Origin of the sequence: Streptomyces sp. NPDC047049 (assembly GCF_040643995.1) — a bacterium.
In the GTDB taxonomy this organism is placed as follows: Bacteria; Actinomycetota; Actinomycetes; order Streptomycetales; family Streptomycetaceae; genus Streptomyces; species Streptomyces mooreae.
Map to the genome: position 1 here is coordinate 1 of NZ_JBEYVM010000002.1, position 56,164 is coordinate 56,164.

Below are 56,164 nucleotides of genomic sequence, written 5' to 3' on the forward strand. Positions count from 1 at the left end.
CCGCACACGCCCGGCCCGGGTCGCGTCCCGCGAAGTGGCGGCCGCCCGGTGCTCCGGGCGGCCGCCACCGGCCGTGCCGTGTTCCGCCGGTGCGGTGCCGGCTGGTGACCCTCCGTCAGTACGGGTGCTTGTCCGCCCGGTTCATCCAGGCCGCGTACGACTCGGCGCCCATCTCGGGGTAGATCTGCTCGATCTTGATCCGGCGCTCGTCGAGCGGCCTCTTGAAGTCCTCGTACTGGAACGTGTCGTCGAAGCCGATCTTCGCGGTGTCCTCGAGGTCGCAGCTGTAGTAGACGGCGTCGATACGCGACCAGTAGATGGCGCTCATGCACATGGGGCAGGGCGCGCCGCTGATGTAGATCGAGGTGCCCTGGAGCATCCGGGCCCGCTCCGGGACCGGGTCCGGTGACCCGGGCGGCCGCGGGACGTACTCCAGCGTGCTCTCGTTCTGATGCGCCACGGCGATGCTCGGAGCTTCCGGGTTGAGGATCTGTATGGCTTTCCGGATGGTTTCCATCTCGGCGTGCGCGGTGGGGTCGCCGGTCAGCAGCACACGGTTCTGCCCGCGGGCGACGATGTTCCCGTCCCGCGTGAGCACCGCGCCGAACGGGCCGCCCCAGCCGTTCTCCACGGATTCCGTGGCGAGCCGTACAGCCTCTGCGAGAAGTTCTTTGTGTTCCATTACGGAGTCTCCGATCGGCATCGATTCCTCTGCGGAACGGTTAGGCAAATGCCCCATTTGCCGGGTAAATCTCTTCTGTACTAGGCTACTCAAGGTGAGTGCCCGTGCAAGCCGTGATTCCACGGCAGACATCGCCACCGTGGTGACCTCGCAGAAGGTGCGCGAAGGCCGCACCGAGGAGTACCGGCGTTGGCAGGACAGAACGAATCAGGCCGCGCGTGAATTCGAGGGTTTCGTGGACGCCGAGGTGTATCCTCCCGGCGCCGGCGAAGAAAACGAATGGGTGGCCGTATTTCGCTTTTCCGGAATGGACTGTCTGACCGCGTGGCTGGAGTCGGGGCGGCGCCGGGAACTGCTCGACGAGGCGAGCGGACTCTTCCAAGGGCCACCGACGCAGGAGGTGCTGCGGGGCGGCAGTCCCGCACGGCCGGCTACCGACGTGGTCACGGCCGTCATCTCCCACGAGGTCAGACCGGGACAGGAGCAGCAGTTCCTGCGCTGGCAGGAGAAGACGCTCGTGGCGCAGGAGAAGGCGCCGGGCTTCATGGGATCCGAACTGTTCAAACCCGTGGAGGGCGTACAGGACCACTGGGTCGTCGTCTTCCGGTTCGACTCCCGCGCACACCTCGACGACTGGCTCCACTCCGAGGTGCGCACGAAACTCCTGGCGGAGGGGCGGAAGTACTTCACCTCGTACGACGTGCGCAAGGTCGGTTCGGCGTTCAGCGGGTGGTTCCAGTTCGACCGCAGGGACGGTGCGCCGCCCAACTGGAAACAGGCGATGTCCGTCGTCCTGGCGCTCTATCCGACGGTGATGGTGCTCAACCTGACCGTGGGAGTGGGGCTGGAGAAGCTCACCATCCGTGAGTACATCGGCCTGTTCCTGTCCAACGTCCTGAGCGTCAGCGCGCTGACCTGGCTGCTGATGCCGCTCGTCAACCGGGCGTTCGCCTTCTGGCTGGTGCCCTCCCGGGCCACCGGCCGCAAGGAACAGGTGCTGGGTGTGGGGCTGATGCTGCTCGGCTACCTGGTGTCCATCGGTGTCTTCGGACTGATCACCCACCAGATCTGGTGAGGAGGCCACGATGTGCCCACGGAAACCGGCAGCGGCGGAGGAGGATTTCCCCGGCACACCGGTGACGCGGGGCGAGGCCGGCTACGAAGCCGCCCGGTCCGCCGCCGTGTGGAACGAGCGCCGGCCCGAGCGGTTCCCCGAGGTCATCGTGCGCACCGCCACGGAAGCGGACGTGGCACACGCCGTCACCTACGCCCGCACCCGGGAACTGCGGATCTCGATGTACTCCGGCGGGCACAACTGGTCCGGCTCGCCGCTGCGCGACCGCGGACTGCTGCTCGACCTCTCCGCGCTCCGGGAGTGCCATATCGCGCCCGCGGCCGGCGACGCCCCGGCGACGGCCACGGTGGGGCCCGCCGTCACCGGCCGCGAACTCGTCGCGGCGCTCACCCCACGGGACCTGGCGTTCCCCGTCGGCCACTGCCCCACCGTGGCGGTCGGCGGGTTCCTGCTCAGCGGCGGCCTGGGCTGGAACTCCCGGGCCTGGGGCGCGTCCTGCGCCGACGTCCTGGAGATCCGGGCCGTCACCGCCGACGGCCGGACGGTCACCTGCAGCGATACCGAGAACCCCGACCTCTTCTGGGCCGCGCGGGGCGCCGGGCCGGGATTCTGTGCGGTCGTCACCCGCTTCCGCCTCGCCCTGCACCCCCACCCCGCCTCGATCATGACGACCTCCCTGACCTTCCCGCTGACCGAGGTCGCCCGGGTGGCCCGGTGGGCGGAGCGGACCGCGCGCGGGCTCCCGCCGTACGTCGAGACGGCCTTCGTCCTGATGCCCTCCGGTCCGCAGGCCGGCACGGCGCCGGCCGGGCCCCGGATCACGGTCGCCGCGACCGCCTTCGCCACGGCACGCAGCGAGGCCCTGCAGGCGCTGGAGCCGTTCACCGGCTGCCCCTTCGGCGAGCTCGCCACAGACCGGCAGCCGGCCGCGCCGACCTCCTTCGCCGCACTCCACGAGGGCGCGATGTCCGCCTGGCCGCCGGCCCACCGGTATGCGGCGGACACCCTGTGGTCACCGGAGAGCTACGCCACCCAGCTGACCCGTATCGCCGATGCGGTGGCCGACGCCCCCTCCGGGAAGTCCCTGGTGCTCTCCCCGGTGCTGCCGGTCTCCGAGCACCCCGCTCTGCTGCGGAACATGGCCTTCTCCCCGCTCGGCGAGTCCTACCTCGTCTGCTACGCGATCTGGGAGGACCCGGCCGAGGACGAGGCCCAGGTGCGCTGGCTGCGCGAGGCGATGGCCGCGGCTGACCCGCAGGGCGACGGTTTCCGCTACATCGCCGAAACGGACCTGGAAGCCGACGCCGCACGGGCCCGGCGCTCGTACACCCCCGCCGCCTGGGACCGCCTGCAGGAGATCAAGGCGCAGTGGGACCCGGACAACCTCTTCCACTCGTATCTCGCCCCCTGACGCGGGGCCGGCCCGGCCCGGGCGCGGGGCCGCGGCCGGTGCGGCGCGGCGCCCGGGGGAGCGGCCCCGGCGCCGCGGGGGCACCATGGCCCTATGCTGCTGGCCGCTCTCGCACAGGTCTCCGCCGATGTCGCGGCGACATCGGCGCGTTCGCGGAAGATCGCGCTGCTCGCCGGGCTGTTCCGGGCCGCCGCGCCGCAGGACGTCCCGGTGGTCATCCCGTATCTGGCCGGGCGGCTGCCCCAGGGGCGGATCGGGGTCGGCTGGAGCGTGCTGCGCGAGCCGGTGGCGGCCGCGGAACGCGCCACGCTGACCGTGCGCGAGGTGGATACCGCGCTGACCGGGCTGGCGCGGGTCTCGGGCGCCGGAGCGCAGGACGAGCGGCGCCGGCTGGTCCGGGAGCTGCTGGCCGCGGCGACCCGGGAGGAACAGCGCTTCCTGGTCGGCCTGCTCACCGGCGAGGTGCGGCAGGGCGCGCTGGACGCCATCGCGGTCGAAGGGCTGGCCGCCGCCACCGAGGTGCCCGCGGCCGATGTCCGCCGGGCCGTGATGCTGGCGGGCTCCCTGCAGGACGTGGCACGGGCGCTGCTGGCCGAGGGGCGGCCGGCGCTCGCGGAGTTCCGGCTCACCGTCGGGCGGCCCGTGGGGCCGATGCTGGCGCACACCGCCAAGACGGTGGCCGAGGCGGTGGACAAGCTCGGCGCCTGCGCGGTCGAGGAGAAGCTGGACGGCATCCGCGTCCAGGTGCACCGGCAGGGGCCGGACGTACGGATCCACACCCGCACCCTGGACGAGGTCACCGACCGGCTCCCCGAGGTCACCGCCCTCGCCCGGGAGCTGCCGGCCGACCGCTTCATCCTCGACGGCGAGGTGATCGCGCTGGACGGCGAGGGCCGCCCGCTGCCCTTCCAGCGGGTCGCGGGACGCTTCGGCTCGCGGGTGGACGTCACCGCGGCGCAGGCCGCGCTGCCACTGTCCCCGGTCTTCTTCGACCTCCTCTCGGTCGACGGCCGCGACCTGCTGGAACTGCCCGGCGCACAGCGGCACGCGGAACTGGCCCGGCTGGTGCCCGAGCATCTGCGGGTGCGCCGCCAGGTGGTCGCCGACCCGTCCGACGCCGCGGCCCGCGCGGCCGCCGAGGAGTTCTGGTCGCGGACCCTGCGCCGGGGCCACGAGGGCGTCGTGGTCAAGGCGTTGGACGCCCCCTACAGCGCGGGCCGCCGGGGTGCCGCCTGGCTGAAGGTGAAGCCCGTGCACACCCTGGACCTGGTGGTGCTCGCGGCGGAGTGGGGCCACGGCCGGCGTACCGGGAAGCTGTCCAACCTCCACCTCGGCGCGCGCGGGCCGGACGGCGGATTCGTGATGCTGGGCAAGACCTTCAAGGGGCTCACCGACGCCACCCTGCGCTGGCAGACCGAGCGGCTGCGGGAACTCGCCGTGGCGGACGACGGCCAGGTGGTGACGGTGCGTCCGGAACTCGTCGTCGAGATCGCCTACGACGGCCTGCAGACGTCCACGCGCTACCCGGCGGGCGTGACCCTGCGCTTCGCCCGGGTGGTGCGCTACCGGGAGGACAAGACGGCGGCCGAGGCGGACACCGTGGAGACGGTGCTCGCCGCGCACGGCGGCGGGGAGGGCTAGCCGTGCCGGGGAAGCGCAGCGCCGGGCTGCTGCTGTACCGGCGCACCGCGGACGGCGGTGTCGAGGTGCTGCTGGCGCACATGGGCGGGCCGTTGTGGGAACGGCGGGACGCCGCGGCGTGGTCGGTGCCCAAGGGCGAGTACCTGCCGCCGGAGGAGGCGCGGGACGCGGCCCGGCGGGAGTTCGAGGAGGAGCTGGGCCTGCCGCCCCCCGACGGGCCCGGTGTCCTGCTGGGCGAGGCCCGCCAGGCGAGTGGCAAGGTGGTGACGGTGTGGGCCGTCGAGAGCGATCTCGACCCGGAGCGGATCGTGCCGGGCACCTTCGCCATGGAATGGCCGCGCGGATCCGGAGTGACCGGCACCTTCCCCGAGATCGACCGGGTCGCCTGGTTCACCCCGCACGAGGCGCACGGGCGCCTGGTGGCGGGCCAGCGGGTGTTCCTGGAGCGGCTGACGGAACGGCTCGCGGGCCAGGCCTGAGCGGGCCAGGCCTGAGCGGGACGGGGCCTGAGCGGGACGGGGCCTGAACGGGGCGGGGCCTGAGCCGGGCGCGCCGCGCTCCCGGCCTCCACCACCCGCGCACCCCACGGGCCACCACCCGCCCTGGACACCGCCGTTGCCGCCGGTCAGGCTTGCGGCGGGGCCGTACCACAGGCCCCGCACGGGGGCCCTGGCCACGGGGTCATGAGCATGCCGCGGGGGCCGCATGTTGCGTCTGCACTTCGACGACCGGGACATCGCGCGGGTACAGATCGCCGCCGAACCCGATCCACTGTGGGAAACGGTGCTCGCCCTGCACCAGCTGGTGCCGCCGGGACGCGGGGTGCCGGTGTTCGGTGCCTGGCGGGCCCGTGCGCGCCGCGAGCTGGACGAGCGGGGCCTGACCCGCGCCGCGCGGCTGATCAGCATGCTGGCCCCGGCCGACGCCCGCTACTTCCCGGACTTCCTCACCCCCGACGCCGCCCGGGACGGACTGGCCGCGGGGCTTCAGGCGCTGTGCGACACCCCCCGGGTCCGGCTGACCGCGGAGTGCGCCAGGGCGGGGCTGCCGGCCCGGCTCCCGCGCTGGACCGCCGCGCTGGCCGGCGGAGACCGGCAGCCGCTCGACGAGCTGGCCGCCGCGTTCGGGCAGGTGTACCGCGCGGTGATCGCCCCCGACTGGACGGGCGCGGCCGCCACCGTCGACTGCGACCGGGGCGGCCGCACCCGCATACTCTGCCGCGACGGCGTCGACGGCATGCTGGGCACCTTCCGGCCCGCGATCCGCTGGGAGCCGCCGGTCCTGCACGTCGACTACCCCCGGGACCGCGATCTGCGCCTGGGCGGCCGCGGACTGCGGCTGATCCCCTCCCACTTCTGCTGGCACAGACCCATCGCGCTCGCCGACCCCGGCCTCCCGCCGGTCCTGGTCTATCCCGTCCAGCACGCCACGGACTGGGCGCCTGCCTCCACCCGCGACTGCCGGCCGCAGGCGCTGTCCGCCCTCCTCGGCCGGACCAGGGCCCGCGTCCTCGCCGCCCTGGACGCCCCGGCCACCACCGGTGAACTGGCCCGCCGCCTACGGGTCTCCGCCCCCTCGGCCAGCGAGCACGTCAGCGCACTGCGCGAGGCGAACCTGGCCCGCAGCCGGCGCGACGGAGGCTCGGTCATCCACGCCCTCACCCCGCTCGGCACGGCGCTCCTGCACGGTGACCTCGCCCCCGTACGCCTGCCGCATTGAGCTGGTCCCCACCCGTGCGGCGGGAGTTGTGGGTGGCGTCGCAGACGGCGGCGGGGGTGGGGACGCCCCGCTACTGGCGGGCGAGGGAGCGGGTGATGCCCGTCGCGATCGTCGTGGCCAGCGTCCAGCCGGTGACGACCAGGAGATAGGAGAGCCACTGGTACCAGCCCCGCGGCGCGAAGGCCCCCTCCTGTCCGAAGCCGATGATCGGCATCAGCAGATCGAGGGTGTAGAAGAAGGGGTTGAAGTCGGGGGCCTCGTCGCTCTTCAGCGGGTGTGGAGGGTGCAGGGCGAAGGCGAGGGCGCCGGTGAGCAACAGGGCCAGCAACCAGCCGGCGGCGCGCATCGGACGGAAGCCGTAGCCGACCGTGGCGTCCTGAAGGTGACCCCAGACCTTGGCGTACCAGGGCAGGGTGCGGCGGTGGCGGCGGAGTTTGGCCAGCTGGACGGTGCGGGCGGCGGCCTCGTCCCCGGCTGCGCGGTAGGCGCCTGCGAGCTGCTCGTACGAGTACGACACATAACCCGCGCGTTCGCGCTCCAGCACCGGCAGCCGTTCCCCGGCGGGAAGGTGCGGGAGCAGCGAGCCGTAGGTGAGCCGGTCGAGTTTGACCTCGTCCGGCCAGACCTCCGGCGGGACGTACAGTACGTCGAACTGGGCGCGGCGCAGATTGATCGTGCCCACCATGGGCTTCGCCTCGCGCAGCCACATCTCGCCCGCGACGCAGCTGCTGGCGCGTAACGCGACCCCACCCGGGTTGGCGAGGGCGGCATAGGCGAGGTTGAGCTGGCCACCGATCCGGGCGCCGCGCAGGTCGACCCGGCCATGGGCACGCAGCCGCATCGCGTGTACGTCGGTGCCGACGCCGAGGGTTTCGGCCTCCAGCGCGTGACCACCGGGGGCGTTGAGCTGTGCGTCGTCGAGCGTGATCTGTCCGCCGACGGTGGCGCCGTTCAGCCGGGTCCGGCCGTGGGTGACCAGACCGGGTGCCCAGAGATCGGTACCGATGTCGGCGTGGTTCAGCTGGAGAACGGGTTCCTCCGGCGGCTCCGTGGCGGCCGGATCGCCGAAGTGGGCCCCATTGGCGAAGACCGCACCGGATATCTGCGCCCCGGCCAGCCGCACCGGCCCCGTGATACGGCAACAGGTGAGGCGCAGCACTCCGTCGACATGGAGGTGTCCGGCGGTGAGCCCCGGCAGGACCGAGTCGTTCAGAGCCAGGATGCGCAGCCGTGCGCCGTAGAGCTCCGGGGTCTCCCCGAAGTAGCAGGACCGCAGTCGTACCGGGTGCTCAACCCTGCCGTACTTGAGGTTCAGCTGCCCGGTGATGCGGGCGCCCCAGAGCTTCAGCCCCGCTATCTCGCCGTCCCGGGACGGCCCGTTGAGCAGCAACACGCGCAGCACCGCGGCGCGCACGGTCCGCTCGGGGCCCCAGGTGGCGCCGGTGGCGGCGTCTTCGTCGGCGTTCTCCCGGAAGTCGACGCCCTCGCCGAGGGGGAACGCCTGCCAGACACGGCGCTCCGCTGGGGTCAGCTCGGTGATCTCCACCGGCCGGATGCTGTCGCGCGGGTGTGCGAACTGTCAACCAAGAGCTGTGCGGCCGGGCATGCTGCACGTTTCCGCGTCCCTCTCAGCAGGTGGCGCCCGCCCCGCCCCCGGGGCGGCCCCCGAGGACCGCCCCGGGCGCCGCTCACGGCCGTACCTGGATCTTCCTCCCCTCGCCGGCTCGGAAGCGGGCCAGCGCCTCGGCGTACCGGTCCAGCGGGAGGCGGTCGCTGATGAAGACCTCCGGGTCCAGGGCACCGGCCGCGAAGAGCTCCGCGGCGCGTTCATAGCTGTGCAGCACGGCCATCGAGCCGGTGATGGTGATCTCCTGGTTGTAGATGCGGTAGGGCTCGATGGTGGCGCGCGCCGCGTAGTCGGCGACGCCGAACTGGAGGAAGGTGCCGCCCTTGCCGACCCGTCCCAGGGCGTCCTGGATGGCGTGTGCGTTGCCGGTGGCGTCGATGACCACGTCCCAGCCGCGCGGGCGGTCCAGCTCGTCGGCGGAACCCGCCGCGTTGCTGCAGCCCAGCGTGCGGGCGGTGGCGAGGCGCGCGGGGTTGATGTCGACGACATCGACTCCGGCCGCGCCGGTGCGCTTGGCGAGCTCCAGCATCATCAGGCCCATCGTGCCCGAGCCGTAGATGAGGACGCTGGTGCCCAGTTGCGCCGAGCGCAGGATGTCGTAGCCGCGTACGGCGCAGGACAGCGGCTCGATCAGGGCCGCGTCCTCGGTACGGACGTGGTCGGGCAGCTTGACGCAGTTCGCGACCGGGGCGACGGCGAACTCGGCGGCGCCGCCCGCCGTGGTCACCCCGATGGCAGCCCATCGCTCACAGAGGTTGTTGCGGCCGATGCGGCAGTAGTGGCACTCGTGGCAGTAGAGGGAGGGGTCGACGGCCACCCGGTCGCCCTCGGCGAGTTCGGCGACCGCGCTGCCGGTCGCCACGACCGTACCCGCGAACTCGTGGCCCGGCACGACGGGCAGCGTGGGCGCGAACTCCCCCTGGAGGATGTGCAGATCGGTACCGCACAGCCCGCAGGCGGCGACGGACACCACGACCTCGCGGGGGCCGGGCGCGGGGTCCGCGACGGTGGTGACCTCGACCGTGCCGGGTGCGCTGATCACTGCGGCTTTCATTTCACGGCTCCAAGCGACAGGCCCTGGACCAGTTTGTCCTGGGCGGCGAACCCGGCGATGAGCACCGGGAGGGAGATGACGGTGGCGGCGGCGCACACCTTGGCCAGGAACAGGCCCTGGCTGGTCACGAGTCCGGTCAGGAACACCGGTGCGGTACCGGCCACGACGCCGGTCAGGACCCGGGCGAACAACAGCTCGTTCCAGCTGAAGATGAAGGAGATCAGGGCCGTTGCCGCGATCCCCGGCATCGCGACCGGTGCGACGATCCGGGTCAGGGTGGTGGTCAGCCCCGCCCCGTCGATCGAGGCGGCCTCCAGCATCTCCACCGGGACCTCGGCGAGGAACGAGCGCATCATCCACACCGCGATCGGCAGGTTCATCGAGGTGTAGAGGATGACCAGCAGCCAGATGCTGTCGAGCGTCCCGGTGTTCTGCGCGACGAGGTAGACCGGCAGCAGCCCGGCCACCAGCGGCAGCATCTTGGTGGAGAGGAAGAAGAAGAGGACATCGCTCCACTTGCGCACCGGTTTGATGGCCAGCGCGTAGGCGGCGGGCACCGCCAGCAGCAGCACCAGCAGGGTGGAGACGACGGAGGCGGTCAGCGAGTTGACCAGCGGGGGCCAGGGGCTGACGCCGCCCCCCGTCGCCCCGAAGAACTCGCGGTAGCCGTGCAGGCTGATCCCGGCGCCGACGCTCGGCGGGTTGGTCGCCGCGTCCGTCTCGCTGTGGAACGACGTCAGCACCATCCAGGCGACGGGCAGGAAGAAGGCGATACCGCACAGCCAGGCCGCCAGGCCCAGCAGGCTGCCGGTGCGCCGCCGGCGCCGCGCGGCGGGGGACCCGGCGCGGCCACGGGCCGGGGGCGGGGTGGACAGGGTGGTCATGACGTGACCTCCTCGCGCAGCAGGGACGACACGGTGCGCAGCGCGAAGGTCGCCACCAGCAGCGAACACAGCACCACCACCACGCCCTGGGCGGACGCCCGTCCGTAGTCGTGGGACTGGTAGACGGTCTGGTAGATGGTGTACGGCAGGTTGGCGGTGCCCAGGCCGCCGGACGTGATGGTGAAGACCGCGTCGAAGTTCTGCACCACGTACACCGTGCCCAGCAGCGCGGCCAGTTCGAGGTAGCGGCGCAGATGCGGCAGGGTCAGGTAGCGGAAGATGTCCCAGGCCGAGGCGCCGTCCATCCGGGCCGCCTCGACGGCGTCCGACGCCCGGCTCTGCAGCCCGGCCAGCAGGATCAGCATCATGAACGGCGTCCACTGCCAGATCAGCGACGCCTCCACCGCGGCCAGCGGCGAGTCGGTCATCCAGTCCGGCTGCGGCGGATGCTCGCTGCCGAACAGCCGCCATATCCAGGTCAGCGAGCCGTTGAGCAGCCCGTACGAGGCGTTGTACAGCGCATGCTTCCACAGCAGCGCGGAGGCGACCGGCACGACGAGGAACGGCGTGATCAGCAGGGTGCGGACGATGCCGCGCCCACGGAAACCACGGTCGAGCAGCAGCGCCAGACCGAGCCCGAGCAGCAGGCTGACCAGCACCACGGTCACGGTCAGCAGCACCGTCGTGCCCACCGAGGCCCGCATCGCCGGGTCGGTGAACACGGCGCGGTAGTTGTCGAGGGCGGCGAAGCCGCGGTTGTCGGGGGCCAGTGCGTTCCAGCGGGTGAAGGAGATCACCACCGTGGCCAGGAACGGGAGTTGGGTGACCACGACGAGGAAGACCAGCGCCGGGAGGAGGGGCGCGCGGCGGGCCCAGTTCTTCGCCCGCTCGGTGCGGCGGGCGCGGGTGTCCGTACCGCCGGCGCGGAGCGCGTCGGCCGCTTCGGCCGCGGGGGCCGGCTCAGTGGTGCGTGTAGGCATCGGACACCTCCTGCGCCAGTCGCCGGCTCTTCTTCAGGGCCTCCGGCACGCTCTGCTTGCCGGCGATGGCCGCACTGATCTCGGTCGAGACCTTGGTCCCCAGGTCGGCGAACTCGGGGATGCCGACGAACTGGATGCCGGGGGCCGGCCGCGGCTGTACGCCGGGGTCGTCGGGCCGGGCCGAGCTGATCGCCCGCTCGGTCGGGCCGGCGAACGCCCCGGCCGCCTTGGCGTATGCGGGGTTGCGGTAGAGGGAGGCCCGCTTGCCGCCGGGCACCCTCGACCAGCCCAGTTCGCGGCCCACCAGCCGCTCGTAGCCCTTGCCCGAGGCCCAGCGGATGAACCGCCAGGCCGCGTCCTGGTGCGTACTGGCCTTCTGCACGCCCCAGGCCCAGGTGAAGAGCCAGCCCGCCTCACGGGTCCGCTCCACCGGCGCCGGTGCGTAGCCGACCTTGCCCGCGACCTTGGATTCGCCGCTCTCCAGCGACCCGGCGCCGGCCGTCGCGTCGTACCACATGGCGACCTTGCCCTGCTGCATGTCGTTGAGGCACTCGGTGTAGCCGGCCTGCGGGGCGCCCGCCTGGCCGTGCCGGCGCACCAGATCGACGTAGAACCGGGTGGCCTTGGTGAACTCGGGGCTGTCGACCCGCTGCTGCCAGTCCTTGGTGAACCAGGTCCCGCCGAAGGTGTTGACGACGGTGGTCAGCGGGGCCGCCAGCTGGCCCCAGCCGGGCTGGCCGCGCAGACAGATGCCCTTCAGGCCCTTGCGGGAGCCGTCCAGCTTGGCGGCGAGCGCGGCGACCTGGTGCCAGGTGGGCCGGGCGGGCATTTTCAGCCCGGCGGCCTTGAGGAGGTCCTTGCGGTACATCAGGAAGGACGACTCGCCGTAGAACGGCTCCGCGTAGACCTTGCCGTCCGCAGCGGTGAGGGAGGAGCGGACCGGCTTCAGGATGTCGCCCTGGTCGAAGCTGTGGTCCTTGGCGGCCCGTTCACCGAGCGGGGCGAGCCAGCCGTTGCGGGCGTAGATGGGCGTCTCGTAGTTGCTGACGCTGGCCACGTCGTACTGCCCGGCCTGGCTGGAGAAGTCCTGGCTCATCTTGTCGCGCAGATCGTCCTCGGGCAGCACGGTGAAGTGGACCTTGATGCCGGTCTCCTTGGTGAAGTGCTCGGCGGTGAGCCGTTGCAGATCCACCATCTGCGGGTTGTTGACCATCAGGACGTTGATGGTGTGACGGCTGTCGTTGCCCGCGTCACCGGCGCCGCGGTAGCAGCCGGTGGCGGACACCGCCAGGGCGACGGCGAGGGCGGTCAGCGCTGGGGAGCGGCCGCCGCGGCCTGGTCCGGGGGATCGTGCTCTCACGGCTCGTGCCTTTCTGGGGGGACGGGGGAGGAGGGGAGGGGAGGGGACGAGGAGGGGACGGGGGACGAGGGGCGGTGCCGCGGCCGGACGGGGAGGTCCGGCGAGGGCCGCACCCGCGGCGGCTCCGGGGCGTACGACGCCGTCCTGCGGGTACGCCGGGGAGCCGTCCGTCGGCCGGGGTGGCCGTCGGCGGTCAGCTGTGGGGGATGTGGTGTGCCGGGCTGCGGGGACCGGCGTGCGGAGCCCCGCCCCGGTCAGACCCGGAGCACCTGCGGCCCCAGGAGCGAATAGCGATGTGCCTCCGGCGCGGACAGCCCCACGTCGGTGACGATCGCGTCAAAGTCACGCACCTCGGCGAACCGGCAGAAGCTGCTGGCGCCGAACTTGCTGTGCACCCCGACCAGCACCCGCCGCCGGGAGGAGCGGACGGCCTGCTCCTTCACCTCCGCGACCGCCGGGTCCGGAGTGGTCAGACCGTGCTCCCGGGAGATGCCGTTCGCCCCCAGGAACGCCAGGTCGATCACGAACCGGGCGAGCATGTCCCGGGCCCAGGACCCGACCGTCGCCTGGGTCCCGGAGCGCACCCGCCCGCCGGCCAGCAGAACGGTGGTCGACTCGGACGCCGCGACCAGCGACGCGGTGCGCAGCGACGCGGTGATCACGGTCAGCGGACGGTCGGCGGGCAGCAGCGTGGCGACCAGCTCGGGGGTGTAGCCCTCGTCGACGAAGACCGTCTCGGCCTCGCCCACCAGCGCGGCGGCGGCCGCCGCGATTCGGCGTTTCTCCTCCACCTGCTGGGTCTCCCGCCGGGCCAGTGTGGTCTCGAAGCCGGCGCTCTCGACCGGATAGGCCGCGCCGTGCGTCCGCCGGATCAGGCCCCGGCGCTCCAGCTCGCTCAGATCGCGCCGTACGGTCTCGCGGGCGACCCCGAACTCCGCCGCGGCATCGGCGACCTCGACCCGGCCGGACTGCCGGGCGAGCGCGAGGATGCGGTGCTGGCGTTCCTCGGCCCTCATGGCTCACTCCTGCCCGAATTCTGACTGCTTCCGGATCTGGCGGTTTCCCGATTCCGTTCGGTCACGGGACTGCCCGTTTCCGCCCGCATCAGGTTTATAGCAACCGGAGAGGCGCGAAAGGCTGCCCGTGGCGGCGGAAAACTTGACCGTTTCCGTCCGCCTGCGGGCGCTGTCACCTTGGTCACCTGCACGAACGGGTGCCCGTAACGCCCTGGCAGGGGGTCCGTACGGGCCCATGGAGCCGGGGAGTGCGGGGCCGCCCGTTGTGCGCCGGAGGGCCGCAGCGGTGGTGCCGCGGACCATGGCGCTTAGTCTGGACGGCATGAGCTCGGAGATGCGGTCGTTGGCGGTCACTGCGATCGTGCAGGCGGAGGAGTGCGCGGTCCTGCGCGTCAGCGGAGACCTTGACCTCCGCACCGAGCAGGCGTTCCTCGCCGAGGCACGGTCGGTGGTATCGGCCGGGCACCGCTTCCTGGTGCTCGATCTGACCGCGCTGCGCTTCTGCGACTCGCGCGGGCTGAGCTGCCTGCTCGCCCTGGAATGGCTGTGCCGGCGCCTGGAGGGCAGGCTGCTGCTGGCCTCGCTCGGGGTGCGGATGCTGCGGCTGCTGGTCGGCACCCAGTCCCTCAGCGTCTTCTCGTGCTTCCCCACCGTCGGCCATGCGCTGGCCACGGTTCCCGATGCCAGCCGCCCGGAGTGGCCGCCGGTGGCGGAGGAACCGAAGGAGGGACCGGCCGACGCATGAGGCCGGCGGCAGACCGGTGGCGTGACGTCGCGCCCCGGTGACCCGGCGTCGCTACTGGGCCCGGCCGAGGTCCTGGACGAGCGTGGGGGAGGGGCGGGGGATCTCACCGAAATCCTCGTCGTCGCTGTCCACCACGAGCCGGTTGATCACGTTCTCCAGGGCGCTCGGCAGGGTCGGGGCGAGCCCGCTGTGCCACTGGACGAGAAGGTTGTGGCGCGCCGCGTCCGGCAGCAGCTGCTTCTCGTCGAACGCGGCCGCCGACCGGCGCTCCTCGTCGGGCGCGTGCGCGGCCTGTTCGCGCCAGTAGGCGGCGTCGCGGTACTCACCGTTGCGGCGGTGGGAGAGGTACAGACAGTAGGCGGCGGTCCGGCTCCCGGCGCCGGCGCCGAAGTGCCACCAGAAATGGGCCGCGTCCTGGCGGCCGGTGATGTGCAGCAGACAGGCGAAGACCAGGGCGCCCTCGGGGTCGATGTGGTGGTCGTTGACCAGCCGCTCCAGGCTCGCCGCGGCCGCCGCAGCATTGACGACCAGCGCACAGGCCAGCTGGAGCTCATGGGTGGCCTCGTCCCGGGCGCTGGCGTAGGTGCTGGGCGCGCCCTGGCCGGCCCGGACCGGCCGCTCGGTCGCCGGCGACCCGTCCGGCGTCGCTGCCGCAGTCCGCAGACAGGCGCCGAGACCGCCGGGCACCCCCGCGTCATCGAGGTCGCCGAACCGTGCCGGACCATCGAAACCGGATACCGCCGCGGCGGCGCCGAGCAGCGTCTCGACGGTTTCCCGGCGGCCCGCGGGACAGATGTGCGACATGGTCAGTTCCCCCTGGAATATCCCTGGTCGATACCGAGCGCGGCGGCGAGCTTCCGCTTGCCGCGGCTTGCGTAGGAGCGGACGGTGACTTCGTCGACGCCGAGCAAGGAGCCGATCTGTGCGTCGCTGTACCCGATGACATGGCGCAGCACGATCACATCGCACTGCCGCTCCGGCAGCCGGGCGATGGCCGCGTACAGCCCCAACTGGCTCTCCAGCATGGCGAACTGCTGCTGGCACTCGCGCAGCAGGGCGTGGGTGACGACGGCGAACGCGGCGGTCTCGGTGAGGGCGGTGGGCTGCTGGTGGTCGTACAGCCACTCCACCACCCGTTCCTTGAGCACCGACCAGGCGTACGCCTCCACCGAGGCCTGCCGCAGCGCATGCGGCCACAGCCGGCCGAGCCGGCCGTACGCCGCCCGGGTCACCTCACGGGCCGCGGCCTCGCTCCCGGTGTGCAGATAGGCGTACGTCAGCCATTTACGTGCATGCGTGGCCAGGAAGGCCTCGAAGGTGATCGAGAGCTGGCGGTCGAACGGGTCCTGCGCGACGTCCGGGAGCGAACCGCGGGGGAGCGGAGCTAACTCCGCCGTATGGACATGCGCGGGGGCGCACGCCGGTCGCAGTCGGTCCCGGTCTGCGCTCACGGGCAGCCTCGTTCCGTTTCGCCGTGCACCGAGCCGGGCGCCCAAGCGCCGCCGGCCGCGGGAGGGGGGTTGGCCCTCACCCTCCAATGAACCGGAAAGGGCAGCCGTTTGTGGCATCGCCCGGGCAAAAATCTGCCGCTGCGTATTCATATGACTACGCGTGACCCTGGCATGTGACCACGGGCGGCACCGGCCGGGCCGCCCGGCAGGAAGCCGCCGGTGTGCCCCGGCATGATCCGGCACGTACGGGGCAGTGCTCCAACAGCCGGGCGCACGGCGGCGGTTGATGCACCGGCCGGAGTGCGCGGCGCGCAAGGGGGTGTCACCGCACGCCGAGGAGGCGTGCCGGGGCAGGTGCCGTACTGGGGAGGCAGCAGACGATGAGCGAGCACGGATCCGTGGTGGATCTTCAGCTGGACCGGGCCCATTCGTCCCGGATCTATGACTACTTCCTGGGCGGCAAGACCAACTTCCTGGCCGACCGGATGGCCGCCGGGGAGGTGCTGAGTGCCTTCCCCGCCGCGCTGGTCGCCGCCCGCATCAACCGTGAGTTCATGCACCGCGCCACCCGCGTCCTCGCCGAATCCGGCCTGCGGCAGTTCCTCGACATCGGCACCGGCATCCCCACCCCGCCGAACCTCCACGAGGTCGCCCAGGGCGTCGCCGCCGACGCCCGGGTCGTCTACACCGACAACGACCCGATCGTCCTCGCGCATGCGGCGGCCCTCCTGCTCAGCACCCCCGAGGGACGCACCGCCTACGTCCAGGCCGATGTCACCGACCCGGCCGGCATCCTCAAGGCGCCCCAGCTCCTCGACACCCTCGACCTGAACCGCCCGGTCGCGCTCAGCCTGAACGCCCTGATGCACTTCGTCCCGGACGACGACCGCGACCACGCCCACACCATCGTCGAGACGCTGAAGGCCGCGCTTCCGTCCGGCAGTACCCTCGCCATGAGCCATGCGACGGCGGACTTCGACCCCGGGGCGATGGGCAAGATCATCAAGATCTACGGTGCCGCGGGCACCCGGCTCCAGTTCCGCTCCCGCGCCGCCTTCCTGCGCTTCTTCGACGGCTGGGAGCTGCTGGAACCGGGCGTCACCCTCTCCCACCAGTGGCGCCCCGACCGCCCCGAGGACGCCACCCATGTCACCGACGCGGAGGCCGCCTGCTACGCGGGCGTCGCCCGCAAACCCTGAACCCGCGGGAGCGGGCGGCCCGGTGACGTGCACGGCCCGGACGGTGGCCGCGCACCGCGGCACGCATTGCCGCGGTGCAAGGCGTGAGATCCGCAGCGCGAGGACCACGACCGGGCTACCTGGGGCTGATCGTGACCCGGTAGGTGGATTTGGCCCTGCCGTGGGTGCGCACGAGGACGGTCGGGCCGTGGTCGTCCCAACTGGCTCCGCCGCCTTGGACCTCGACGCGGTAGCCGCCCGGGTACGTGTCCCTGGGCACGGTGATCCGGGTGGGTCCCGCCGCGTCGTCGCGGGTGCGGAAGGTGAGCGTGTAGGTGCGGGTGGCCGGGTCGTACGCGAACGTCAGCGGATCGCCCGCGACGGCCTGCGCGTACGGCTGGACGAGCAGCTGGGCGTTGGGCTTCACGGCGCCGGTCTGGTCGAGGAAGCAGTAGCCGCCGCCCCGGCACCACTGCCACCATGTCCAGCCACTGGAGAAGCGGTCCTGGGCGGCCGTCATGTCGGTGACGAACTGGCGTGCGTGCGGAACGTAGGGGTTGCCGCCCCATTCCCCCACGATCACCGGCATGCGGTGACGGGTCGGGTAGTCGCTGATCGCGGCCTCGAAGGCGGGGATGAAGGTGCCGTTGGGGTCGTAGTCGGCGCCCGTTTCCATCCCGGTCTCGTAGAAGTGCGGCGCGTAGCCGGCGTGCGGGTCGTCGATGCGGCCCATCCGGGTGGGGACGCCGAGACCGACGATGACGGTGGGTTCGACGAACACCCACGACCTGTGGTCGACCAGGCGGATCGCGCGGGCAAGCCGGTTCCACAGCTCGGTGAGCTCGGTGGCCTCGAAGCGGGCCGCGGCGGCGGGGAGGTCTTCGCCTTCCAGGAACTTCGCGAACGGCTCGTTCATCAGGTCGTAGCCGAGCAGCGCCGGGTGCCCGCCCAGGGCGGCGGCGACCGTCATCCACATACGAGCGTGCGCGGCGCGGAGGTCGGCGTCCTTGTACAGGTGGTCAAAGGCGGTCTGTACGGAGGGTTCGAAGTACTCGGAGAACCAGTCGTCGGGTATGGGCTCGAACGGTAACCCCTCGTCGCGGGTGGCCCAGTCGGGGACGCCGCGGGAGCCGAAGTGGGGGCCGTACACGTCCTGGTGGGCATCGAGGACGACCTTGATGTGGTAGCGGTCGGCCCAGTCGAGGATGCGGCGCATCTTGGTGAGGTAGCCGCGGTCGTAGTGCCCGGGGGTGGGTTCGAGGTCGTCCCAGAAGAACGCGAGGCGGGCGAGGTTGAAGCCCCGGGCGGCCATGCCTTCGAGGTCGCTCTCGTGGATGCCGGCGAACGCGTGGGCGCCTCGGCTGCTCTTGTCGGCGAGGTTGAAGCCGCGCCACTGGAGCGCGCGGCCTTGGCCGTCGGCGATGAAGGTGCGGCCACCGACCGTGACCCGGTCGGGGGCGCGGTCGGGGTGGGCCCGGGCCTGCGCGGGGAGGACGCCGAGCAGGAGAGCGGCCACGGCGAGGGCGGCGGGTGCGACGCGGGAGGTCAAGCGCATGCAGGAGCCCCTTTCGAGGAGGGCTGCTTGAGCGGCGTGCTACTGGCCGACCGGATGGTACTGGCGGGTGGGTCAACTTCCCAGAAGCCGGCGGGAGTTGGCGGGAGGTGGTGGTGCGGCTCCCCGGCCTCCGCGCCTCCCGGCGGGACCAGCAAGAGACGCCCGCGTCGAGCGTAAAAACCGGGCCTTCTGAGAACGGGGGGAATTGTCGCAGTCCCCACCGATCTCAGAAGGCCCTCACCCGTTCAAGCACCACCAGCGTGCATATCGCCTGTTACCGACTTCCGGGAGCAACGCACCCGGCGCTTCACTCCTTGCGGTATCCGTACGCCTCCCCGGCCGCCGCCGCGACCGCGTCCAGGTCCGCCCCGGCCGACGCGGCGACCACGGCGGCCACCGCGCCCTCGACCAGCGGCGCGTCCACCAGCCGGGCGCCCTCGGGGAGTTCGTCGCCCTCGGCGATCAGGGCCTTGACGGTCAGTACGGCGCTGCCCAGGTCGACCAGGATCGCCACGCCCGCTCCGCGGTCCACCGTGCGTGCCGCCTTGGTGATCAGCTCCGCACTCGTCCCCAGCCCGCCGTCCGGTGTACCGCCCGCGCCGGCCACCGGCACCGTGACCCCGTCGCCGGCCAGTCCGAGGGCCAGCGTCGCCACGGAATCCGCGACCGGCCCGCTGTGCGACACCAGCACCACCCCGACCGGAGCGCCCTCGCCGCCGGCCGTACCGCCTGCCGTCCGCGCGCTCACTTCGCCACCTCCGCAAGCGCCGCGAACAGCAGCGACGAGGAGGCCGCCCCCGGGTCCTGATGCCCGATGCTGCGTTCCCCGAGGTAGCTCGCCCTGCCCTTCCTGGCCTGCATCGGTACGGTCGCCAGTGCGCCCTCCTCGGCCGCCTCGGCGGCCGCGTCGAAGGAGGCCGACAGGGCGGCGACCCCCGGCACCAGAGCATCGAGCATCGTCTTGTCCCCCGGCGCCGATCCGCCGAGCTGCCCCACCGCGTCCACCCCGGCGGCCAGCCCCGACCGCAACTCCTCGGCCGACACGCGCGCCGCCTCGCCCAGCGCCTTGCCGGCGCGCCGCAGCAGCGTCCCGTACAGCGGCCCGGACGCCCCGCCCACACTGGAGATCAGCTGCCGGCCGGCGGTGGTCAGCACCGCGCCGGGCGTCGCGGGCGGCTCCGCCTCCAAGGTCTTGACCACGGCCGTGAAGCCGCGCTGCATATTCCTTCCGTGGTCGGCGTCACCGATGGGCGAGTCCAGCTCGGTGAGCCGGTCGGCCTCCCGGTCGATGACGGCGGCGGCCGCCGTCATCCAGCGTACGAAGAACGCGGCATCCAGCACCGTTTCGGACACGGACTACTCTCCTTGGTTGTTCGGGCACGGAGTGAAGAAAGCGGAAGCCGTACGGCCACAGGCAGCGGATACGGGCCTGCGGACCCGCACGGACAGAAGAGATACGGAGACGGATGCCGCCCCGCCGCAGCCTCCTGCGGAGCGGGTGCGGCGGTGGTGTCACCGCCCCCACCGAAGGGCGGGCGTCTGTACCGGCGCGTCCCACAGCCGCAGGAGTTCCCCGTCCACCTGGCACAGCGTCACCGAGCAGCCGGCCATGTCCAGCGAGGTCACATAGTTCCCCACGAGTGTGCGGGCCACGGCCACGCCCCGCTCGTCGAGCACCCGGCGGACCTCGGCGTTGAATCCGTACAGTTCCAGCAGCGGGGTCGCCCCCATGCCGTTGACCAGCACCAGTACCGGCAGCCTCGGATCCAGATCCTCCAGGACCGCGTCCACGGTGAAGTCCGCGATCTCGCGCGAGGTCATCATCGCGCGGCGCTCCCGCCCCGGCTCGCCATGGATCCCGACCCCCAACTCCAGCTCGCCCGCCGGGAGATCGAACGTCGGGGTGGCCTTGGCCGGGGTCGTACAGGCGCTCAGCGCCACGCCGAAGCTGCGCGACGACGCCACGACCTGCCGGGCCAGCGCCTCCACCCGTTCCAGCGGCATGCCCTCGTCCGCCGCGGCACCGGCGATCTTCTCCACGAAGAGCGTCGCCCCGGTGCCGCGCCGCCCCGCGGTGAACGTCGAGTCGGTCACCGCGACATCGTCGTTGACGAGCACGCTGGCCACCTGCACCCCTTCGTCCTCCGCCAGCTCCGCCGCCATCTGGAAGTTGAGTACGTCACCGGTGTAGTTCTTGACGATGAACAGCACCCCGTTGCCGCTGTCCACGGCCGCGGCGGCCCGCACCATCTGATCGGGCACCGGCGAGGTGAAGACCTCGCCCGGACAGGCGGCGTCCAGCATCCCGGGCCCGACGAACCCCCCGTGCAGCGGCTCGTGCCCGCTGCCGCCCCCGGACAGCAGTGCCACCTTCCCCTCCACCGGCGCGTCCCGCCGTACGATCACCCGGTTCTCGGCATCCACCACCAATTCGGGGTGCGCCGCGGCCATCCCGCGCAGCGCATCGGCGACCACGGTCTCGGCGACGTTGATCAGCATCTTCATGGGTACCTCCCGGTGACTTGAGCAGGCGAGCTTTGAGTGACGTTCTTCCAGGTCAGGTGGGGTGTCGAGCTGTGCTGATCTTGACATGCTCCGGCGTTTTCCGACAGGGGTGAAGGGGGGCGGGGCCCGCAGGGCCGGGGCTGGGCCCGGCGGACCTCACACCCTGCTGACGGGCCGTCAGTCATGTTCGCTTCGGCCTCCGACGTGCCGGGACTCGGTGGTGCAAGTATCGGGCGAGGTGGCCGCTGGTGGCACTGTTGCGTGCTGGTGTCGTTGTGATCGGTGTGGCGTGATGACTGCGCTGCTTCCCTGCTCCGGTGCCGGGTAAAACCATCGATCCGCAGACGGGCCCACTCGTCAAGCCCCGCGGGCGAGGCGAGTGGCGAGGGCTCCGCCGGCGTTACGCCACCAGAGGCCGGTCGCGAGGGCCGATCGGGGCGGGAAGTGCGGTGGAGCCGGTCAGATACCGGTCCGCGGCAGCCGCGGTGGCCCGTCCCTCGGCGATGGCCCACACCACCAGGGACTGGCCGCGCCCCGCGTCGCCCGCGACGAAGACCCCGTCCGGACCGGTGGGGGCGGTCCGTCCGGCAGGCCACACCGCCTCGGCCGCGAAGTCGCCGTCCCGGGCGAAGTTCCCCCGTTCGTCCAGCGTGAGCCCCAGCTGCCGGATCAGACCGCTGTCGCGCTCGGGACCGGAGAATCCCAGCGCGAGCAGCACCAGCTCCGCCGGGATCACCCGCTCGGTCTCCGGCCGCGGCCTTCGGGCCGTGGGCTCCACCTCCGTCAGGCACAGCGCGCACACCTGGCCCGCTGTTGTCCCTTCGAAGTGCAGGGTGGCGGAGGAGAAGACCCTCGGATCCGTGCCTTCCCGGCCCCTGGCCTCTTCATGGGCGTGGGAGATCCGGTAGACCTTCGGATAGACGGGCCAGGGCTCGCGGTCCGGCCGGGCATCGCCCGGCTCCGGGTTGATGTCCAGCTGTACGACGGAGGCCGCGCCCTGGCGCAGGGCGGTGCCCAGGCAGTCCGAGCCGGTGTCCCCGCCTCCGACGATCACCACATGCTTGCCCTCGGCGGTGACCGGCGGCATGGCGTAGTCGCCCTCCACGACCCGGTTGGCGAGGGGCAGGTAGTCCATGGCCTGGTGGATGCCGTGCAGCTCGCGGCCGGGCACGGGCAGCTCCCGCTGCTCGGTGGCGCCCACGGCGATGACCACCGCGTCATGGCGCCTGCGGAGCTCGGTGGCGTCGAGATCGCTGCCGACGTCCACGCCCGTGCGGAACTTGGTGCCCTCCGCCCGCATCTGTTCGATGCGGCGGTCCAGATGCCGCTTGGCCATCTTGAACGCGGGGATGCCGTAGCGCAGCAGTCCGCCGACGCGGTCGGCGCGCTCGTAGACCACGACGGTATGGCCGATGCGGGTGAGCTGTTGTGCCGTCGCCAGCCCCGCGGGGCCGGAGCCGATGACGGCGACGGACTTCCCGCTCAGCCGCTCCGGCGGATGCGGCGCCGCATAACCGCGCTCCCAGATCTGGTCGGCGATGGCCTCCTCGACGTTTTTGATCGTCACCGGATCGGCGTTGAGGGCCAGCACGCAGGCGGCCTCGCACGGCGCGGGGCACAGCCGGCCGGTGAACTCGGGGAAGTTGTTCGTCGCGTGCAGCCGCTCGGCCGCGGCCCGCCAGTCGCCCCGCGCGGCGTACGCGTTCCACTCGGGGATGAGGTTCCCCAGCGGGCAGCCGCTGTGACAGAACGGTATGCCGCAGTCCATGCAGCGGTCCGCCTGCTCGGACACCAGCGGGAGCAGTGCCTGCCCGGCGTAGACCTCGTCCCAGTCGTCCAGCCGTTCCTCGACGGGGCGCGGCGGGACGGGCCGGCGGGGGAACTTGAGGAAGCCGCGAGGATCGGTCATGCCCCGCCTCCCTCGCTCACTCGCGGTGCACTACGGCGGTTCAGGTCAGCCTACGCCTGCTTTGTCCCGGTTTCAGCGGTCGGCGGCCCGCGGTGAGAGGCCGCGTCCCGGCGAGGTGACCGCTCAGGGCAAGGGACGTGTCAGGGCAAGGGAGGCGCCCCGGTAAGGGAAGCCCGGTTCCCCGCCCGGTACCCCTGGTGCAGCAGCGGGCGCATCCGTCCCACAGGGCGTATATGTGAATCCATCGGGAGGTCCCGACCGCGTGAACCCGTCAGGAGGTCCCCGTATTCTCCGCGGCGCGCGCGGCCCGGCAGCGAGAGGGGCACGGTGAAGAGCTTGCAGCCCACGCCGGCGAGGAGGTCGTGGACGCTCGTGGCAGTGGCCCTCCTGGCCGGCATCCTGCTGGATCTCTTCGCGCCCCAGCCGTACACGGGGCTCCCGCTGCTGGCGGCCGCGCCGCTGATCGCGGGCGCCATGCTCTCCTTCCGTTCCGCGTGCGTCGTCGTGGGCGTCGTGTGTGTGGTCTCGGTGGCGGTGGATCTCGAGCGCGGGCGTCCGGCGACGCCACGGTATGTCGATCTTGCCGTGGTCGGTCTGATCGGTGTGCTGGGGCTCGCGGTCAACCGGCTCCTGCTGCGCCAGGGGCGCGATCTCGCGCTGGCCAGGGACGTCGCGGAGGCGGTCCAGCGGGCGGTGCTCCCCGATCCGCCCAGGGAGGTCGGGCCGCTGGCGGTGGCCGCCGGGTACACCGCGGCGCAGGCCGAGGCGCGGATCGGCGGTGATCTGTATGCGGTGCAGGAGACGCCGTTCGGGGTGCGCATGATGATCGGGGACGTGCGGGGCAAAGGGATGGAGGCCGTCGCCGCCGTGTCCGTCGCCATCGGCGCCTTCCGCCAGGAGGCCGAGTACGCCCCCACCCTGGCCACACTGGTCCAGCGGCTGGACGAGGCCATGGCCAGGGCCGCGGCCAGGAGCGGCTCGGTGGCCTCCACCGAAGGGTTCACCACCGCCGTGCTGGCCGAGGTGTCCGACGACGGCGGGGCGCTGAGCCTGGTCAACCGGGGGCACCCGCCGCCGTACCTGGTCCACGGCGGGCAGCTCGTACGGCTCGACCCGACGCTCCCGCAGCTGCCCCTCGGCATGGGCCTGGGGGACACCGCGCCGGCCGGCTCCGCTCCCGTCGACATGGTGCGGCTGCCCCTGGGTGCCTCGTTGCTGCTGGTCACCGACGGGGTCACCGAGGCCCGGGACGCGGCGGGCACTTTCTACGATCCGGTCTCCTCGCGCCGCATGAGCAGGCGGTTCACCGAACCGGAGGCGCTGGTGGCGGCCCTGACCAGGGACGTCGGCCGCTGGACCGGGGGGCATCACCAGGACGACATGGCCATCCTGGCCGTTACCCGGCGTGGTGCTTCTTCGTCGTCTTCCTCGGATACGCCCCCTGCGCACACCTGAACTGACGCAACGTCATGAGCTGCTTCCCTGGGGCAGGCAGGTGCACCCGGCGGGTCAGACGGGTGTGACCGGCCCGGCCGGCAAGGCGGCGAGCAGCATCAGGGCCACGTCGTCCTGCCGGTCCGTATCGTCCTGCCGGTACTCCAGGAGGGTGTCGGCGAGACGTTCCGGGCCCACCGGCGGCGCGTCGTTGAGGCGCCGGGCGAGGTCGGCGACGGAGTGCTCCGGGTCCGTTCCCGGCGTTTCTACCAGGCCGTCGGTGTACAGGGCCAGCACGGACTGCGGCGGCAGGGTGATCTCCGTGGCGGTGTACCGGGCGCCGGGCTCGATGCCCAGGAGCAGCCCCGGAGGGATGTGCAGCACCGTGGTGTGGCGGTCGGGGTGGCGAAGCAGCGGCGGTGGATGGCCGGCGCCGGCCAGGCACGCCCGCCGCGTCCGCAGGTCGATGTGGACGTACAGGCAGCTGGTGAACAGATCCGGGTCCAGGTCGGCCAGCAGCCGGTTCGTCCGCGCCAGTACCTCGGCGGGGGAGGCCCCGGCGGTCGCATAGGCGCGGACGGCGGTGCGGGCCTGCCCCATGAACGCGGCAGCGGCCGCGTTGTGGCCCTGCACATCGCCGATGACGGCAGCGATGCTGTCGTCGTCGAGGCGGATCAGATCGTAGAAGTCGCCGCCGATGTCCATACCGCGGGTCGCCGGCAGGTAGCGGGCGGCGACGGCGAAGCCCGGTACGCGGGGCAGGCCGTGCGGCAGCAGGGCGGCCTGCAGATCGTGCGCCAGTTGCTGCTTGGTGTCGTACAGGCGGGCACGGTCGAGGGCCTGGGCGATCAGGCCCGCGAGTGAGGTGAGGACCTGGCGCTCGTCCTGGCTGAACGTGCGGGGCCGGGTGTACGAGAGGATGCAGCAGCCCACCGGGCGGCCGGAAACGATCAGCGGCAGCACCGCCCGGGCCGCCTTGCCGGTCAGCTGCGGCAGCCCCGGGTACTCGCGTTCCATCTCCTCGCGGGTGGTGTAGAAGCTGGGTTCGCCGGTGGCGAGGGCGTGGACGGCGGGGCTGACGGCGGCGCCGAGGGCGACGCCTTCGAAGGTGGCGACGGCTTCGGCGGAGTAGCCGCGGTGGCCGATGGTCCGCAGCCGGCCCGCCTCGGCGGAGTACATGATCATCCCTTGGGCCCCGAACGCCGGCACGATCTGGTCGGCGACGAGATCCACGACGTCCTGGACCCCCACGGCCTCGGTGAGGGCGGCCGAAAGATGCAGCACGTGGTAGATCTGGCCGGCCCGTGCGGGCATGGCGTCGGCCGGTGTGGGATACGGCTCCACCGGGCGGTAATCCTTGTCCGAGGGGCTGATCCACACGCTCAGGCCCCTGCCGTCCGGGAACAGCCGGAAGGTCAGCCACTGGTCCGGTGGCCGGCAGGCGGTGAACGACATCGGCCGACGGCTGATCACCGCGGCGCGGTAGCGGTCCTCGAAGGCCGGGTCGCGCAGCCACGGCAGGATCTCCCAGGGCCGTGCGCCGAGCAGCCGGGTGTCCCGCTCACCGAGCAGCCTCGCCGCGCCGGTCGTCACCAGGGTGATGCGTCCTTCCAGGTCGAGGGCGCAGCAGCCACCGGGCAGCCGCTCCAGGCAGTCGGCCGCCGCCAGCGCCTCGTTGGGGCTCACGGGCCGCACCGGCGGGATGGTCAGCACCCGCGGCCCATCCGACGGGGAAGCGGAGCCTGCGGACGGGGGAGCGGAGTCTGCGGGCCGGGGACCGGGGTCTCCGGGCCCGGGGTGTTGCCGCAGCAGCGCCGCCAGGTGCCGGCACGAGGCCTCCATCGCCGTGCGCTCGTCCGCCGCGAGCCGCGGGGCGTGGCCGGCCGGCCACAGCAACAGCAGCGCGCCCCGGGGGCCGGTGGTGGCGCCGACCGGCGCGGCCGCCAGCGAGAACTCATAGGGCACGGCCACCGCGGTACGGAGGAAGTCACGGGACAGCTGCCGCCGGCCGCCGGCCCACACCAGGCGCTGTTCGCGCGAGGCGACGGCGACCGGGATCGGCGCTGCCAGCGCCACCCGGCTCCAGGGCGCCAGGAAAGCCGCCGGGAGCCCGGTCATGACGGTCAGCTGCAGCACCGGCTCGTCGTCCGCCAGCACATACAGCGCGCCGGCCGACGCCCCGGTCTCCCGCAGCGCGCACAGCAGCGCCCGGCCCACCGGGTCGGCTCCGGCGCCGCCGGTCATCGCACACCCGCACACAGCTGTCGTGCCATCGAGGCTCACTCCGGCGCGCCGGTCCTCCCCGTGCCGAGACCGTCAGGACGTCTTGGTCCTGGCGTCTCTTACGGGACAGTCCCGACGTTACGCCGCCGGGCGGGCCGCGGCACTCGTGACCGAACCGTCCGATGCCTCCCGGTAATGCCCTGACCAGCCCAAGATGCGGTGAGCTGAGCACGTATATCATGTAATAGCGTCGCGTAGCAGTGACGCGGGCAGCATGTCGCCTCCGATTCCGGAGAGGGAACATGGCCGCAAACGAAGAGGACGAGGCCGGAGAAACCCGGCGTCCGTCCGGTAAGAAGACCGCCAGGAAGACCGCCAGGAAAACCAGCAGCGTTCGGGCCGGCAGCCGCGAGAGCGAAACGGAGCGCACGGCCCGCCGCGTTTCCGCGCCACGTGCGATGCGGTACGCGGCCGAGCAGCTGGAAGAGTTGCTGGGCCGGCCTCCGGAGTCCGTCTCCTCGGTGAAGCCGACGGAGGACGGCTGGCAGGCGGACGTGGAAGTCCTGGAGCTGGAACGTGTCCCTGCGACCACCAGCGTGATGGCGACCTACCGGGTGGTGCTGGACAAGGAGGGCGAGCTGGTGGCGTACGAACGCACCCGCCGCTACACCCGAGGCCAGATCGACCGGCGTTGAGGCCCCGGTTGCCGTGGCAGAGCGTTCGCCAGGCGAATGACACGGCCACTCCGCACCAGACGGGGTGGGCCGGTGAAAGGAGGCACCGTGACTGTGGTGCCGCAAAGCGGAGGACCCGTCGCCACCGGCGGCGGAGGGGGCTCCGGAAATCTCTACGACATCCTCGATCTGATTCTGGACCGCGGGCTGGTCATCGACGTCTTCGTGCGTGTCTCGCTGGTGGGTATCGAAATCCTCAAGATCGATGCCCGCATCGTCGTGGCGAGCGTCGACACCTACCTGCGCTTCGCCGAGGCCTGCAACCGCCTCGACCTGGAGGAGGGGCGCAAGGCGCCCTCCCAGCTGACCGACATCGTCGGCGAGGTCACCGAGGGCGGTTCGCACGGCAAGGCCAAGGGCGCGCTGTCCGGGGCCGCGGAAGCGGTGACCGACGCCCTCAGGGGCGGCGGGGACGAGGACCGCGAAGAGAGGCACAAGGAGCCCGCCGAGCGGCGCGAGCGCACGGCTCGCCGGCCGGCCCGGCGCCGAAAGGAATGAGCGATGTCCGTCTACGTGTACTCCATTGTCGCGACCACCCACCCACAACAGCTCGAGGGCCTGGACGGGGTGGGAAAACCGCCGTCCACCCTGCGCACGGTGCAGACCGAACAGCTCTCCGCGGTCGTCAGCGACGCTCCCGAGGAGCTGCGTCCCAAACGCCGCGACCTCGCCGCCCACCAGGCCGTCCAGGAACGGCTGATGGCCGACGGCACGGTCCTGCCCCTGCAGTTCGGCTTCACGACCACCGACGACGACGCCGTGCGGGACGTGCTGGAGGAGCGTGTGGACGAATTCACCGAGCGGCTGGAGGCGCTGGCGGGCTGCGCCGAATACCACCTGAAGGCGGCCCAGGAGGAGGAGGCGATGCTGCGCCAGATCCTGCGGGAGTCCGATGAAGCCCGTGCGCTCAACGAGGAGATCAGAAGCGGCACCGGAAGCCCGGACCTGCCGCTCGCCCTCGGCGAACTGGTCTCCAAGGAGGTGCAGGCACGGCAGGACCGGCTGGCCGGCCAAGTCCTCGATGCGCTGCGCGGGTTCGCCCGGGAGGAAAGCGGGTCCCCGCCGGCCGGGAACGATTTCCTGAGCGTGTCCTTCCTCGTGGAACGGGACAACGAGAAGAGTTTCCTCGCCGCTGAGCAGGATCTCGCCAAGGAGCTGGGGGAGGACTTCGACCTCCGGCTGCTCGGCCCGCTTCCCGCCTACAGCTTCGTCTAGGGAGGCCTCATGGGCCTGTTGAGCCAGATCGCCACCTTTCCGCTGGCGCCGGTGCGCGGCGTGGCATGGGTCATGGAACGCGCTCTGGAGGCCGCGGAGAACGAGTACTACGACCCCGAACCCATCGAGCGGGAACTCGCCGAGCTGGAACGGGCGCTGCTGGCGGGAGAGATCTCCGAGGAGGCCTTCGACCGGCGCGAGGACGAACTCCTGGACCGGCTGGACGAGATCAGGGCCCATGCCCAGGGCACCGACACCACCTGACCACGGCGGCCGGCGCGGCGGCGGGACGCGGGAACGCGCACCCGTCGCCACGCCGGGACATGAGGGAATCGAGGTGCAGTGGCCGTGAATGAACCCGTCGCCCGGAGGATGGGTGACTACCCGTCCAGGGCCGGCCCGTACAGCGGCCAGGGCTCCTCGGCCAACCTCGCCGACATCCTGGAGCGGGTCCTGGACAAGGGCATCGTCATCGCGGGCGACATCCAGATCAATCTGCTGGACATCGAACTGCTCACCATCAAGCTGCGCCTGCTGATCGCCTCGGTGGACAAGGCGAAGGAGATGGGCATCGACTGGTGGGAGCACGACCCGTCACTCTCCTCCCGGGCCGCCGACGGCCACCACTCGCTCGCGGAGGAGAACAAGCGGCTGCGCGCCGAGATCGCGGCCCTGCGCGAGGGCGCCGAGCTGTCCCCGGCGCAGGAGTACGAGGAAGCCGAGGAGGACGCCGGGGACGAAGCCGGGGCGTACGAGGAGGACGCCGAGGAGGCCGAGGAGGCGGAGGAGTACGAGGAGGCAGACCGCCCGGCCGCCACCCGTCGCCCCTCCCGCACTGCACGCCCCACGCGCACGTCGCGCACCAAACGGGCCGCGCCCCGTAGCAAGCGGCGGGACGAGCCATGACGACCGAGACGACCGTCACCTACGCCTACGCCGTCGCGCAGGACCCCGACGGCTCGCTGGAGGAGGCCCTGACCGGACTGCCGGGAGTCGCGGACGGGCCGGTGCACCTGGTGCGCGCGGGAGACCGCGGCGAGGTGGTGGTGGCCGTGGGCGCCGTACCCGAGCGGGACTTCGAGGAGTCCGCACTGCGTGCGCATCTGGAGGACCTGGACTGGCTGGAGTCGGTGGCCCGTGCCCACCACCGGGTGATCGAGGCGCTGGCCGCCCGCACCACCGTCCTGCCGCTCCGTCTGGCGACGGTCTACCTCGACGACGCGCGGGTGCGGCAGATGCTCGACACCCGTCAGGAGGCGTTCGCCGAGCGGCTGTCCGACCTGGCCGCGCACACGGAGTGGGGCGTCAAGATCTATGTCGAGGCGCCCGCGGCCACCGGCCGGCCCGCCGAGCCGCCCGCGGACGCGGACCTGAGCCCCGGACGGGCCTACCTCAGCCACCGCAAGGCGCAGCGGCACGCCCGCGAGGACGCCTACCGGGACGCCGAAGAGGTCGCCCGGCGCGTCGAGGACGCGGCCCGCGGCTATGCGGTGGACCGGGTCCAGCACCGGGTGCAGCAGGGCGAACTCGCCCGCGGCCCGGGGGAGAACGTCATCAACGACGCCTACCTCGTCCCGCTGGAGCACGGCGAGAGCTTCCGGGCCGAGGTCACCCGGGCGGCGGAGGGAAGCTCCGGGGTGCGCGTCGAGGTCACCGGGCCCTGGGCCCCGTACTCCTTCGCCACGCCCCCCGAAGCCGAACCGCTGAAGCGAGCCGCCCCGTGAGGCCGGCGGGCGGGCCGCCGGCCAGGGCGGACGAGCCCCTGCCGGACCGGCAGATCGCCCTGATCGACCTGCTGGACCGGTTGCTCAGCGGAGGCGTGGTCCTCACCGGAGACATCGTCCTGTCCATCGCCGACATCGACCTCGTACGCGTCTCGCTGCGCGCCCTGATCGTCTCCATCAGCGAACAGAACCCCTCCCCGTGGCGCTCCACCGCGCCCCTGGTACGGGACGACGATGACAGCCGGTGACCGCCGCCCCGGCAGCCGCTTCGACGACGTCGCCGATGCGGCCGCCCGTGCCTTCGATTTGCTGCCCTCGACCCCGCAGGACGTCCGGCCCCCGGCCGGGCCGGGACCACGAAGGCCGGCGCGCCGGGTAAGCGCCGACCCCGACACGGTCGAGCGGGACCTGATCAAGCTCGTCCTCACGCTGGTCGAGTTGCTGCGCCAGCTCATGGAACGCCAGGCCCTGCAACGGGTCGACGCCGGAGACCTCACCGAGGAACAGGAGGAACGCCTGGGAGCGACGCTGATGATCCTCCATGACCGGATGGTGGAACTCTGCGCGCAGTACGACCTTTCGATGCAGGACCTGAATTTGGATCTCGGTCCGCTCGGGACCCTGCTGCCACCCGCCGAATGACCTCGAAGGAGTACGACATGGGTATCGGAAAGAAGGCCAGGAACATCGGCCATATCGTCGAGGGAAAAGCCAAGGAAACGACCGGAAGGGCCCTCGGCAACAAAAGCCTGCAGCGGCGAGGAAAAACGGAACAGGCCGTGGGGAAAATGCGGCAGGCAGTGGAAAAGGGCAGGGACACCTTCAAGCGCTGAGGCAGGCACGGTGCACGCCCTGACGGTTGCGGCCCCGCCGTCACACCTGGTGCGACGGCGGGGCCGGCCGGGCCCGGTGACCGGCCCGGTTGCCGGGGCCCGCCCCGGTGCGGCTCAGGGCTGGCGCCGCGCCTGGTCGACGGCCGCGCGGCCGGCCGCGAACTCCCCGTCGGCGGCGCCGGTGCTCAGCTTGCCGCCGGCGCTCTCCAGGTGTGCCCGGACGAACCACTGGAACAGCTCCAGCGACCGCAGATGCTCGATCAGCAGGTCCTGCGTCACCGGATCCGTCTTCTCGGTGGCGGCGACCGCCTCGCGGTGGTCCTTGATGATCCCCGAGTAGACGACGTCCAGCGCGCCCAGGTGCTCGATCGCCTGCGCCCGTCCGACGGAGTAGTCCTCCCAGGTCCGCTCGGCGGTCAGGGCGCCCGGCGTACCCGTCGGGGAGCCGCCGAGCGTGGCGATGCGCTCCGCGGTGGCGTCGACCATCGAACGGACGGCCTCGACCTGCGGATCGAGCATTTCGTGGACGGCGATGAAATGCGGCCCCACGACATTCCAGTGCACATGCTTGAGGGTGAGTGCCAGGTCGTTGAGCGCATGCAGCCGGAGCCGCAGCCGCCCGATGACCTCTCCGCCTTCGGCCTCGGTCATGCCGGGAACGGTGTACTCGGGGGAATTGCTCGCTGCCACGGTGAAGTCTCCTTTCACCACAGGTGGGGTCTTCCTGTGGTGAAAATCCGCGTGCCCGGCAACTCCGCCCGAAAACACGCGCCCGCCCCGGGATATCCCTTTCCCCGTGCCCGCCGCTGCCTCCGCGGGCGGGCCCCGGACCGTGCGGGCGCACCGGAGGCGGTCAGCGCTGGTTGTAGCGGTCGGCCGCCCGTTCGTTGAGGGCGCCGAGCACACCGCGCAGCCGCCGGGCCGGCGGCTGTTCCCCGGCCGCGACCGCCCGGCCGTCGACGGTGCCGCGGCCGCCGTCGCGGGGCAGCACCCGGGCGACGGCCGACAGCAGCCGGGTGGTCGTCACCGGCGCCAGCCCGTGTGCCCTGGCACCGAGCCGGGCGGCCGGTGTCAGCACGATGCGGGGGCGCCGCCGTTGCAGCGCGCGGACGATGCGTTCCGCGGCCCGTTCGGCGTTCATGGACAGCACGGGGGCCCCGGCCAGCGCCGAGAACCAGGCGTACTCCCGGCGCCGGTCCCCGCCGAAGAGGGCATGGAGATGCGACCCGGTGCGCATCAGGCCGGGGTGGACCGCGGTCACCGTGACGCCGTGCGCGCCCTCCTCGGCGCGCAGCCCCTCGGCCAGCGCGGCCACCGCCGACTTGGCGCAGGAGTACGGCAGCAGATGCGGCACCGCCAGCAGCCCCCCGACGGACCCGACGAGCGCCAGCCGGCCGCCGGCCGGGCTGTGCCGGAGGTGGGGGAGCGCGGCGAGGGCGGTGTTCAGGGCGCCGTGGAAGACCGAGTCCATCGCCTCCTGGAACCCGTCGGGGCCGAGCGCGTCGGCCGGGCCGACCTGGATGATGCCGGCGTTGGCGATGACGATGTCCAGCCCGTCGTGGGCCCTGGCGATCTCCGCGAGGCGGTCCTGCAGCGCGGCCCGGTCCCGCACATCGCACACCACCCCGCGCACCGTGCCGCCGCGGAACTGGGCCAGCCTGCCGACGGCCCGGCCGAGTTCGGCCTCGTCCCGGGCCAGCAGCACGACATCACAGCCGCGCCGCAGCAGTTGGCGGGCCAGGAGGAGCCCGAGCCCCCGCGAGCCGCCGGTGACGACGGCGGTGAGCCCTTCGATCGAGGGAGCGGCCGGAGGCACACCCATGACGATTCCTTCCCTTGGGGGCCGGCCAACTCAGCCCGCGCCGGGCAGCCGTACCCGGACGGCGCCCTCCCCGTCCACGCTCACCTGGAAGGACGGCTGGGGAGCGGTGGCCGGGCCACGGACATTGGCGCCGTCCGACAGCCGGAAGGCGCTGCCGTGCCACGGGCACACCACGCAGCCATCGGTGACCGTGCCCTCCGTGAGGGGCCCCGAGAGGTGGCTGCACCGTCCGGCGAGGACATGGATGTGCCCGCCCGCCAGGCGGACCACCAGCAACGGGACCTCGCCCAGCTCCCGGCGCACCGCCTCGCCGACCGGGAAGTCCTCGACCCTGCCGATCGGGTGCCAGCCCTCGTCCAGCAGATGCGGCACCGGCTCCGCCTTGTTGGCACCCGCGGCCTGCCGGTAGGCGAGGTGCCCGCCGAGCATGCCGCCGGTCCCGGCCGCGCACAGCCCCGCGAACCCGAGCACCTTGCCCCGTGCCGTACGGCCGCGGCCGCGATGCACCCAGGACCGTGCGTACAGCCCGACGGCCACGGCGATCGACGCCGCGTGCACCAGTCCCGTACGCATCTGCTCCTCGTGCTGCTCGGCCCAGTCCACCCAGCCGGCCCACGCCGCCGGTACGGCCGTGAGGATGCCCACCCCCACCAGGAGGCGGGCACCGCGCCGGGTCCCCGGGACGGCGTCCAGCACCGCGGCGGACAGCCAGGCGCCCATGGGTACCTGCACCAGGGCGGGATGCAGCGGATGGCCGATCGGCAGGCCGTGCAGCACATCGCGGTAGCGGCCCAGGGGCAGGCCGCGCACCACCCGCCGCAACGGGCCGGTCAGCGCATCCAGCTTCTCCAGGCGGCCCAGCGCGTCCAGGGACGCCACACAGGATTCCGCGGCCCGGGCGGCGGCCCCTGCTGCCGCGGCCCCTGTGGCGGTGGCGCCGCCCGGCGCGAGAGCCGTGAAGGATGCCGCTCTCATTCCTCTTCCTCCCCTTCGTCTTCCTCCTCCTCGTACTCCTCCTCGGGCTCTTCCTCTTCCTCCTCGTCGCCCTCTTCGCCCTCGGCCTCCTCGTACTCCTCCTCGGGCTCTTCCTCTTCCTCCTCGTCGCCCTCTTCGCCCTCGGCCTCCTCGTCCTCGTACTCCTCCTCGCCGTCCTCGTCCTCGTAGCCCTCGGCCTCTTCGCCCTCGGCCTCTTCTTCCTCGATGGCCTCTTCATGGCTCCGAACGACCTCGCCGTCGCGGATTTCCCCGCGCCAGCCCTCGGGCTCCTCGTCGGTGAGGGTGACGTAGCGCTGGAAGTGCTTGAAGTCCAGGCGCAGCCGGCGTCCCTGGGCCCGCCAGATGTTCGCGGTCTTCTCGAAGAATCCGGAGGGGTAGTACTCGACGACCAGCACGATGCGGGTCAGGCTGGGCCCCAGTTCGTGAAAACTGACGGCACCCCGGGTCGATCCCTTGGCGCCCTCCGAGGTCCAGATGATGCGTTCGTCGGGCACCTGCTCCTGGACCGTCGCTTTCCAGCCCCGGGTCGAGAAGGCGACCTTGGCCTTCCAGTCACTGGTCGTCTCGTCGTGCAGCGACACATTGCGGACACCCTTGGTGAAGCCGCTGAACTTCTCGTACTGCGTCCAGTGGTCGTAGGCGAAACGCAGGGGCACCCCGATATCCAGGACTTCGATGATATTGGTGACCTTCTTGTCCCCCGATTTGCGCTTCTTGCCGCCGAAGAGGCCCTTGGCCTTGTCCACCACGCTGTCCTTGACGTTCTCCGCGGTCCCCTTCACGGCGGCTTTGACGGGGGAGTCGCCGCCGAGCAGGTTGCCCGCGATCTTGGACAGCGATCCGCCGTTCTCGGCGACATCGGTGAGCTGGTCCGTCACATCCATCAGTTTGTCGCCGGCCCGCTCGGCCAGATTCCCCACCCATTTCGTGGCGTAGTCGCCGAGTTCGCTGCGCAGTCGGTCGATTCCCGAGTCCGTGTTGTCCCGTCCCGTCTTGGCCATGACCGGTTACCTCCGGCGCTCGGTGCGCGATGATGTCTTCTTGGCGGTCTTCTTCGCAGCGGGGGCTGCCTTCTTTCCTGCGGCGGTCTTCTTCGCAGTGGCTTTCCTGGCGGGCGCCGTTTTCTTCGCGGCGGTCTTCTTGGCTGCTGTCTTCTTCGCCGCGGTCTTCTGTGCCGTGGCCTTCTTCGCCGGAGCCGCCTTCTTGGCCGGGGCCTTCGCGGCGGTCTTCTTGGCTGCTGTCTTCTTCGCCGCCGTTTTCTTCGCGGCGGTCTTTTTCGCGGGTGCCGTCTTCTTGGCGGCCGTCCGTCCCGCGGCAGCCTTCGTCGCGGCCGTCGTCTTCGCCGCGGTCTTCCCGGCGGACTTCTTGGCCGGCGGCCGCTGTGCGCCCTTCTTCGCCGGGGCTCCCCGTTTCGCCTCCGGCGCACGCCTCCGCGGCTCCGGCTCCGGCTCCTCTTCTTCCTCTTCTTCCTCGCCCTCGTACTCCTCCTCCGGCTCCTCCTCTTCCTCGTACTCGCCCTCCTCGTCCTCGCCTTCGGGTCCCTCGCCCTCTTCTTCCTCGTCGTACGCGTACTCCCCCTCGTCCCCCTCCTCCTCTTCCTCCTCCGGCTCCAGCCCGATGCCGTCGAGCTTGAGGGACCGGTCGTGGAGGGTGTCGGCGAGCGTCGTCAGGCGGCGGTTGGCGGCCGTCGTCAACGCCTTCCGGCCGGCGTCCATCACTTCCCCGCGCAGTTGGTCACCCAGCTCCGCGACCTGGGGGATCTCGCCGAGCTTGCGCATCCCCTGGACCACGAGCTGGCGTGGTTCAAGCCCGAATTGACGTCCGGCGATATAGGACGCCACGGTGAGCGCGAACCGGCCCTTCTTCGTACGGCCCAGCACATAACCGCCGGCAAGTGCGGCGGCCAGCAGGACCTTGGACGTGTCATTCATGGGTGCGACACCCTCTCCGGGACTTGCGGCGGATCGGCGTTCGTGCAAGGGCCGCCGCCACGGTGCGGCACGGTTCTGCCCTGTCTCCAGAGTGATCGGTGTCCGGACCGGCGCATCTCGAAAGGTCCGAAAGGCTCCGTGCGGTCACCCTGAGGAGGCGTCCGGTCCTGCTGCGTGGCGAGGCGCGGCGCACAGCGGCAGCGGCGTCACGGCAGGTGTGCGGGCGCCGGGCAACCGACCTACGCTCGGACTATGCCGGGAACATGCCGTGCGCCGTCTCGTATGGGAGTAGGGGGAGCGCGGCGTGTTCGCCGGCGCCGGGCTTCGGTGCGTCTGCCGGCGGTGGCCGCGGTGGCGGCGCTGCTCGCCGGGTTCGCGGGAACCCCGGCCGCCGCGGCAGCCGATGATCCGGACCTGACGTCCTTCTACCAGCAGAAACTGTCCTGGGCACCCTGCGGCAAAGAGCTGCAGAACGGTGCGCGGGGCGACGGCACCGGTCAGCCGCCCGGTTTCCGCAAGCGGCTGGAGTGCGCCCGGCTGAAGGTCCCACAGGACTACCGCAACCCCGGACGGAACACGATGCAGGTCCAGCTGATCCGGCTGACGGCGACCGGGCCCGGCAAACGGATCGGCTCCCTGGTGCTCAACCCCGGTGGACCGGGTGCTTCCGGCGTCAACTACCTGACCGACAGCGGGAGCGCCTTCGCCCGGCTGGGGCAGCGCTATGACCTCGTGAGCTTCGATCCGCGCGGCACCGGCCATACCGACCCGGTCTCCTGCGGCAGCAAGCTCGCGCCACCCGGCAAGGGCGCCGACGACAGCCTCGCCGCGAAGGAGAAGCGCATCAACGAGGCCTGCGGCCGCTACTCCGGTGGGCTGCTGCGGTGGGTCGGCACCCCTGATGTCGCCCGGGACATGGACGTCCTGCGCGCCGCGGTCCGCGACGACAAGCTCAACTACCTGGGGTTCTCGTACGGCACCAGGCTCGGGGCGGTCTACGCCCACGAGTTCCCGCACAAGGTCGGCCGGATGGTCCTGGACAGCGTCGAGGACCCGACCAAGAACCAGTGGCAGACCGCGCTGTCCCAGGCCCGGGGGTTCCAGCGGGCGCTGGACGACTTCGCCGCCGACTGCGTCCACCGGCCGGACTGCGCACTGGGTACCGATGAGCACCAGGCACAGGTTCAACTGCGCGCGTGGTACCGGGAGTTGAGCGAGCAGCCGATGAAGGCGAAGGGGGAGACGGTGGATGAGACCACCTATGTGTACGCCTTGCGTGAGGCCCTGTACAGCAGGAGCGACTGGCCGGCGCTGCGGCAGGCCCTGTCGCAGCTGCGGACCGGGGACGCCTCGGGGATCCTCCGCCTGAGTGACGCGGGGGGCAGCAGCGCCGCCCGTGCCCCCGGCGTCCCGGCACGGCGGATCGGCCGGGACGACCTGCCGTCACAGGACCAGCTGGCCCTGCGGGCGATCTCCTGCCGGGACACCTCGGAACGCTACGGCGAACGCGATTACCCCCGGGCGGAGCGCGAACTCACCAAGGCCTCCCCGCTCTTCGGCCCGGACATCGCCCCGACCCTGCTGGACTGCTACTCCTGGCCCGTTGCGGGCGACGACGCCGCCCGGGACGTCGCGGCGCCCGACGCGCCGCCGATTCTGCTCGTCGCGACCACCAACGATCCGGCGACCCCCTACCAGGGTGCCTTCAACATGGCCCGTGAGCTGGGCAACTCCAGCACGGTGCTGACCTTCCGCGGGGAGGGGCACGCCGCCTACACCACCGGCGACCCCTGCGTGCAACGCCATGTGGACGACTTCCTGCTGGACGGCACGCTGCCGAAGGGGAAGATCTCCTGCGGCTGAGGGCCGTACCGGTGAAGGGCCGTACCGGTGAAGGGCTGTACCGCTGAAGGGCCGTACCGGTGTGTACCGGTGACGGAGCGTACCGGCGGCGGTGAAGCGACCTCCGTCAGCCGCTACCTGTAGTAGCGGTTGTCCTCGACGTCGACGACGGGCGCACCGGGGGACGGCGGCTGGGTACGCCGCCGCTTCAGGATGGTCACATACGTGGCGATGCCGATGATGCCGACGATCATCATGATGATCCCCACCAGGTCGACGTTGATTCCCGCTATGTGCCAGTCCACCGCGAACGTGAGGATGGCCCCCACCGCGAGCAAACCGATGCACCCGCCGATACCCATGGCGTCAGCCTCCCTAACTGTCCGGCCGGTAATGCCTGTTGAGGGAGCGCGTACCCCGGGCCGGGCGCCTTATGTGCGCTGCGGGGCGGGGCGGCCGGTGGTCCGCTCCGCGCGCGGGGATCAGCCGGCCCGCCGCCCGCCCCCGCTCGCGCTCTTCTTCGCGGGGGCCGCCTTCTTGGCAGGGGCCTTCTTGGCGGCGGTCTTGGTGGCGGCGGACTTCTTCGCCGCTGTCTTCTTCGCTGCCGTCTTCTGCGCCGCTGCCTTCTTCGTCGTGGCCTTCTTCGTGGTGCGGCCCGAACCGGCGCGTCCGCCCGACGAGCCCCCGGCACCCTCGTCCTCGTCCTCGCCTCGGGATCTCCTGGCCGCGCGGACGCTGTCCTGGAGGGCCGCCATCAGGTCCATCACCTGCCCGGCCGGCGGCTCCTCGCCGGCTGGGAACTCCGGTTCGCGGTGCGCCAGCTTCGCCGCCACGATCTCTTCGAGCGCTTCACGGTAGTGATCGTGCACATCGTCCTCCGACAGCTCGCCGAAGGAATCCATCAGCGTCTCGGCGGCCGCCACCTCGGCCGGGGCGACCTCCGCCTGCCGCTCGGGCAGCACCCCGTCCAGTGAGCGGATCTGGTGCGGCCACAGCAGCACCTGCATGACCAGCGCGCCCTCCACCGGACGGATCATGGCCAGCGTCTCCCGCCCGTGCAGGGCGATCTTGCCGAGCCCGACGCGCTGATGCCGCTCCATCGCCTCGCGCAGCAGGGCGTAGGGCTTGGCCGCGGCGGGGCTGTCGATACCCAGGTAGTACCCCTTGCCCATCTGCAGCGGGTCGATGTCACCGCCGGCGACGAAGGCCAGGATCGTCAGCGTCTTCGCGGTCGGCAGCGGCAGGGCGTCCAGATCGTCGTCGCTCAGCGGTACGACGGTGTCGCCGCCCTCGGGCTTGTAGCCCCGGCCGATCTCGTCCGGGGTGACCTCGACGCCTTCCAGCGAGCAGACGGGCTGATTGCGCACCCGGCCGCCGTCCGCCGTATGGAGGCGCACGAAGCTGACCGACGTGGAGCTGTCCGTGGCGTTGTACGCGGCGACCGGGATCGTGACCAGGCCGAAGCTGATGGAGAACTTCGCCGTGGGGCGCATGGGGGCCGCCTTCATCGGAGCCATTCGGCACCATGCTAGGCGGGGCGGACGAAGGGTACATCCCGGGTATATCCGGATGCGCCCATCCGGTGGCGGCCCGCTCCGTCCCCCGGCCCCTCCGCGCCCGGCTGCCTCTCACCCGCTCAGGCGGACGCGGCCGCGACCCGCCCGCTCCGGACCGCCTCCCCGAGCGCCTGGTGATCGAGTTCATTGCGGTCCGCGTAGCGCTCCGCGAACCGCGCCAGCGCCTCCTCGAAGACCGTGCCGCTGCCGAGATAGGCACCGATCGCGATCCGGTCGCCGGACCGGGCGTGCGCGCGGGCCAGGGTGGCCCCGCAGCGTACGGCGAACCGCCGCATACCTCTCGGCACCATCGCATCCGTCGGCATGATGCCCTTCCAGTCACGCAACTGGCGTACGTAGAAGTCTCGTTGGCTCCCCTCGATGCCGGTGGTCCGCGCCCAGCCGAGGAAGATGTCGCCGGCGGCCTGCATCAGCCGCTGGCCGGCCGCCACGCGTTCGCCCTGATGGGAGTAGACGCTCGGCCCGGCGTAGGCGGCGAGGACGGAATCGTCGGCCTCCTTCGCCTGCAGCAGCAGCGGGTCGTCCGTGTCCTTGCCGAGCAGCAGCACGATCCAGCAACGGGTGCCCACGCTGCCGACACCGACGACCTTGCGCGCCACGTCGACGACCCGGTACTGCTCCAGCAGCCGCCGGTGATCCGAACGCAGCGTGCGGCCGTAGTCCTGGACCAGCCCGTGGATCTGGTCCGTCAGCTGGTCGCGTTCGGTATCCGGCAGCAGATCGTCCAGCGGCACGATCAGCGGCGGATCGGCGGCGATCCGCACCTGGCCGCCGCTCCTCCGGGTCAGCTTGCGATAGGCCTGCACGGTGTCGTGCGTACGGGCCTCCGCGATGGTGCGGGCCAGCCCCGCCGGGCCTCTGCTGCTCAGCTCATGCGCTTCCTCGGCCTCCACCTCGGCCATATCGGCATGGGCGTACCAGACCTCCAGGGTGCGCATCTCCGCGTAGCGGCGCAGCTGTTCGCGGTAGGACGCGCCGGCGGCCCGGACGATGTCGTTCCGTACCTTCTCGGGGAAGCCGTTCCCGCGTCCCGCGATGGCGAAGCTGGCCGCCAGCCGTTTGACGTCCCACTCCCACGGACCGGGCAGGGTCTCGTCGAAGTCGTTGAGGTCGAACATCAGATGGCGTTCGGGGGAGGCCAGCAGCCGGAAATTCAGCAGATGGGCGTCCCCGCAGAGCTGGGTCCGCAGCCCCGTGGACGGCGTCGTGGCCAGGTCCGCCGCCATGATGGCGGCGGCGCCGCGGTAGAAGCGGAAGGGCGACTCCAGCATCCGTCCGTAGCGCAGGGGCACCAACTCCGGTAGCCGCAGGGCCGACTGCCGTTCGATGATGTCCACCGGATCGGCACGGGAGGCCGGGGGGCTGAACTCCGCATGACACGAGCGGGGCACTTCGGAGCGAAGTGCCCTGCCCTGTTCCGCGCGTTCCTGCGGGGTGGGTACGGAGGCCATGGCCGGGGCCGGATTGCGGTGGTTCAGGTCACCGGACGGCCGCGGCCTGATGGTTGTCCGTGCACAGCGCCCAGATGATGAAGATGTTGATGGCGACCAGCACGATGGCCCAGAACGGGTAGTGGGGGATCCACAGGAAGTTCGCCAGCGCGCCGAGGCCCGCCAGGATGACACCGATCACCCGCGCCCACATCGCCCCGGTGGCGAGCAGTGCGACACCCGCGAGGAGGATGACGATGCCGAGGATGAGGTGGATCCAGCCCCAGCCCGTGAGGCTGAAGGAGAACACGTAGTTCCGCGTGGTGACGAAGAGGTGGTCCTGCGCGATGGCGGAGATGCCCTCCAGGAAGGCCATGGCGCCACCGAAGATCATCAGTACTGCGGCGAACGCTGTCCATCCGCTCACGCTGTGCTTCTGCGTGGCCATGGGTCACTCCTCACTTGAGAAACCTGGCCGTCCGAAACGGACCTGCCGACCGTCGATACAGCAAATACACGTTTACACAGGTGCCGGTCAGCCGCATGTCAGGGGCGTTCGAAGGCCTGGAGCGCCCCGGCCACCGCAAAGCACAGCGCTCCCGTGAGGGTCCCCCAATTGGCGACACCGACGCTGACCAGGCTGTCGGTCTCCGGCCGGGTGAATGCGGCCACCGCGGACACCATGAAGAGCACGGAGCCGAGCTGATTGACCGCGACGATCCACCAGCCGAGGCTGCGCCGGTGGAGGCACACAAGGCGATGGCAGACCTCGACGACCGCCAGCTGCCCGGAGATCAGGAACAGCAGGCAGCCGATCATGTCGGGCGCCCAGACCAGCCGGTTCATCTGCTGGGCCGTGAGCCCCTGCAGAAACGAATCCAGCAGATTGATGCCGAACACCAGCGTCCCGGCGAACAGCAGGAAGGTGGTCAGCCAGTCGATCCGGCCCGGTTCGTAGCTCCACCAGCGGAAACGGTGCGTGGTCAGCGCGCCCGCCGTACTCTCCCGGCGCGGCGCGTTGATGGCCTGGACGAGTGAGGCATAGCCGCCGAGGGTGAAGAACGCGCCACCGACGAAGTAGATCGTGGCGGTCACGGTCGGCCGCTCGGAACTGAACTGGGCGAGCGCCGCACCGAGGGCGAACAGCGCCCCGCCGAGAAGGAAGGAGACCGCGGTGATGTTGTTGAGCCTGCGCAGCCGGACCAGTGCCGGGGCGTCGGCGCGCCGCGCACCGGTGCGAGTGGCCCCGGCGGGCCGCACCGCGAGCGTCCCGCGCTTGCGGGCCGCCCGCGACTCCCAGATGGCGGTGTCGCCTCCCGCGAGGCGCCAGGTCAGCCGGGTGGTGAACGGTCCCGCGCCTTCGGCGCGCTCCTCGAAATGGCCCACCTGCCGAGCCTAACGATCCCGTACGGGAATGCCGGTAGCTCCTCGTCAGGTCTTCGTGCCGGTGCCCGGGGCGGGAACCGGACCGGGCGCGGGGCCCGGCTCCGGTCCCGGTGTCGGCGGCGCGGGGTGCGGCGGGACCGGGTCCGGTTCGGGCTCCGGTACCGGCGGGGGCACCGGGTCGGGCCCCGGGGCGGGGACGGGGCCGGGCGCGGGGCCCGGCGTGGGTCCTGGCGGCCCCGGCCCCGGTCCCGGTGTGGGCGGTACCGGGTCCGGATGGCCGGGCCCTGGCGGTCCTGGTGGCTGTCGCACCGTCATGTGCTCCTCACGCGTCGCTCCTCGGCGGACGGGCGCCGCACGCTCGCTCCGCGCGGCATGCTGCTCTCCTTGCCGGTCCTGCGCCGACCATGCGAAGCCGACCACGCGAAGCGCTTCCCACGGACGCGACCACGCGAAGCGCTCCCCACGGGCCCGGCTGCCCGGCGTACGTCCCCACTCTGCGACGGCGGAGGGCGCTCGGCGAGACGAGAAGCGAACGGGCGCAGCGCCGTGTACCCCGTCACCCGGACGCGCGAGCGTACGACGGCCGGGAGCGGGTAACCCCGCCGCATGAACGCCACGGACTCCGGCACGCACGCGGACCCGGCCGAGGAAACGGCCACGGACACGGACACGGTGCGTGCGGGCAAGCGCACGGTGGAGATCCACCGTGCGGACAAGGTGCTGTTCCCTGACGACGGTCTGACCAAGGCCGATGTCGTCGGCTACTACCGCCGGGTGGCCGCCTCGATGCTCCCGCAGCTGCGGGGGCGGCCGCTGATGCTGGAGCGGCTTCCGGAGGGCCTGGGCGGCCCGCAGTTCATGCAGAAGGACACCCCGGACCACTACCCCGACTGGATCCGGCGGGCGCGGGTCGCCAAGGAGGGCGGCAGCGTCACCCATACCGTCTGCGACGACAAGGCGACCCTCCTCTTCCTCGCCGATCAGGCATGTCTCACCTTCCACCGCTGGCTGTCGCGAGCCGGCCGGCCCGGCCACCCGGACCGGCTGGTGTTCGACCTGGACCCGCCCGGCCCGGACTTCGAGGCCGTACGGGAGGCGGCCCGGCAGCTCTGCGCACTGCTCGATGAGCTCGGCTTGCCGTCCTTCCTGATGACCACCGGGTCGAAAGGACTGCATGTCACCGTCCCGCTGGACGGCACCGGTGACTTCGACGCGGTACGCGGCTTCGCCCAAGAGGTGGCGCAGGTGCTGGCAGCGCGTCATCCGGACCGGCTGACCACCGCCGTGCGCAAGAAGTCCCGCGGCGACCGGCTCTACCTCGATGTGCAGCGCAACGCCTATGCGCAGACGGCCGTCGCCCCGTGGTCGCTGCGGCCCCGGCCGGGCGCTCCGGTCGCCGCGCCGATCAGCCGGAAGCAGCTCGATGACCCCCGACTCACGGCGCAGAGCTGGTCGTTGAGGGATGTCGCCGGCGTTCTGGAGCAGGCGGGGTCGCGGCCGTGGGCCGGGGTGCCGGCCCGTGGGCGTTCGCTGCATCCGGCACGGAGGCGGCTGAACGCCTTGCGGTGAGGGGTGGGGTGGGGCGGGTGGTGAGCGGGCCCGGAGCGCCGGGCCGCGCACCGGGCGGTGGCCCCGTACGCCTCACCCCTCCCGCGCCGCCCCGTCTGGCCCGAACCCGCTGTCCTGCCCGGGCCCGAACTCGCTGTCCTGCCCCGGCCCGCCGTCCTGCCCGGGCTCGCCGTCCACCGCCCGGTCCAGCCGCCGCCGCTCCTGCCGGGCGCGTTCCCGGTCCCCCGACGAGGCGTCCGTGACGTCCAGGAAGACCTGGTCGGCGAGCGGCCACTTCTCCCGGATGGTCCTCTTCAGCCGTACCAGGACCTCCTCGACCTCCTCGCTGTCCAGCCCGCCGACGAGATCGACACGGGCCGCGACCAGCGTCGACCGGGTCCCCATCCGCATCGACAGCAGAGTGGCCACGGTGTCGATCTCCGGCTGCTCCGCCAGGAACGTCACTAGGGCCCGGCGCAGGGCCGGGTCGGCGGCCTCACCGATGATCTGGCCGCGTGATTCCTTCGCGAGCTGGTAGGCGACGAACACCAGCAGCGCACCGATGAGCACGGACGCCCAGGCCTCCCACCGGACGTCGCCCGTGATCATGTGCAGTCCCAGGCCGGCCATGGCGAGCACCACGCCGAAACAGGCTGTCGAGTCCTCGGCCAGCACCGTCCGCAACGCGGGGTCGTCGGCCGAGCGGATCGCCTCCCGGATGCTCCGGCCGGTCTGCCGTGCTTGTCCGGCCACCTGGAGCAGGGCGCGGACCAGGGAGGAGCCCTCGGCGACCAGCGCGACCGCCAGCACGACGAGGCCCACGACATAGCCCGTATGGCTCTCCGAGCTGCCCGAGCGCAGTGCCTCGATGCCCTGGAAGACGGAGAAGCAGCCGCCCATGACGAAGATGCCGACGGCGGCGAGCAGGGACCAGAAGTACCGCTCCTTCCCGTAGCCGAAGGGGTGTTTGCTGTCGGGCGCGCGCGTGCTGCGCTTGAGTGAGGCCAGCAGAAAGATCTCGTTGAGGCTGTCGGCCACCGAGTGGGCGGCCTCGGAGAGCAGCGCGGGCGAGCCCGCGAACAGCCCGCCGAGCAGCTTGGCGAGGGCGATCACCAGATTGGCGCCGAGCGCCACGAAAACGGTGACCGCGGTCCGGCCGTCCTCCCGGTCCTTGCCCTCCTCCTGGTCCGGTCGGCCGGTGGAGTGATGCGCGCTCTCAGCGTGCCGGGACAAGCGGGACCTCCCCGTCGTCGGTTGCCGTCAGTCCGCCCAGGTCCAGTCGGCGACCTCCGGCAGATCGGTGCCGTATTCCCGGATCCAGGCGTGGTGGCGGGTACGGACGTCCGCCATCGCCTGCCGCAGCGCGACGGCGCGCACCCCGAGGCCCGGGACCCGGTCGATCACATCCATCACCAGCCGGTACCGGTCGAGGTCGTTGCGCACGACCATGTCGAAGGGCGTGGTCGTGGTGCCCTCCTCCCGATAGCCGCGGACGTGCAGGTTCGCATGGCCGGCGCGGCGGTAGCAGAGCCGGTGGATCAGCCACGGGTAGCCGTGGTAGGCGAAGATGACCGGCTTGTCGCGGGTGAACAGGGCGTCGTACTCGGGGTCGGGCATGCCGTGCGGGTGCTCTCCGGACGGCAGCAGCCGGGCCATGTCGACGACATTGACCACCCGCACCGTCAGCTCCGGCAGCTGCCGGCGCAGCAGGGAGGCTGCCGCCAGGGTCTCCTGCGTGGGCACGTCCCCGGCACAGGCCAGCACCACATCGGGCTCGCCGCTGCCGTCCTCGGTGCCCGCCCATTCCCAGGCGCCGGCGCCGCGCGCGCAGTGGGCGCGGGCCTCGTCCAGGCTGAGCCAGTCGAAGCCCGGCTGTTTGCCGGCCACGACCACATTGACGTAGTCGCGGCTGCGCAGCGCATGATCGGCCACCGCCAGCAGGGTGTTGGCGTCCGGTGGCAGATAGACCCGTACCACCTCCGGGCTCTTGTTGAGGATGTGGTCGACGAAGCCGGGGTCCTGGTGCGAGAAGCCATTGTGGTCCTGCCGCCAGACGTGGGAGGTCAGCAGGTAGTTCAGGGAGGCGATGGGACGCCGCCAGGGCAGCCGGCGCGCGGTCCGCAGCCATTTGATGTGCTGGTTGACCATGGAGTCGACGATGTGCGCGAACGCCTCGTAGCTGGAGAAGAGCCCGTGCCGGCCGGTGAGCAGATAGCCCTCCAGCCAGCCCTGGCACAGATGCTCGGAGAGCACCTCCATGACCCGGCCGTCGTGCGCAAGGTGCTCGTCGGTGTCGAGCGTGGTGCCCTGCCAGGCCTTGCCGGTGGTGTCGTAGAGCGCTTCCAGGCGGTTCGACGCGGTCTCGTCGGGGCCCACGACACGGAAATCGCGGCGCGCGGCGGTGGCCTCCATGACCGCTGCCAGCAGCCCGCCCAGCACCCGGGTCGGCTCGTGCAGGGTGCTGCCGCGCTTGCCGACCTCCACCGCATACCGCTCCAGCGGCGGGACGGGCAGATCGCGCAGCAGCAGACCGCCGTTGGCATGCGGTGAGGCGCCCAGCCGGCGCGACCCCTCGGGCACACAGGCGAGCACATCGGGCCGCGGCCGGCCCTCGTCGTCGAACAGCTCCCGCGGACGGTACGAACGCAGCCACTCCTCCAGCTGCCGCAGATGCCCCGCGTCGTCGCGTACGCCGGGCAGCGGTACCTGGTGGGCGCGCCAGGTCCCTTCGACGGGCTCCCCGTCGACCTCGTGCGGACCGGTCCAGCCCTTGGGCGTACGGAGCACGATCATGGGCCAGCGGGGGCGCTCCGTCACGCCTTCGGTGCGGGCCCGGCGCTGGATGACGGCGATCCGGTCCAGTGCGCCGTCCATGGCGGTGGCCAGCGCCTGATGGACCGTCGCCGGGTCGTCGCCGGCGACGTGGATCGGCTCGTGACCGTAGCCGCGCAGCAGGGCGTCCAGCTCGTCCCGCGGGATCCGGGCGAGCACCGCCGGGTTGGCGATCTTGTAGCCGTTGAGGTGCAGCACGGGCAGCACCGCGCCGTCGTGCACCGGGTCCAGGAACTTCGTGGCGTGCCAGGACGCCGCGAGCGGCCCGGTCTCCGCCTCGCCGTCACCGACCACACAGGCGACGAACAGCTCCGGGTTGTCGAACGCGGCGCCGTAGGCATGGGTGAGGGAGTAGCCCAGCTCACCGCCCTCATGGATCGATCCCGGAGTCTCCGGGGCGACATGGCTCGGCACCCCGCCGGGGAACGAGAACTGCCGGAAGAGCCGGGCCATCCCCTCGCCGTCCCGGGTGACATCGGGATAGGTCTCGGAGTACGTGCCGTCCAGCCAGGAGTTGGCCACCACGGCCGGACCGCCGTGCCCCGGCCCCCACACGCACAGGGCGTCCAGCTCACGGGCCTTGATGACGCGGTTGAGGTGGGTGTGCACCAGGTTCAGGCCGGGCGAGGTGCCCCAGTGGCCCAGCAGCCGCGGTTTGATGTGCTCGGGCCGCAGCGGGGCCGTCAGCAGCGGATTGGCCATCAGATAGATCTGTCCGGCGGACAGATAGTTGGCGGCCCGCCAGTGCGCGTCGAGACGGTGCAGCTCGGCGGCGTCGAGGGGCCCCGGCGCCGCCGGTTCCCCGCTCGTCCCCGCCCCTGCCGAGTTCTCCGTACCGTGCATGCTCATCTCCCTGTGGTGGCGTGCAATCGGTGCCGTACCCGTTCAGTCGGGCGGCTCGGGCGCCGGGTGGTCGCCCGGCTCCGCGCCGGGTGGCTCCTCCGGTTCCTGGCCGGGCTCCTCCGGTTCCGGCTCGGCCGGCACCGGGTCGTGCGGCACCGGGTGCGGGTCACTCGGCACGGGCCCCGGCCCCTTGGGCGTCGGCTCGGTGGTCATGGCATGGACGGTCGTCAAGGTCATGGAGTTCTCCTTCCTCCCCATCGTCCGTCCAATGCCTCCGGTCGGCCCGTTCAGGAAATCCCCCGGGTGCATTCGGGAAACGCCCGGTTCACGCGATGAGGCAGTGGTTCCTGCAGTTGCCGACGGCGAAGGCGTGCGCCCCGGGCCCGGACGGCCCCTCCCTCAGTACACGTCGCGGACATAGCGCTTCTCGGCCGCGAGCTGCTTGACGTAGCCGGCCGCCGCCTCCTGGGCCAGGCCGCCGTGCGCGACGGCGATGTCGCGCAGCGCACGGTCGACGTCCTTGGCCATCCGGGACGCATCGCCGCACACATAGAAATGGGCGCCGTCCTGGAGCCAGGACCACAGCTGGGCGCCGTGTTCGCGCATCCGGTCCTGGACGTAGACCTTGGCGCGCTGGTCGCGGGAGAAGGCGGTGTCCAGACGGGTGAGCAGCCCGTCATGGCGCAGCCGGCCCAGTGCCTCCTCGTGGTAGAAGTCCGTGGCCCGGCGCTGCTCGCCGAAGAAGAGCCAGTTGGGGGCGCGGTGGCCGCGGGCCCGCCGCTCGTCGAGGAAGCCGAGGAAGGGCGCGACGCCGGTGCCGGGGCCCACCATCACCATCGGGGTGGCCGGATCGGCCGGCGGCCGGAAGTGGGCGGCGCGCTGGACGAACACCGGCACCGGGCACCCGGGCTCGGCATCGGCCAGGAAGGTGGAGGCGACGCCCTTGCGCGGGCGGCCCTGACGGTTTTCGTAGCGGACCACGGAAACCGTCAGCCGGACCAGGGCGGGATCGGTCAGCGGGCTCGACGAGATGGAGTACAGCCGTGGCTGCAGGCGGGTGAGGACGTCCGCCCACTCGGCCGCACCGGCCCGCACCGGGTGTTCGGCGAGGACGTCGACGGCCTGCCGGCTCCAGGCCCACTGGGCCAGCTCGCCCTTGTTGTCCGGCCGCAGCAGCTTCTTCAGGACCCGGTCACCGGTGCGTTCGGCGATCAGCCGGAGGAGCCCGGGGGTGATCCGGGCGATGTCGAGATGGCGGTGCAGGGCTTCGCCCAGCGGCACCGTGCCGAGGCCCGCGAGGTCGACGGCGGCGGCGGGATCGAGGCCGGTGACGGCCAGCCACTCCGCGACGAGGTCCGGGCAGTTCCGCGGCAGCACGCCGAGCGCGTCGCCGGCCTCGTAGGCCAGGGGCGGGCCGTCGCCGTCGCGGGTGTCGAAGGTGAACTGCCGTACCTCCTTGGTGGCCCCGGGGCGGCTGAGCAGCTGATTGCCGACGAGGCGGACGGTGGCGGGCGCGGCCTTGGAGGGGCGGGCCGGGCCCGGGGCGGCGGGAGCCGGGGTGGCCGCGGGGGCGAGAGCCGCGGGGGCCCGGGCCGCCCCGGTGGTGCCGGTGTCCGCCTCTCCGCCCGCCCCTTCGCCCGGCTCCGTGCCGGACTCCAGGGCCGTGAGGACCTGGTCGAGCCACTGCCCCGCCGGCTGCTCGTAGTCCGGTTCGCAGTCCGTGCGCGGTGCCAGCCGCTCCGCGCCCAGCTCGGCGAGCCGGGCGTCGAGGCGGCGGCCGTGGCCGCAGAAGTCGTCGTACGAGGAGTCGCCCAGCGCGAGGACGGAGTAGCGCACACCGTCCAGCCGCGGGCTGTCCGGCGCGTTCAGGGTCTCCCAGAAGCCCGCCCCGTTGTCGGGTGCGTCGCCGTCGCCGAAGGTGCTGGTGACCAGGAGCAGGTCGGCGCCGCGGGGCAGGGTGGCCGGTGCGCTGTCGGCCATGCTCAGCAGCGTCGCCTCCCGCCCGCTGCCCTGCAGCCGCCGGGCCGTGTCGGCGGCGGCCTCTTCCGCGTTGCCGGTCTGCGAGGCCCACAGGACCAGGACCGTACGGGCGGGCGGGGCACCGGCCCCTTCCGCGGTGTCCGCCGGGCCCGCCGTCGCCGGCCGGGTGTCCGGTGCCCGCGAGAACATCCCGGCCAGCACGCCGTTGACCCAGAGCGCGCTCTCCGGTGCGAAGGGGGCGTGGGAGGGCAGGACGGGCGTGCCGGCGGTGGTGCCGGAGTCCAGCCCGGCGAGGAAGCCGGACAGGTAGCGGCGTTCGTGGTCGGCCAGTACCGGTGGGGCACTGCCGCCGAGCTGGAACACGTCGGCCAGCACCGCCACCGCCCCCTCGGTGCCGGAGCCCTGGCCCATGGAGGAGCCCCGGCCCGTGTCCGAGTCCCGTCCGGCACCGGCCGCGGGCGCGTCGTCCGTATGCGCCGTGCCCGCCCCTCCCGGCCCGTGCCCCGCCTCGCCCGCCACCTTGGCCAACGACACCGCGCATGCCTTGAACTCGGGCTGGAAGGAGACCGGGTCGACCGCGTCATGGGTGACCGCGTTGACGCTGAGGTATTCGCCGAACAGGTCGTTCCAGTGGAACGGGGCGAAGCAGTTCCCGGGCCGCACCCGGTCGGTCGGTACGGCGGGCAGCACCGCCCGGCCGCGCCGCGAGGCGACCTCGACGGGGTCACCCTCCGCGATGCCCAGCGCCCGGGCATCGTCCGGATGGAGCTCCACGAAGGGGCCGGGGTTGAGCTTGTTCAGCTTGGCGACCTTGCCGGTCTTGGTCAGGGTGTGCCACTGGTGCGGCAGCCGCCCGGTGTTCAGCACATACGGGAAGTCGTCGTCGGGCAGCTCGGCCGCCGGGAGGTGCGGACGGGCGAAGAAGGCGGCCCGGCCACTGGCGGTGGGGAAGGACAGCCGGGGGCGGGTGCCGTCCGGCCGCTCCCGGAGGGTCTGGCTGGTGCCGTCGTTGAGGTAGCGCACCGGGTTGCGGTCGGGGCCGTCGGCCGATGCGCTGGGCCACTGCACGGGGGTGTGCCGCAGCCGCTCATAGCTCACCCCGCGCAGGTCGTAGCCGGTGTGCGGGTTCCAGGCGCGGGTGATCTCCTCGAATATCTCCTCCGCGCTCTCGTACCCGAACGCGTCCTCGTAGCCCATCTCGCAGGCGATCCGGGCGATGATCCGCCAGTCCGGCCAGGCCTCGCCGGGAGGATCGGCGGCCTGCCGCACCAGCGTCAGATTGCGCTCCGAATTGACCATCACGCCCTCGGACTCGGCCCACATCGCGGCCGGCAGCACCACATCGGCGTACGCATGGGTCTCGGTCTCCGCGAAGACGTCCTGCGAGACGACGAACTCGGCCGCCTCCAGCCCCTCGATGACCGTCCGGCGGTTGGCGACCGAGGCGACGGGGTTGGTGCAGATGATCCAGCACGCCTTGATGTCCCCGTCCGCCATCCGCCGGAACATCTCGACGGTCCCCTGGCCCCCCTCGTCGGCCCGCAGCGTCCCCGCCTCCAGGCCCCACAGCTCTTCGACGAAGGCCCGGTCGCCGGGCACCAGCGTCGAGCGCTGGCCGGGCAGGCCCGGTCCCATGTAGCCCATCTCGCGGCCACCCATCGCATTGGGCTGGCCGGTGAGCGAGAAGGGGCCGCTGCCCGGGCGGCAGATCGCACCGGTCGCCAGATGCAGGTTGATCAGCGCGTTGGTGTTCCAGGTGCCGTGGGTGCTCTGGTTCAGGCCCATGGTCCAGCAGCTCATCCAGTCGCCCGCCGCGCCGATCCACTCGGCGGCCCGCCGGAGGTCCGCCTCCGGTATCCCGGTGATCTCCGAGACCACCGAGGGCGGATAGTCCCGCAGGAAGTCCTCCATCGCCTCCCAGCCCTCGGTGTGTTCGGCGATGAACTCCTGGTCGATGGTGCCGTTGTCGACCAGCAGATGCAGCAGTCCGTTGAGCAGCGCCAGGTCCGTACCGGGTGCGATCTGCAGGAACAGATCGGCCTTGGCGGCGGTGGCGGTGCGCCGGGGATCGACCACGATCAGTTTGGCGCCCGCCTTCACCCTCTCCCGCATCCGCAGGAAGAGGATCGGATGGCAGTCGGCCATGTTCGAGCCGATGACGAAGAAGACCTCGGCGTGCTCGAAGTCCTGGTACGAGCCGGGCGGGCCGTCCGCGCCCAGCGACAGCTTGTAACCGCTGCCCGCGCTCGCCATGCACAGCCGCGAGTTGGACTCGATGTGCCGGGTGCGGACGAAGCCCTTGGCGAGCTTGTTCGCCAGGTACTGCGCCTCCAGGGTCATCTGCCCGGAGACGTAGAGCGCGAGGGCGTCCGGGCCGTGTGCGTCGACGATCTCCCGCAGCCGCCCGGCGGTCCGCTTGATCGCGGTGTCCATCGCCTCGGCCGCCGGCTCGTCGCCGCGGTCCGCGCGCACCAGGGCACTCGACAGCCGCCCCGGCGCGGCGAGCAGTTCGGCGCTGGTCGCGCCCTTGGTGCACAGCCGCCCGCCGTTCGCCGGGTGGGCCTTGTCACCGGCCGCCTTGCGGACCGTCCGCCGCCCGTCCGGGCCCGTCGCCACGTCCAGCACGATCCCGCAGCCGACGCCGCAGTACGAGCATGCCGTCCGCACCTGCGTGATGCTCTCGGCCGGCGGTTCCGGTGCGGTCACGGGTGGTCCCCTTCGTGGTCGGATGCTCCGCCCACGGTAGGAATCGCCCGTTAACCGGGTGTCACGCCTGGTGATCACCCGTCGTTACGGCGGCCACACAGTCGCCGGCCGCGCCCCGTGAGAACGGCCGGCGGCCGCCGCTCAGGGGACGAGCGTGTCCAGCGGTACGTCCGTGTCGGCCAGCCGCTCCACGTCCACGGCCCGCCCGCTCGCCACCAGGGCCCGGATCGGATCGGTGACGTCCCAGACGTTCACATTCATCCCGGCCAGCACCCGGCCGCCGGACAGCCAGAAGGCGATGAACTCACGGGCGGCGGTGTCTCCGCGGAAGACGACCCGGTCACAGCCCTCCGGGCCGACGTACCCCGTGTACTCCATGCCCAGGTCGTACTGGTCGGTGAAGAAGTACGGCAGCCGGTCGTAGCGGACCTCCTGGCCGAGCATGGCCCGGGCGGCGGCCTTCGGCTGGTGGAGGGCGTTGGCCCAGTGCTCGACGCGGAGGTGCCGGCCCAGGAGGGGGTGGTAGGCGTTGGCGACATCGCCGGCGGCGTAGATGTCCGGGTGGGAGGAGCACAGCCGCTCGTCCACGACGACCCCGTTGTCGACCTTGAGCCCGGCCGCGGCGGCCGGCTCGCTGTTGGGGGTGATGCCGATGCCGACGATGACCGCGTCGGCCGCGATCCGGGTGCCGTCGGCAAGCCGCACCCCGTCCACCGCACCGTCCGTGCCGGTGATCTCCGTGACCTGGGTGCCGCAGCGCAGCGCGACGCCGTGCCCGGTGTGCAGGTCGGCGAAGATCTGGGCGACCTCGGGGCCCAGCACCCCCAGCAGGGGCAGCGGCGCCGACTCCAGCACGGTGACCTCGGCCCCGGCCGCACGCGCGGCGGCCGTGGTCTCCAGCCCGATCCAGCCGCCGCCGATCACCACGATCCGGGACGCGGACCGGAAGAGGTCCTTGAGGCGGTCGCTGTCCGCCAGGCGCCGCAGCGTGTGGACCCCGTCGAGGTCGGCGCCGGGCACCGGCAGCCGGCGCGGGGTGGAGCCGGTGGCCAGCAGCAGTTTGGCCGGCCGGGTCGAGCGCGGTGACGGCGTTGCCCAGGCGCAGATCGATGTCGTGCTCGGCGTACCACTGCGACGGGTGGACGTACACCTTCTCCTTCTCGGAGGTGCCCAGGAGATAGCCTTTGGACAGCGGCGGACGCTCATAGGGGCGCTCGCGCTCGTCACCCAGCAGGACCACGGGGCCGTCGAAGCCCTCCGCCCGCAGTGTCTCCGCGGCCTTCGCGCCGGCCAGCCCCGCTCCCGCGATGATGAATGCCGTGTTCTGGGCCATGTCCCGCTCAGCTCCTTCGGACGATCGGTTTCCCGGTCATCAGTTACCCGCCCTGGGCACGGGCCGGTACCGCCGAAGGGGTTGCCGTCAGACCCGCCCGGCGGTCCGCTCCAGGTGGCCCCGCAGCGCCCGCGCCGTCAGATCGCGGTCCTCGCCCACGACGAAGGCCCGGACGCCGTCGGCGCGCCACTCGACGCGGCGCTCCGGCGTGGTGGACATGGCGCAGAAGGGCACCTCGTGGCGGGCGCAGGCGGCGCGGAGGCTCCGGACCGCTTCCCGGACGCGGGGGTGGCGGACCTGCCAGGGCACCCCGTAGGACTGGGAGAGATCGCCGGGGCCCGCAGGACCAGGTCGACGCCGCCGGGGGAGAGGATGTCGTCGATCGCCTCGACCCCCTCGGCGTCCTCGATGAGCGCCACGATCATGATCTCCTCGTTGGCCCGGCGGAGGTAGTCGGCCGGGTCGATGAGGCCGAAGCCGGGGCCCCGGCCGCCGTTGAGGGAGCGCATGCCCTCGGGCGCGTAGCGGGCGGCGCGGATGGTGGCGTCGATGTCCGTGCGCTCCCGGACGTGCGGGACGACGATGCCCATCGCCCCGGCGTCCAGGGCGCGCAGCACGGCGCCGGGATCGGCCTCGGGGACCCGGACGAACGGGGTGAGCCCGGTCGTCTCGGCGGCCCTGATGAGGTTTTCCAGCCGCTGCGGGTCGACGAGCGTGTGCTCGGTGTCCAGGATGACGAAGTCGTAGCCGGCGCAGCCGATCATCTCGACCATGTTGGGCTCGGGCAGCGTGCTGAACAGCCCGTACGCCTCCTCGCCCGCGGCGAGCCTGTGCCGGACCTCGTTGGGGCGCAGCACTCAGGCCTCCCCGGCCGCGCCGGGCTCCCCGCCACCGAGGAAGTGGAAGCCGGGGCGCGGGTGCATCAGGAAGTCGTGGTGCGAGATGTTCCAGGCGTATGCCCCGGCCACCCCGAACACCACCCGGTCACCGGCCCGCAGCCCCGGCGCCGGGACGTTGCGGGCGAGGACGTCCTTGGGGGTGCACAGCTGTCCGGTGACGGAGACCCGGTCGCCCCGCGCGGCCGACCGCGGCCAGGGGTGCGGCCAGGGCGCCTCGGACGGCAGCACCGTGCAGGGCTGGTCGTGGCCCTTGGTCGCGGGCGTGCGCAGATGGTGGGTGCCGCCGCGGACCACGGCGAACTCCTCGCCGTGGCTGTGCTTCACATCCAGCACCTCGGTGGCGTACCAGCCGCAGTAGGCGGTCAGCGCGCGACCGGGCTCGATGCGCAGGGTGAAGCCGGGGTGGGCGTCGGCGAGCCGCGCCAGGCCCGCACCGTACGCCGCCCAGTCGAACCGGCGCTCCGGCTCGGCGTAGTCGACGGCCATGCCGCCGCCGATGGTCACCTCGGAGAGCGGTATCCGGTGGTGTGCGGCCAGGGCGGCGGCCCACTGCACGATGGCTTCGGACACCGCGAGCTGTTCGGGTGCCTCCAGGCCGCTGGCCAGGTGGGCGTGGATGCCGCGGAGTTCGAGCTGCGGGTAGGTGCCGTCGGTGAGCAGGGCGACGACCTCACCGGCCTGGCCGGGGTCCAGGCCGAAGGGGGTGGGGCGGCCGCCCATGGCGAGCGAACTGCCGTCCAGGGAGCCGTCGTCGACCGGCAGGTTGAACCGGGCCAGCACCGCGATCCGGCGCTGCGGGGCCAGGCGGGCGGCCAGGCTCGCGAGCATGTGGAGCTCGTAGACGCTCTCCACGTGGAAGCGCGCCACACCCAGCTCCAGCGCCTGGGTGACCTCGGCGGGCGTCTTGCCCGGTCCGCCGAAGGCGAGCGGCGCGTCGGGCACGGCCTTGCCGACGTGCGCCAGCTCGCCGCCCGAGGAGACCTCGTAGCCGTCCACGTACGGGCGCAGCGCCGCCAGGATCTCCGGCTCCGGATTGGCCTTGGCCGCGTAGTACAGCTCGACGCGCTCGGGCAGCGCGGCCCGGACCTCGGCCAGATGCGCGCGCAGCGCCGTCAGGTCGTAGAGGTAGGCGGGCAGTTCCTCGGGCGCGAGGGTCAGGGCGCGGGCGCGGACGCCCGGGGTGAGGGCGGGGGCGGGGGCGGTCATCGGGCGCTCCAGGGGGTGGTGTCGTCGGTACGCACGGCGCCGGACAGAACGGCTTCGGCCAGCGGCGAGGGCAGCAGGACGTAGCCGGCCTCACGGTCGGCCTTGCGCTCCCAGCGGGTGAGCAGATTGGCCTTGGCGGGCAGCGGGACGCCGGCCAGCAGGGCGGCCAGCCGCGGCGGGCAGCCGTAGCGGTCCGCGTGGGTCTGCAGGGTGCGGCGGACCTGCGCCCACAGCTCCGTCTCGGTGTCCGGGTGCAGGTCGGCGAGCGCGGCGAGCATTTCGGCGACGTGGTTGACCAGCAGGCAGTACACCACCCGGTCCCAGCCGCGCTGGGCGTCGTAGGTCATCGGCGCCGCGACCTGCTCGGGCAGCGAGGCCAGCAGGTCGGCGTGGTGCTCGGGGACGAGCTTGGTGCCCTCCAGGTCGCGGAAGAGGACCTGTGCGGGCATCCCGTCGCCGTCGACGCAGACCAGCACGTTCTGCAGATGCGGCTCCAGCACCAGCCCGTGGTCGAAGTAGGCGGCGAGCACCGGCGGCACCAGCAGGTTGAGGTAGGCGGCCCACCACTCCAGCGCGGCCTGCGGCCCGGCGCCGTCCAGGAGGCGGGAGATGTGCGCGGGGCTGGTGGGGTACTCGTCGGCGACCGCGCCCGCCAGCAGCGGGGTGGTGCCCGGCAGCAGCCGCTGGGACAGGCCCTCGCGGACGATGACGCCGAAGCCCTCCAGCAGCTCGGTGTCCGGGCGGCCGTCCGCGCCGGGCAGCGCGAGGCTGCGGTAGGCGGGCTCCCGGAGCACCGCGGCGCCGGGGAACCGGGTGGCGAGGTCGGCGAGCGCGGGCGCCAGCAGCCGGGTGAGGGCCACCGCCCCGGACAGTTCGTA

General features: G+C 72.1%; 51 protein-coding genes and 1 pseudogene (1 of these 52 cut by a window edge). 19 read left to right on the plus strand and 33 right to left on the minus strand.

Features of this window, described 5'->3' with window-relative positions:
* Positions 1–115: 115 nt before the first annotated feature.
* On the minus strand, positions 116–682 hold the full coding sequence (locus tag ABZ851_RS04115; RefSeq protein WP_361121864.1) for a nucleoside deaminase: 567 nt from the start codon (positions 680–682) through the stop codon (positions 116–118).
* A 94-nt stretch (positions 683–776) separates the two neighbouring features.
* Between ABZ851_RS04115 and ABZ851_RS04120 the strand changes: the two genes are divergently transcribed.
* From ABZ851_RS04120 to ABZ851_RS04140, 5 genes are all read left to right on the plus strand, one after another.
* Entirely contained in the window at positions 777–1,757 is a 981-nt protein-coding gene (locus tag ABZ851_RS04120) for an antibiotic biosynthesis monooxygenase (RefSeq protein WP_361121867.1), read from the plus strand.
* A gap of 10 nt (positions 1,758–1,767) precedes the next feature.
* Positions 1,768–3,168, plus strand: coding sequence for an FAD-binding oxidoreductase (locus ABZ851_RS04125; RefSeq protein ID WP_361121870.1), 1,401 nt, complete (start codon positions 1,768–1,770; stop codon positions 3,166–3,168).
* A 93-nt stretch (positions 3,169–3,261) separates the two neighbouring features.
* Positions 3,262–4,809: an ATP-dependent DNA ligase gene (locus ABZ851_RS04130; RefSeq protein ID WP_361121873.1), complete on the plus strand. Its 1,548-nt coding sequence runs from the start codon at positions 3,262–3,264 to the stop codon at positions 4,807–4,809.
* A 2-nt stretch (positions 4,810–4,811) separates the two neighbouring features.
* Positions 4,812–5,288, plus strand: coding sequence for an NUDIX domain-containing protein (locus ABZ851_RS04135; RefSeq protein WP_361121876.1), 477 nt, complete (start codon positions 4,812–4,814; stop codon positions 5,286–5,288).
* Positions 5,289–5,514: 226 nt separating this feature from the next.
* The gene (locus tag ABZ851_RS04140; RefSeq protein ID WP_361121879.1) at positions 5,515–6,528 is read left to right on the plus strand and encodes a winged helix-turn-helix domain-containing protein; all 1,014 of its coding nucleotides are present in this window, start codon (positions 5,515–5,517) and stop codon (positions 6,526–6,528) included.
* Between the two features lie 70 nt (positions 6,529–6,598).
* On the opposite strand, the gene ABZ851_RS04145 is transcribed toward ABZ851_RS04140, so the two are convergent.
* The 6 genes from ABZ851_RS04145 to ABZ851_RS04170 form a co-directional block, all read right to left on the minus strand.
* Positions 6,599–8,074, minus strand: coding sequence for a membrane-associated oxidoreductase (locus tag ABZ851_RS04145; RefSeq protein ID WP_361121882.1), 1,476 nt, complete (start codon positions 8,072–8,074; stop codon positions 6,599–6,601).
* 142 nt (positions 8,075–8,216) lie between these two features.
* On the minus strand, positions 8,217–9,209 hold the full coding sequence (locus ABZ851_RS04150) for a zinc-dependent alcohol dehydrogenase family protein (protein WP_361121885.1): 993 nt from the start codon (positions 9,207–9,209) through the stop codon (positions 8,217–8,219).
* The gene (locus ABZ851_RS04155; RefSeq protein ID WP_361121888.1) at positions 9,206–10,093 is read right to left on the minus strand and encodes a carbohydrate ABC transporter permease; all 888 of its coding nucleotides are present in this window, start codon (positions 10,091–10,093) and stop codon (positions 9,206–9,208) included. The genes ABZ851_RS04150 and ABZ851_RS04155 overlap by 4 nt, the downstream gene beginning before the upstream one ends.
* The gene (locus ABZ851_RS04160) at positions 10,090–11,073 is read right to left on the minus strand and encodes a sugar ABC transporter permease (protein WP_361121891.1); all 984 of its coding nucleotides are present in this window, start codon (positions 11,071–11,073) and stop codon (positions 10,090–10,092) included. Before ABZ851_RS04160 ends, ABZ851_RS04155 begins: the two co-directional genes overlap by 4 nt.
* Positions 11,054–12,433, minus strand: a complete 1,380-nt coding sequence (locus ABZ851_RS04165) for a sugar ABC transporter substrate-binding protein (RefSeq protein WP_361121894.1) — start codon at positions 12,431–12,433, stop codon at positions 11,054–11,056. Before ABZ851_RS04165 ends, ABZ851_RS04160 begins: the two co-directional genes overlap by 20 nt.
* A gap of 254 nt (positions 12,434–12,687) precedes the next feature.
* Positions 12,688–13,449, minus strand: a complete 762-nt coding sequence (locus tag ABZ851_RS04170; protein WP_336048844.1) for a DeoR/GlpR family DNA-binding transcription regulator — start codon at positions 13,447–13,449, stop codon at positions 12,688–12,690.
* A gap of 322 nt (positions 13,450–13,771) precedes the next feature.
* Here ABZ851_RS04170 and ABZ851_RS04175 point away from each other — a divergent pair, with 322 nt between their 5' ends.
* Positions 13,772–14,194 (plus strand): STAS domain-containing protein, encoded by a 423-nt coding sequence (locus ABZ851_RS04175; protein WP_241721176.1) that lies wholly within the window; start codon positions 13,772–13,774, stop codon positions 14,192–14,194.
* 51 nt (positions 14,195–14,245) lie between these two features.
* Here the strand turns inward: ABZ851_RS04175 and ABZ851_RS04180 are convergent, their stop codons facing one another.
* Both ABZ851_RS04180 and ABZ851_RS04185 read right to left on the minus strand, forming a co-directional pair.
* Entirely contained in the window at positions 14,246–14,998 is a 753-nt protein-coding gene (locus ABZ851_RS04180) for a hypothetical protein (protein ID WP_361121898.1), read from the minus strand.
* Between the two features lie 2 nt (positions 14,999–15,000).
* Positions 15,001–15,645, minus strand: coding sequence for a sigma-70 family RNA polymerase sigma factor (locus ABZ851_RS04185; protein ID WP_361121900.1), 645 nt, complete (start codon positions 15,643–15,645; stop codon positions 15,001–15,003).
* 380 nt (positions 15,646–16,025) lie between these two features.
* On the opposite strand from ABZ851_RS04185, the gene ABZ851_RS04190 reads away from it, so the two are divergent.
* Positions 16,026–16,844: an SAM-dependent methyltransferase gene (locus tag ABZ851_RS04190; protein ID WP_361121903.1), complete on the plus strand. Its 819-nt coding sequence runs from the start codon at positions 16,026–16,028 to the stop codon at positions 16,842–16,844.
* Positions 16,845–16,959: 115 nt separating this feature from the next.
* Here the strand turns inward: ABZ851_RS04190 and ABZ851_RS04195 are convergent, their stop codons facing one another.
* From ABZ851_RS04195 to ABZ851_RS04215, 5 genes are all read right to left on the minus strand, one after another.
* Positions 16,960–18,378, minus strand: a complete 1,419-nt coding sequence (locus ABZ851_RS04195) for a cellulase family glycosylhydrolase (protein ID WP_361121906.1) — start codon at positions 18,376–18,378, stop codon at positions 16,960–16,962.
* A gap of 307 nt (positions 18,379–18,685) precedes the next feature.
* Complete coding sequence (locus ABZ851_RS04200; protein WP_311623803.1) at positions 18,686–19,126, minus strand: PTS fructose transporter subunit IIA; 441 nt, start codon at positions 19,124–19,126, stop codon at positions 18,686–18,688.
* The gene (dhaL, locus tag ABZ851_RS04205; protein ID WP_361123682.1) at positions 19,123–19,719 is read right to left on the minus strand and encodes a dihydroxyacetone kinase subunit DhaL; all 597 of its coding nucleotides are present in this window, start codon (positions 19,717–19,719) and stop codon (positions 19,123–19,125) included. Before dhaL ends, ABZ851_RS04200 begins: the two co-directional genes overlap by 4 nt.
* A gap of 171 nt (positions 19,720–19,890) precedes the next feature.
* Positions 19,891–20,883: a dihydroxyacetone kinase subunit DhaK gene (gene dhaK / locus ABZ851_RS04210; protein WP_361121909.1), complete on the minus strand. Its 993-nt coding sequence runs from the start codon at positions 20,881–20,883 to the stop codon at positions 19,891–19,893.
* A gap of 400 nt (positions 20,884–21,283) precedes the next feature.
* Positions 21,284–22,792 carry a glutamate synthase subunit beta gene (locus tag ABZ851_RS04215; protein WP_361121912.1) on the minus strand — a complete coding sequence of 503 codons (1,509 nt, stop codon included), beginning with the start codon at positions 22,790–22,792 and terminating at the stop codon, positions 21,284–21,286.
* Positions 22,793–23,164: 372 nt separating this feature from the next.
* On the opposite strand from ABZ851_RS04215, the gene ABZ851_RS04220 reads away from it, so the two are divergent.
* Positions 23,165–24,247, plus strand: coding sequence for a PP2C family protein-serine/threonine phosphatase (locus ABZ851_RS04220; RefSeq protein ID WP_361121915.1), 1,083 nt, complete (start codon positions 23,165–23,167; stop codon positions 24,245–24,247).
* Positions 24,248–24,301: 54 nt separating this feature from the next.
* On the opposite strand, the gene ABZ851_RS04225 is transcribed toward ABZ851_RS04220, so the two are convergent.
* Positions 24,302–26,470: a SpoIIE family protein phosphatase gene (locus ABZ851_RS04225; protein ID WP_361121918.1), complete on the minus strand. Its 2,169-nt coding sequence runs from the start codon at positions 26,468–26,470 to the stop codon at positions 24,302–24,304.
* 281 nt (positions 26,471–26,751) lie between these two features.
* On the opposite strand from ABZ851_RS04225, the gene ABZ851_RS04230 reads away from it, so the two are divergent.
* From ABZ851_RS04230 to ABZ851_RS04270, 9 genes are all read left to right on the plus strand, one after another.
* Entirely contained in the window at positions 26,752–27,144 is a 393-nt protein-coding gene (locus tag ABZ851_RS04230; protein WP_336048836.1) for a gas vesicle protein, read from the plus strand.
* An 87-nt stretch (positions 27,145–27,231) separates the two neighbouring features.
* Positions 27,232–27,681: a gas vesicle structural protein GvpA gene (locus ABZ851_RS04235; protein ID WP_361121921.1), complete on the plus strand. Its 450-nt coding sequence runs from the start codon at positions 27,232–27,234 to the stop codon at positions 27,679–27,681.
* 3 nt (positions 27,682–27,684) lie between these two features.
* A complete protein-coding gene (locus tag ABZ851_RS04240; protein WP_361121924.1) occupies positions 27,685–28,398 on the plus strand; it encodes a GvpL/GvpF family gas vesicle protein in 714 nt (237 codons plus the stop codon).
* 9 nt (positions 28,399–28,407) lie between these two features.
* Positions 28,408–28,662, plus strand: coding sequence for a gas vesicle protein GvpG (locus ABZ851_RS04245; RefSeq protein ID WP_328388949.1), 255 nt, complete (start codon positions 28,408–28,410; stop codon positions 28,660–28,662).
* Between the two features lie 108 nt (positions 28,663–28,770).
* Positions 28,771–29,304, plus strand: a complete 534-nt coding sequence (locus ABZ851_RS04250) for a gas vesicle protein (RefSeq protein ID WP_361123685.1) — start codon at positions 28,771–28,773, stop codon at positions 29,302–29,304.
* Complete coding sequence (locus tag ABZ851_RS04255; protein WP_336048832.1) at positions 29,301–30,122, plus strand: GvpL/GvpF family gas vesicle protein; 822 nt, start codon at positions 29,301–29,303, stop codon at positions 30,120–30,122. Before ABZ851_RS04250 ends, ABZ851_RS04255 begins: the two co-directional genes overlap by 4 nt.
* The gene (locus ABZ851_RS04260) at positions 30,119–30,370 is read left to right on the plus strand and encodes a gas vesicle protein (protein WP_088796560.1); all 252 of its coding nucleotides are present in this window, start codon (positions 30,119–30,121) and stop codon (positions 30,368–30,370) included. Before ABZ851_RS04255 ends, ABZ851_RS04260 begins: the two co-directional genes overlap by 4 nt.
* Positions 30,357–30,764, plus strand: a complete 408-nt coding sequence (locus ABZ851_RS04265; protein ID WP_361121929.1) for a gas vesicle protein K — start codon at positions 30,357–30,359, stop codon at positions 30,762–30,764. Before ABZ851_RS04260 ends, ABZ851_RS04265 begins: the two co-directional genes overlap by 14 nt.
* 17 nt (positions 30,765–30,781) lie before the next feature.
* The gene (locus ABZ851_RS04270; RefSeq protein ID WP_361121932.1) at positions 30,782–30,955 is read left to right on the plus strand and encodes a CsbD family protein; all 174 of its coding nucleotides are present in this window, start codon (positions 30,782–30,784) and stop codon (positions 30,953–30,955) included.
* Positions 30,956–31,069: 114 nt separating this feature from the next.
* Here the strand turns inward: ABZ851_RS04270 and ABZ851_RS04275 are convergent, their stop codons facing one another.
* From ABZ851_RS04275 to ABZ851_RS04295, 5 genes are all read right to left on the minus strand, one after another.
* Positions 31,070–31,606, minus strand: coding sequence for a DNA starvation/stationary phase protection protein (locus tag ABZ851_RS04275; protein ID WP_088801903.1), 537 nt, complete (start codon positions 31,604–31,606; stop codon positions 31,070–31,072).
* A gap of 202 nt (positions 31,607–31,808) precedes the next feature.
* The gene (locus ABZ851_RS04280; RefSeq protein ID WP_361121935.1) at positions 31,809–32,777 is read right to left on the minus strand and encodes an SDR family oxidoreductase; all 969 of its coding nucleotides are present in this window, start codon (positions 32,775–32,777) and stop codon (positions 31,809–31,811) included.
* Between the two features lie 30 nt (positions 32,778–32,807).
* Positions 32,808–33,752, minus strand: coding sequence for a Rieske (2Fe-2S) protein (locus ABZ851_RS04285; RefSeq protein WP_361121938.1), 945 nt, complete (start codon positions 33,750–33,752; stop codon positions 32,808–32,810).
* Complete coding sequence (locus tag ABZ851_RS04290) at positions 33,749–34,774, minus strand: SRPBCC family protein (RefSeq protein WP_361121941.1); 1,026 nt, start codon at positions 34,772–34,774, stop codon at positions 33,749–33,751. The genes ABZ851_RS04285 and ABZ851_RS04290 overlap by 4 nt, the downstream gene beginning before the upstream one ends.
* Positions 34,775–34,780: 6 nt before the next feature.
* Positions 34,781–35,704 carry a histone protein gene (locus ABZ851_RS04295; protein WP_361121944.1) on the minus strand — a complete coding sequence of 308 codons (924 nt, stop codon included), beginning with the start codon at positions 35,702–35,704 and terminating at the stop codon, positions 34,781–34,783.
* Positions 35,705–36,031: 327 nt separating this feature from the next.
* Between ABZ851_RS04295 and ABZ851_RS04300 the strand changes: the two genes are divergently transcribed.
* Positions 36,032–37,567, plus strand: a complete 1,536-nt coding sequence (locus ABZ851_RS04300; protein WP_361121947.1) for an alpha/beta hydrolase — start codon at positions 36,032–36,034, stop codon at positions 37,565–37,567.
* Positions 37,568–37,680: 113 nt separating this feature from the next.
* On the opposite strand, the gene ABZ851_RS04305 is transcribed toward ABZ851_RS04300, so the two are convergent.
* The 5 genes from ABZ851_RS04305 to ABZ851_RS04325 form a co-directional block, all read right to left on the minus strand.
* Complete coding sequence (locus ABZ851_RS04305; RefSeq protein ID WP_336048824.1) at positions 37,681–37,908, minus strand: DUF6458 family protein; 228 nt, start codon at positions 37,906–37,908, stop codon at positions 37,681–37,683.
* Positions 37,909–38,028: 120 nt separating this feature from the next.
* Entirely contained in the window at positions 38,029–39,039 is a 1,011-nt protein-coding gene (locus ABZ851_RS04310) for a Ku protein (protein ID WP_361123689.1), read from the minus strand.
* A gap of 143 nt (positions 39,040–39,182) precedes the next feature.
* Positions 39,183–40,574, minus strand: a complete 1,392-nt coding sequence (locus ABZ851_RS04315) for a DUF2252 domain-containing protein (RefSeq protein ID WP_361121950.1) — start codon at positions 40,572–40,574, stop codon at positions 39,183–39,185.
* A gap of 28 nt (positions 40,575–40,602) precedes the next feature.
* Positions 40,603–41,001, minus strand: coding sequence for a hypothetical protein (locus ABZ851_RS04320; RefSeq protein WP_361121953.1), 399 nt, complete (start codon positions 40,999–41,001; stop codon positions 40,603–40,605).
* Between the two features lie 98 nt (positions 41,002–41,099).
* Entirely contained in the window at positions 41,100–41,939 is an 840-nt protein-coding gene (locus ABZ851_RS04325) for a hypothetical protein (RefSeq protein ID WP_361121956.1), read from the minus strand.
* Positions 41,940–42,545: 606 nt separating this feature from the next.
* Between ABZ851_RS04325 and ligD the strand changes: the two genes are divergently transcribed.
* Positions 42,546–43,508 (plus strand): non-homologous end-joining DNA ligase, encoded by a 963-nt coding sequence (ligD, locus tag ABZ851_RS04330; RefSeq protein WP_361121959.1) that lies wholly within the window; start codon positions 42,546–42,548, stop codon positions 43,506–43,508.
* Positions 43,509–43,580: 72 nt separating this feature from the next.
* On the opposite strand, the gene ABZ851_RS04335 is transcribed toward ligD, so the two are convergent.
* From ABZ851_RS04335 to ABZ851_RS04370, 8 genes and pseudogenes are all read right to left on the minus strand, one after another.
* Positions 43,581–44,720: a cation diffusion facilitator family transporter gene (locus ABZ851_RS04335; RefSeq protein ID WP_361121962.1), complete on the minus strand. Its 1,140-nt coding sequence runs from the start codon at positions 44,718–44,720 to the stop codon at positions 43,581–43,583.
* A 27-nt stretch (positions 44,721–44,747) separates the two neighbouring features.
* Positions 44,748–47,162, minus strand: coding sequence for a phosphoketolase family protein (locus ABZ851_RS04340; protein WP_361121965.1), 2,415 nt, complete (start codon positions 47,160–47,162; stop codon positions 44,748–44,750).
* A gap of 42 nt (positions 47,163–47,204) precedes the next feature.
* Positions 47,205–47,399, minus strand: coding sequence for a hypothetical protein (locus ABZ851_RS04345; protein WP_361121968.1), 195 nt, complete (start codon positions 47,397–47,399; stop codon positions 47,205–47,207).
* Positions 47,400–47,561: 162 nt separating this feature from the next.
* Positions 47,562–51,848 (minus strand): bifunctional nitrate reductase/sulfite reductase flavoprotein subunit alpha, encoded by a 4,287-nt coding sequence (locus ABZ851_RS04350; protein WP_361121971.1) that lies wholly within the window; start codon positions 51,846–51,848, stop codon positions 47,562–47,564.
* Between the two features lie 141 nt (positions 51,849–51,989).
* A pseudogene (locus tag ABZ851_RS04355) lies at positions 51,990–53,181 on the minus strand (FAD-dependent oxidoreductase).
* Positions 53,182–53,318: 137 nt separating this feature from the next.
* Positions 53,319–54,038 (minus strand): aldolase/citrate lyase family protein, encoded by a 720-nt coding sequence (locus ABZ851_RS04360; RefSeq protein WP_361121974.1) that lies wholly within the window; start codon positions 54,036–54,038, stop codon positions 53,319–53,321.
* A complete protein-coding gene (locus tag ABZ851_RS04365) occupies positions 54,039–55,286 on the minus strand; it encodes a type III PLP-dependent enzyme (RefSeq protein WP_361121978.1) in 1,248 nt (415 codons plus the stop codon).
* Positions 55,283–56,164, minus strand: partial view of an IucA/IucC family protein gene (locus tag ABZ851_RS04370; protein ID WP_361121981.1) — the 3' end only. It continues 900 nt past the right edge of the window; only the last 882 of its 1,782 coding nucleotides appear in the window; the start codon falls outside the window, past its right edge; its stop codon occupies positions 55,283–55,285. Before ABZ851_RS04370 ends, ABZ851_RS04365 begins: the two co-directional genes overlap by 4 nt.

Excerpts from the sequence above, each read along its gene's own strand:
- ABZ851_RS04115 (WP_361121864.1), bottom strand. The coding sequence starts at position 682 with ATGGAACACAAAGAACTTCTCGCAGAGGCTGTACGGCTCGCCACGGAA.
- ABZ851_RS04125 (WP_361121870.1), top strand. The coding sequence starts at position 1,768 with ATGTGCCCACGGAAACCGGCAGCGGCGGAGGAGGATTTCCCCGGCACA.
- ABZ851_RS04130 (WP_361121873.1), top strand. The coding sequence starts at position 3,262 with ATGCTGCTGGCCGCTCTCGCACAGGTCTCCGCCGATGTCGCGGCGACA.
- ABZ851_RS04140 (WP_361121879.1), top strand. The coding sequence starts at position 5,515 with ATGTTGCGTCTGCACTTCGACGACCGGGACATCGCGCGGGTACAGATC.
- ABZ851_RS04150 (WP_361121885.1), bottom strand. The coding sequence starts at position 9,209 with ATGAAAGCCGCAGTGATCAGCGCACCCGGCACGGTCGAGGTCACCACC.
- ABZ851_RS04155 (WP_361121888.1), bottom strand. The coding sequence starts at position 10,093 with ATGACCACCCTGTCCACCCCGCCCCCGGCCCGTGGCCGCGCCGGGTCC.
- ABZ851_RS04160 (WP_361121891.1), bottom strand. The coding sequence starts at position 11,073 with ATGCCTACACGCACCACTGAGCCGGCCCCCGCGGCCGAAGCGGCCGAC.
- ABZ851_RS04170 (WP_336048844.1), bottom strand. The coding sequence starts at position 13,449 with ATGAGGGCCGAGGAACGCCAGCACCGCATCCTCGCGCTCGCCCGGCAG.
- ABZ851_RS04175 (WP_241721176.1), top strand. The coding sequence starts at position 13,772 with ATGAGCTCGGAGATGCGGTCGTTGGCGGTCACTGCGATCGTGCAGGCG.
- ABZ851_RS04180 (WP_361121898.1), bottom strand. The coding sequence starts at position 14,998 with ATGTCGCACATCTGTCCCGCGGGCCGCCGGGAAACCGTCGAGACGCTG.
- ABZ851_RS04190 (WP_361121903.1), top strand. The coding sequence starts at position 16,026 with ATGAGCGAGCACGGATCCGTGGTGGATCTTCAGCTGGACCGGGCCCAT.
- ABZ851_RS04195 (WP_361121906.1), bottom strand. The coding sequence starts at position 18,378 with ATGCGCTTGACCTCCCGCGTCGCACCCGCCGCCCTCGCCGTGGCCGCT.
- dhaK (WP_361121909.1), bottom strand. The coding sequence starts at position 20,883 with ATGAAGATGCTGATCAACGTCGCCGAGACCGTGGTCGCCGATGCGCTG.
- ABZ851_RS04215 (WP_361121912.1), bottom strand. The coding sequence starts at position 22,792 with ATGACCGATCCTCGCGGCTTCCTCAAGTTCCCCCGCCGGCCCGTCCCG.
- ABZ851_RS04225 (WP_361121918.1), bottom strand. The coding sequence starts at position 26,470 with ATGACCGGCGGCGCCGGAGCCGACCCGGTGGGCCGGGCGCTGCTGTGC.
- ABZ851_RS04230 (WP_336048836.1), top strand. The coding sequence starts at position 26,752 with ATGGCCGCAAACGAAGAGGACGAGGCCGGAGAAACCCGGCGTCCGTCC.
- ABZ851_RS04240 (WP_361121924.1), top strand. The coding sequence starts at position 27,685 with ATGTCCGTCTACGTGTACTCCATTGTCGCGACCACCCACCCACAACAG.
- ABZ851_RS04245 (WP_328388949.1), top strand. The coding sequence starts at position 28,408 with ATGGGCCTGTTGAGCCAGATCGCCACCTTTCCGCTGGCGCCGGTGCGC.
- ABZ851_RS04250 (WP_361123685.1), top strand. The coding sequence starts at position 28,771 with ATGGGTGACTACCCGTCCAGGGCCGGCCCGTACAGCGGCCAGGGCTCC.
- ABZ851_RS04255 (WP_336048832.1), top strand. The coding sequence starts at position 29,301 with ATGACGACCGAGACGACCGTCACCTACGCCTACGCCGTCGCGCAGGAC.
- ABZ851_RS04265 (WP_361121929.1), top strand. The coding sequence starts at position 30,357 with ATGACAGCCGGTGACCGCCGCCCCGGCAGCCGCTTCGACGACGTCGCC.
- ABZ851_RS04270 (WP_361121932.1), top strand. The coding sequence starts at position 30,782 with ATGGGTATCGGAAAGAAGGCCAGGAACATCGGCCATATCGTCGAGGGA.
- ABZ851_RS04275 (WP_088801903.1), bottom strand. The coding sequence starts at position 31,606 with ATGACCGAGGCCGAAGGCGGAGAGGTCATCGGGCGGCTGCGGCTCCGG.
- ABZ851_RS04280 (WP_361121935.1), bottom strand. The coding sequence starts at position 32,777 with ATGGGTGTGCCTCCGGCCGCTCCCTCGATCGAAGGGCTCACCGCCGTC.
- ABZ851_RS04285 (WP_361121938.1), bottom strand. The coding sequence starts at position 33,752 with ATGAGAGCGGCATCCTTCACGGCTCTCGCGCCGGGCGGCGCCACCGCC.
- ABZ851_RS04290 (WP_361121941.1), bottom strand. The coding sequence starts at position 34,774 with ATGGCCAAGACGGGACGGGACAACACGGACTCGGGAATCGACCGACTG.
- ABZ851_RS04295 (WP_361121944.1), bottom strand. The coding sequence starts at position 35,704 with ATGAATGACACGTCCAAGGTCCTGCTGGCCGCCGCACTTGCCGGCGGT.
- ABZ851_RS04305 (WP_336048824.1), bottom strand. The coding sequence starts at position 37,908 with ATGGGTATCGGCGGGTGCATCGGTTTGCTCGCGGTGGGGGCCATCCTC.
- ABZ851_RS04310 (WP_361123689.1), bottom strand. The coding sequence starts at position 39,039 with ATGCGCCCCACGGCGAAGTTCTCCATCAGCTTCGGCCTGGTCACGATC.
- ABZ851_RS04315 (WP_361121950.1), bottom strand. The coding sequence starts at position 40,574 with ATGGCCTCCGTACCCACCCCGCAGGAACGCGCGGAACAGGGCAGGGCA.
- ABZ851_RS04320 (WP_361121953.1), bottom strand. The coding sequence starts at position 41,001 with ATGGCCACGCAGAAGCACAGCGTGAGCGGATGGACAGCGTTCGCCGCA.
- ligD (WP_361121959.1), top strand. The coding sequence starts at position 42,546 with ATGAACGCCACGGACTCCGGCACGCACGCGGACCCGGCCGAGGAAACG.
- ABZ851_RS04340 (WP_361121965.1), bottom strand. The coding sequence starts at position 47,162 with ATGCACGGTACGGAGAACTCGGCAGGGGCGGGGACGAGCGGGGAACCG.
- ABZ851_RS04345 (WP_361121968.1), bottom strand. The coding sequence starts at position 47,399 with ATGACCTTGACGACCGTCCATGCCATGACCACCGAGCCGACGCCCAAG.
- ABZ851_RS04365 (WP_361121978.1), bottom strand. The coding sequence starts at position 55,286 with ATGACCGCCCCCGCCCCCGCCCTCACCCCGGGCGTCCGCGCCCGCGCC.